Here is a 57671-nt window from a genome sequence, read left to right on the forward strand (position 1 = left end):
TAGTGTCTTGCCTTACAATAACCCAGTTGTCTAAGCGTTTGAGACTGCCTCTTATCTGGTTGTCTTTTTCTTCAAGCGTTTGCTTTATGAAATCTCTTTCGAGTCTGTTGAACTGAGCATGTACTCCTCTTTCAAACTCAGCCATCTCGAAAGGATTCTTTGCAAAAGATTCCTTAATTTTTACAAGTTTTTCTTCCACTTCTTCCCAAATTTGTTTTATACTGTCCATAAGGACACCTCCTGCATTTTTTGTTTTTGCCAACAAATATGTTAACACAGAAGGTTGTCCTTTTTATTGCGTACAATTATTTTACCATTATCTATTAATCCTACAAAAACTTTACCCTAGCTTTAAAAAATGTCATGCTAGAAGGTGATATTAATCTGTTTATAAAAACGGGATGGAGCGAATTTAACATCTTTATAATCATAGTTGACAAAAATAATATCTTTGCTGCATAATTACAAAAAACAAAATTGTATACACTAATACAAGCGATATACTTTTATTTGTATTTAGGTACTATTCACTAATATTTTAAAACGCAACGAAGACGTTGCCTTGAACTTATTAATAAGTTCGGGCTGCGTCTTTTTTTATATCTATAGTAAGTTGTTCAGACTTCTCAAAATATGTGGGAAGCAGATGTAATTCTCTAGTAGGCAGATTTTAGTAAAGGAAAAGGGATCAGATTATGTCACAGGAAAACCAGCAAAGTTGCAGTGATCAAAGAAGTAAAGAATTCTGGCAGATGGAGCATGACGCATGTGGTATCGGCGCTGTCGTCAATATTGACGGTCATGCTGACAACAAAGTTTTGGATGATGCTCTTACCATAGTAGAAAAGCTTGAGCATAGGGCAGGTAAGGATGCAAGCGGCAAGGTCGGTGACGGCGTTGGTATCCTTACACAGATCTCACACAGCTTTTTCAAAAAAGAGGCTAAAAAGCTCGGTATTAATATCGGTCATGCCAGAGACTACGGCGTTGGTATGTTCTTTTTTCCACAGGATGATCTTAAGAGAACCTTCGCTATGCGTATGTTCGAAGTGATAACTGAAAAGAACGGTCTTAAATTCCTTGGATGGAGGAAGCCTTCTGTTAATCCTCAGATCCTTGGAGATGTAGCAAGAGACTGCATGCCTTATATCATGCAGTGTTTCATCGAAAGGCCATCAAGCGTAGCTAGAGGTATAGAGTTTGACAAAAAGCTCTATGTTCTTCGTCGCGAGTTCGAGCAAAGTTCAGATGATACCTACATTACATCTCTGTCTTCAAGGACCATCGTATATAAAGGAATGTTCCTTGTAAACCAGCTTAGAAAGTTCTATGAAGACCTTAAGGATCCCAGCTTTGAGACAGCTATAGCTATAGTTCATTCAAGATTTTCTACCAATACTACTCCAAGCTGGGAGAGAGCGCATCCATACAGGTTTATAGCTCATAACGGCGAGATCAATACTATAAGAGGTAACAAGGACAGGATGCTTGCAAGAGAAGAGACTATCACATCATCTCCTCTTGGAAGTGACCTTGATAAGGTATTCCCTGTAGTATCAGCGCAGGGGTCAGATTCTGCTATGCTGGATAACACTCTTGAGTTCATGTATATGAATGGTATAGATCTTCCACTTGCAGTTATGATGACTATCCCTGAGCCCTGGAAGCACAATCACTTCATGGATGAAGACAAGAAGGACTTCTATCACTACTATGCGACTATGATGGAGCCATGGGACGGCCCTGCAGCGATCCTGTTTACAGACGGAGAGATAGTAGGAGCTACCCTTGATAGAAACGGTCTTAGACCAAGCCGCTATTACATCACAGATGATAACAGACTTATTCTGTCATCAGAAGTTGGTGTTCTTGACATAGAGCCTGAGCATATAACTGTTAAGTCAAGGCTTCAGCCAGGCAAGATACTACTTGTAGATACTAAGAAAAAGAGGATCATATCAGACGAAGAGTGTAAGCGCTACTATGCAGGTCAGAATCCGTATGGTGAGTGGCTTGACAGGAACCTTCTGCACCTTAAGAATCTTTCTATTCCTAATAAAAAGATTCCGACTCACACTCAGCAGATGCGTGACAAGCTCTATAAGGTGTTTGGCTATAGCTATGAAGATGTTAAGACAGGGATCCTTCCTATGGCTACTAATGGTATAGAAGCAACTCAGTCCATGGGACATGACGTACCTCTTGCAGTATTGTCTGAGAATAGTCAGCCCTTTTTTAACTACTTCAAACAGCTCTTTGCACAGGTTACTAATCCGCCTATTGACTCGCTTCGTGAGCAGATAGTTACAGATACAACAGTATATGTAGGATCTGATGGTAACCTCCTTAATGCAAGCGCAGATAACTGTAGAGTCCTTGAGATCGACAACCCTATCCTTACAGGTGTCGATATCATGAAGATCAAGCACCTGGACCAGCAGGGCCTTCGTTCCAAGGTTATATCACTTCTATACTATAAGAATACACAGATAGAGAAGGCTATCGATCAGCTCCTTGTATCAGTAGACAGAGCATATGCCAAGGGCTACAACATCGTGATCCTGTCAGATAGAGGAGTTGACGAAAACCATGTACCTATCCCGTCACTTCTTGCAGTATCAGCTGTAGAGCAGCACCTTGTAGCTACTAAGAAGAGGACTGCGGTATCCATAATCCTTGAAAGCGGCGAGCCTCGTGACGTACATCAGATGGCAACACTTCTTGGATTTGGTGCAAGAGCTATTAATCCATATCTTGCTCATGAATGCATCGCAGAGCTTATAGATATAGGAATACTTGATAAGGACTATCATACAGCAATTGCAGATTATAACAGTGCTATCCTTCACGGAATAGTCAAGATCGCTGCCAAGATGGGTATATCTACACTTCAGTCTTATCAGTCTGCAAGGATATTTGAAGCTATAGGACTTAGCAGAGAGCTTATTGACAAGTATTTTACAGGGACAGTATCAAGAGTAGGCGGAATAGGACTTAAAGAGATAGGTAATGAAGTTGCAGCCCGTCATGATCATGCCTTTGATCCTATGGGACTTACAACAGATACAAGCCTTGACAGTATAGGATTCCATAAGCTTAGAAGCGGCGAAGAGAAAGAGGATCATCTCTATAATCCTCAGACTATCATCGCACTTCAGCAGGCAACAAGGACAGGAGACTATACAAGATTCAAAGAGTATACAGCTCTTGTAGACAATGAAAAGCCACATACACTTCGAGGTCTTCTTACATTTGAGCATGTAAATGAATCTATACCAATTGAAGAGGTAGAGCCGGTATCTGAGATAGTAAAGAGATTTAAGACAGGTGCTATGTCTTATGGTTCTATCTCAAAAGAAGCTCATGAGACACTGGCTATAGCCATGAACAGACTCGGCGGCAAATCAAATACAGGAGAAGGCGGAGAGGATCCCAACCGCTTTGGAACAGAGAAGTGCAGTGCTATAAAGCAGGTAGCATCAGGAAGATTTGGTGTTACAAGTGAGTATCTTGTTAATTCCAAGGAGATACAGATCAAGATGGCACAGGGCGCAAAACCCGGAGAAGGCGGACACCTTCCGGGAGGTAAGGTATATCCCTGGATTGCAGAAAGGAGATATTCAACTCCCGGAGTTGCACTTATATCACCTCCTCCGCACCATGATATCTATTCTATAGAAGACCTTGCCCAGCTTATATATGATCTCAAGAATGCCAACAGGAAGGCCAGGATATCAGTCAAGCTTGTATCAGAAGCAGGCGTAGGTACTATAGCATCAGGTGTTGCCAAGGCAGGAGCTCAGGTCATCCTTATATCAGGTTATGACGGCGGTACAGGTGCTGCTCCCGGAAGTTCTATACATCATGCAGGACTTCCATGGGAACTAGGTCTTTCAGAAGCGCATCATTCACTTATAGAAAGCGGCCTTCGTGACAAAGTCATCATCGAAACAGATGGTAAGCTCATGAGCGGAAGAGATGTAGCTATCGCAGCCCTTCTTGGAGCAGAGGAGTTTGGATTTGCAACAGCTCCCCTTGTAACTATGGGATGCATGATGATGAGAGTCTGCAACAAGGATACATGTCCTTTTGGTATAGCAACTCAGAATGAGAAGCTCAGGAAGAACTTTAAAGGTAAGCCCGAATATGTCATGAACTTCATGAATTTCATAGCACAGGAACTTCGTGAGATCATGGCAGAGCTTGGATTTAGGACTGTAGATGAGATGGTCGGAAGGTCAGACTGCCTTAAGATGAAGGATCATCAGATAACAGAAAGAGCTGAGACCGTAGACCTTAAGATGGTCATCGATTCATCATATGCCAAGGTACCCGAGAGGCATTTTAATCCGTCCAAGGCATATGACTTCCATTTGGAAAAAACTGTTGATGAAGCAATACTTCTTTCTAAATTCAAAGAAGCACTTCGTACAGGAGAGCCTACCAGCGTAGATATCAAAGTAAGCAGCAATAACAGAACTGTAGGAACGATCTTTGGTTCTGAAGTTACGCAGAAGTTTGGAGATACTCTTTTGGACGATACCTTCACTGTTAATTGCGAAGGAGGCGGTGGCCAGTCTTTTGGTGCATTCCTTCCAAAGGGTGTAACACTCAGACTTTCAGGAGATGCCAATGACGGATTTGGTAAGGGATTATCAGGAGGTAAGCTTGTAGTAGTTCCTCCAAAGGGATCGGTATTTGATACTTCCAAAAATATCATCATAGGTAACGTGGCACTCTACGGAGCTACCAAGGGTAAGGCTTATATAGCAGGCGTTGCAGGTGAGAGGTTCTGTGTACGTAATTCAGGTGCTGTTGCTGTTGCAGAAGGTTGCGGCGATCACGGCCTTGAATACATGACAGGAGGACTTGCCGTAATACTTGGAACAACAGGCAAGAACTTCGCAGCAGGTATGAGCGGTGGTATAGCTTATGTTCTTGATGAGCAGCATGATCTATACAAGAGGATGAATAAGAGCATGGCTTCGCTCAATGAAGTGACTGAGAAGTATGACATAGAAGAACTTAGAAATGTTCTCATAGATTATGTCAAAGAGACAGGATCAGAACATGGCAGGAAGATCCTTGATAACTTTGAAGCTTATCTTCCTCACTTTAAGAAGATAGTTCCAAATGACTATCAAAGGGTCCTTGCAGCTATCAGTAAGTACGAAGAGCAGGGCCTTAAAAGAAGTAATGCTGTTCTTGAAGCCTTTAATGAAATCACACATAAAGGAGCATGATCATGGGCAAGTCTACAGGATTTATGGAATATAAAAGAGTTGATGAAAACTTCGGAGCTGTCAAAGACAGGATCAAAAATTTTAATGAATTTCATAAGCATCTAAATGAAGATGACAGGATAAAACAGGCCGCAAGATGCATGGACTGCGGCGTTCCTATGTGCCAGTCAGCTATTAGATTAAAAGGTATGGTAACAGGATGTCCTCTTCATAACCTCATACCTGAATGGAATGATGAGATCTATCAGGGGCACTATGAGCATGCGCTTTCAAGACTTTTAAAGACCAGTAACTTTCCGGAATTCACAGGAAGAGTATGTCCTGCATTATGTGAGAAAGCCTGCATCTGCGGAACTGTAGAAGACGCTGTAACTATACACAACAATGAACTTTTCCTAATAGAAAAAGGCTTTGAAGAAGGTTACATGAAGCCCAGGATCCCTGCGATCAGAAGTGGCAAGAAGGTTGCAGTCGTAGGAAGCGGACCATCCGGTCTTGCAGCCGCTGATCAGCTCAACAGAAGAGGACATAGCGTAACTGTATATGAAAGAGACGACCGTATAGGCGGACTACTTATGTATGGCATCCCCAATATGAAGCTTCAAAAGGAAGTTATCATACGAAGGCAAAAGCTCATGGAAGCAGAGGGAGTTGTATTCAGAACATCAGTTGATGTGGGCGTAGATATAAAGGCAGCAGATCTTCTTAAAGAATATGATGCTGTAGTCCTTAGCTGCGGAGCTAAGAACCCAAGACCACTTGCAGCAGCTGATATTGATAATACAAAAGGTATATACTATGCCGTTGACTTCCTTAAGTCTACCACCAAAGCCATAATTGCCAGCGGCGCCCTCCTTCAGGACAAGGTCACACTTACATCTGCCAAGGAAGGTTCGTATATAAGCGCCAAGGACAAAAATGTTGTGATCGTAGGCGGCGGAGATACAGGTAATGACTGCGTTGGAACCTGCATAAGGCATGGTGCAAGATCTGTAACTCAGATAGAGATGATGCCATGCCCTCCAGTAGAAAGAGCAGCTTCCAATCCATGGCCCGAATGGCCCAAGGTTTTAAAGACAGATTATGGTCAGGAAGAAGCCATAGGCGTATATGGTCATGATCCAAGGATCTATGAGACTACAGTAAAAGAAGTTATATCCAAGAATGGCAAGATACTTGCAGTTAAGACTGTAAAAGTTAAGTTCGACAATGGAAAACTTGTAGAAGTCCCCGGAACAGAAAGTACACTAAAATGCGACCTTCTCCTTATAGCTGCAGGCTTTATCGGCTGTCAGGAATATGTAGCCAAGGATTTTGGCGTAGCTCTTTCTAAGAGAAATACCGTAGCAACTTCTGCTCCTGATGTATATACAACAGGTGTCAAAAAAGTATTCACAGCAGGAGATATGCACAGAGGTCAGTCTCTTGTAGTATGGGCTATTGCAGAAGGAAGAGCCTGTGCAAAACAGGTTGATGAGTATCTGATGGGATATAGCAATATATAATATACAGGATCGTAATGACCTATCAAATATGATGAGGTAGGTGTCAAAATTGAAATAATATAGGATGTTTGGAGGATATATAGATGTGTACAATACTCGGATTTTGCTCTAGAGGAGCAAAAGAAGAAGTCTGCGAAGACATGCTTTTAAAATGTGCTTCCAGAGGCCCTGATATGACCAGAGTGCAGAGGGTAGAAGAAGGGATTCTTGGATTTGGAAGACTCTCTATCATGGGACTTACAGATAAGGGAATGCAGCCCTTTAATCATAAAGGTAATACGCTTGTATGTAACGGAGAGATATACGGTTTTAGAAAGTTAAAAGATTATCTTATTGGTATAGGATACAGCTTTGAATCTGACAGTGACTGTGAGATTCTTTTGCCCTTGTATGACAGACTTGGAGCAGCGATGTTCTCGCTCCTTGATGCAGAATTCGCTCTTATAATCTATGACCATAGAAAGAGAACATTTGTAGCAGCAAGAGATCCAATCGGAATAAGACCCCTTTATTATGGATATGACAAGAATGGTCATATAGTATTTGCATCAGAGCCCAAGATGCTGGTAGATGTATGCGATAAGATAAGTCCATTCCCTCCGGGATACTACTACGAATATGGCAAGTTTATAAGATATGCAGATCCTTCACAGGTAAGCGGCCCTTATATAGATGGAAGTCTGGAAGATATCTGTAAAGGCATACATGACAGGCTGGTAACAGGAATAGACAAAAGGCTTGATGCAGATGCCAAGGTGGGGTTCCTTCTATCTGGCGGACTCGACTCTTCACTTGTATGCGGCGTTGCTGCAAGAAAGACGGACAAGCCTCTTGAGACATTCTCTATAGGTATGGATATAGATGCCATCGATCTTAAGTATGCAAGAGAAGTTGCAGACTATATAGGTAGTAATCATCACGAAGTCATCATATCAAGAGATGATGTAATAGAAGCGCTAGATACAGTTATTAAGACTCTTGGAACCTATGATATCACTACGATAAGGGCATCTATAGGTATGTATCTTGTATGTAAATGGATCCATGAGAATACTGATATCAGAGTCATCTTAACAGGTGAGATATCAGATGAACTTTTTGGATATAAATATACTGACTTTGCTCCAAGCGCGGAAGCATTCCAGGAAGAGTCAGCCAAGCGTATCAGAGAGCTTCATATGTATGACGTACTTAGAGCAGACAGATGCATCTCTGTTAACTCCTTGGAAGCAAGGGTTCCTTTTGGTGATCTTGATTTTGTAAACTATGTAATGAGCATAGATCCTGAGCTTAAGATGAATACCTACGGTATGGGCAAATATCTCCTTCGTCATGCTTTTGAAGATGATAAGGTCATACCGGAAAATATCCTGATGCGTGAAAAGGCAGCATTCTCAGATGCGGTAGGTCATTCACTTCGAGATGATCTTGTAGAGTATGCAGAGAGTCTGTACACCGATGAAGAGTTTAAAGAAGGATGTGAGAAGTATACTTTTGCAAAACCTTTCACCAAAGAGTCACTTCTGTACAGGGATATATTCGAGAAGTATTATGGCGATAACGCTCAGATGGTAGTAGATTTCTGGATGCCCAATAAAGAGTGGGAAGGCTGCGATGTAGACGATCCGTCTGCAAGAGTCCTGGCCAACTACGGCAACAGTGGCGTTTAACAAGTATATAAATCAGTGCCCATGGACGGCGCAGTATCCCGAAAGTTTTGCGGGGGCCGTAGCCATGGGCAGGCAGTATATAAATCATTGCCACGCTATTAATTGTTTTATAATTCATGGCATGATATCTGAAGTTTTTCATTTTGGGGGCCAAACTCGCTTCGCTCAGACAGGTGGCCCCCGGGCAAAATGAAAACCTCCATCTATCACGCTCATGAATTTTATAAAACAATTAAAAAGCGTGGCAATGATTTATATACTGCCTGTCCACGGCTACAGTCCCCGCAAAACTTTCGGGATACTGCGCCGTCCATGTGGGAAGTTTGATAATAAAATAAAAATCCCAAGCTGGAGTTAGTATCTGGCTGGGGATTTTTGTATGTGCTTTTAGTGATCTTAATGATGCATGTGCTTTTGGTTGTACTTGATGATACATTTGTACCGGAATATATATCTTTTAGAACATGCTTTGAGAAGACTTAGTATTGCTCCATTTCTTCTTTAATAGCAAAGTAAGCTGGTTTTGGTTCGTAGTTCTGGTCGAAGATACGGGTATTGGTGGTGTCGCCTTCGCGGTAGTGATCTACAAGTCCGAATAGTGTTACGCAGGTGATGTTGGCAGGGCCGCCTGCTTCTGTGTCCATGTCATGAAGGAGTTTGAAGACCTGGCCGTATCTGGTCGCCTGCTTTTCGAACTGTTCAGGAGTTTCGGATTCTACGCCGATAGAAAGCTCTGTTACCTGAATCTCAAGGCCAAGTTCTGCAAATTTGGTGATGGCAGTCTTGATGGCTTCATCATTGGGATAGTCGATGCCCCAGTATCCCTGCATTCCGATACCATCTATAAGTCCCTCGTCCTTAAGGTGTGAGCACAGGTCATAGATGGCCTGAGTTTTTGGAGTCTGGTAGGTGTTGTAGTCGTTGTAGAAGAGCTTGACGTCTTCATCGACATATTTTCTTGCATAGGTAAATGCCATCTCTACATAATCTTCGCCGATGGTGTCATACCATGGGTTAGGGTCTTCGCCTGTCATAGTCCTGCACATGAAGTAGCTGTCAGGATCATAAGCGCCGGGTTCTACAGCTTCGTTGACAACATCCCAGCAGTATATAACTCCGGGGTATTCGTCCTGAACATGAGTTACAAGCTGTCTTATATAGCTTTCCATTCTAAGGAGCATTGTATCCTTATCTACATATTCACCGTCATCAGTGTAGCCTTCTCTGAAGAACCATCCCGGAGCCTGGGTATGCCATACAAGAGTATGACCACGCATCTTCATTCCATTGTCTTTGCACCACTGCAGAGTAGGATCGATGGATGCAAAGTTAAGTGCAGGCTCTTCGTTACCGTTTTTAAGATTGTCCTGTGATCCGAACTGATCGAGGATATAGCAGCTCTTCATAAGATTGGTCATAGTACAGCTGTTAAACTGCTCTTTGCTAAGTTCCATATACTGCGGGATATTAAGTGTCTGATTCTCAAGAGTACTTCCATTGATACCAACCCCAAGTAGGAAGTAATCTTTGCACAGATCCTTAAGAGGAACAACTTCTTGATCTTCATAAGCGCTTGTCTCATCACCTGTAACAAGGTTTTCGGAATCAGAACTGCCTTCACTTGCTGTATCCCCATTTGATGCACCACTCTCCGCCGCATCGACAGAACTTTCTACAGATGCAGCCTGCTCGGAAGATGCGCCTGTTCCATCTTTGGCTCCGCCCTCATTAGATGCTGCCGCGCTGCATCCTGATAGCAGAGCGATTATTAGTGCCCCCGATAATAGTTTTCTTACCTTCATAATGCCTCCCATATATTGTATTGATATAGTTTTTGATATTAAAAATATACGTCATGACGTCTCACCGTGCTTATCATCTGTTGTTATTCACTTGTGGCTGATTGCTAAGTTGAAGCAGGGATTATAAAAACGTATTTATCAAGTCGTTGGGTTATCGTTTTGATTATTATTATTTGGATATTATTTCTGCCCAATAATTACTGTATTAAAAAGTTTTCGAACTTTTTTCGTGCAGTTCGTCGGACAAAATGTGTATTCTGTCAGAAAATTGTGACAGACATTTTTGTACATTGTATAGTGGGAGCGCATCTTGTACCTAGAATGGTCCAAAGATAGCTGATAGATATGAAAAGTTATATGTAGGGGACGATGAGAATGAATTCATCGCCCTTTATTTGGTGCGCTTGGCGTCGCACGTTTCTAACGGGTTAAAGTCCCGAATCCGCCCGGTAGTGGGAAGGATATAGTCGAAATCAAGGGCGTGATGAATCTGGTGATTATAAATCCATAAGTGAAATTCCAACTGATTTAAGATCAGCATGTTTAAGTCAGCTAATTACTAAAAATGCTGATGAAAAGGAAAGTATTCAAGATGCGTATAGCGCATATGTTAATGCAGTTCAGATTGGAGCATAGGAGACTGAGGAAAATGACGGATAATAGAATAATAATTACTATTACAAAAAAGCAAATAACTAGAGCAGTTGCTTTTGGCGTAGTTATTTTGGCATTTATTATAATAGCTCTTTTTGTAAAGTTCAAAATAGAAGATGCAAAATATTATGGTCCAGTCTTCAATTTTGATAGTGGAGACAAATATGTAAATCAAGCGATAGAAGTTTGGGATAAATATGGATGCAGCTATTTTTACAATGAAGATCAGGATGAGGCACTTGGGAACTTTGAAAGAATATTGGGAATTGAGTCTGTTAAAAACTATGTTAGAAGCCAAAATACAATATATGGTTTTATTCATTTGTATAGCGATGCGGATATAGAATATGCATTGAATGCAATTGTATATGGTTGTGATGATCCTAAGCATGATACAGGTAAGTTCAAATCCATATCAGATATCCCAGACAGATTGTTTGGTTGTTGTTATACCCAAATACAAGTGCGAAATAATATGAATTATGCTATTGATATAGTCTATAATGAGTTTATTGAAGAACTAAAAAAAGCAGATAGTATGTGATATATTCAAATGATAAATACTATGATATTCAGTTTGAAAAGAATAGCTGCTAAGAATAGAGTGATATATGGCGCAGACCAAGATGTTGGTTCTGCGCCTTTCGTGTCATTTATATGTCTTTAGTAGTGCTTCTCCAAAAGTCTACAGCTTCTTCAAGCCATCCGGATACTTCAAGTCCGTTTCCAAGTCCAAAGCTGTGACCTCCTTTTGAGCCAATCCTTGTGATATGTTCTACGCCAAGCTTAGTAAGAACTGCGTCCATTGCCTTACTATTGGCTACAGGAACTGTGCCGTCATCTTCATTGGCAACGATGTATGTCTTTGGATAGGAGCTGTCTATGTGTGATGGAAGGTCATAGGATGACACAAGCTTACTATCAACATCAGGACCTGCAAGGCGTCTTAGAAATGGTGCGATGCCTTCTATCATAGGATTGCCTACAGGAAGAGAGGTATATGCCTTATAGAACTCGTTCATGCAGACAACTGTATATCCAAGGAATATTGTAGGACTTGGTATTTTCGCTCTTGTATGCTGGGCTATGATCATCGATGTTATTGATGATATCGAAGTACACAATAACTACCGTTCAGATGGTACTGTATACGCTGTATATTCATTTGCAAGAAAGCTCGGCCAGGCCGGTGCATCAGGTCTTACAGGCCTCCTTCTTTCTATCACAGGATACACAGCTGAGACAGCGTTTGATACAGGTGTAGTCAACGGCATCTATAACGTTGCTACCCTCATTCCGGCTATAGGAATGGTCCTTCTTTCACTCTCACTTATTTTCTTCTACCCTCTGTCCAAGAAGAAGGTTGAAGAGAACATAGAAGTACTCAGAAAGCGTAGAAACGGATAATCATAAAGCTTGCCACTCATGCACTAGCGTGTGATGCTTGATGAGTAAGAAAGATCTTCTTGACTGTTGACAAAAAAGAAGAATGGCGAAATAATAATTCGGTGTTGTAAGTGATTTTCATAAATGGTATTAAGAAATTGAAGAGAAGTTTTCATTTATTACTTCGAATTATAATAAGTTAATTTGTAAGAGAAAAGCTGACAAAGGCGTTAGGGATTTTCATTAGTTCCTGTACCCTTTTGTCAGCTTTTTAATTTGGTTACCTAAGATTCCCACTTGAACGATGTGGTATCCCCAAAACTTTAAAGGGGTACGTAGACACCGATGGACGTAAATACAGATCATTGCCACGCTTTTTAATTGTTTTATCAAATTCATGAGCGTGATAGATGGAGTTTTTTATTCTGCCCGGGGTCCACATGTTTGAGCGAAGCGAGTTTGGACCCCAGAATAAAGAACTTCAGATATCATGTCTTGTTACAGGATGTAACTGGACATGTATAGAAATACATGGATGTATTTCTATGTCCTAGAATTCATAAAACAATTAACAGCGTGGCAATGATCTGTATTTACGTCCGTTGGTGGTTGCGTACCCCTTTGAAGTTTTGGGGATATCACATCGTCCAAGTGGGAATCTTGATCTCATCATTTAGAAATAGGAGATGCGTATGTTGTCGGAAGATCGAATTGGCGAAGAGTGTGGTGTTTTTGGTATGTATGACCTTTCGGGAGGTGATGTTGCAAGATCCATATATTATGGACTTGAGTCACTTCAGCACAGAGGTCAGGAGAGCTGCGGTATTGCAGTAAGCGATACAAACGGCCCCAAAGGAAAAGTCCTTTCCCACAAGGATATGGGACTTGTGAATGAAGTATTTACAGGTGAAGACATAGACAAGCTTGTGGGCAATATAGGCGTTGGCCATGTCAGATACTCAACTGCAGGATCTTCAGTAAGAGAAAATGCCCAGCCCCTTGTTCTTAACTATGTTAAGGGAACCCTTGCCCTTGCACACAATGGCAACCTGACCAATGCACCAGAACTTAGAGATGAGCTTGCATATACCGGAGCTATCTTCCAGACTACAATCGACTCAGAGCTTATCGCTTATCTTATTGCAAGGCAGAGACTTCGTACAGCCAGCGTTGAGGATGCTGTTGCTCTTGCTATGCCTCAGATCAAGGGAGCTTACAGCCTTGTTATCATGTCCCCTCGTAAACTTATAGGAGCAAGAGATCCTCACGGATTCAGACCACTTGTCCTTGGCAAAAGAGACAACGCATACATCTTTGCATCAGAGACCTGTGCTCTTGATACTATAGATGCCGAATATATAAGAGATGTTGAGCCCGGAGAGATAGTAACTATCACTTCTGATGGACAGATCCTTTCTAATAAAACAAGATGCATTTCTGAAAAAGAGCACGGACACTGCATCTTTGAATATATCTATTTTGCAAGACCTGATTCTGTTCTGGATGGTCAGAGCGTATATGATGCAAGAATAAGAGCCGGAAGATTCTTATACAAGGATGATCCGATAGATGCTGATATCGTAGCAGGTGTACCAGAATCCGGCAATGTTGCAGCACTTGGTTATTCCATGGAGTCAGGTATTCCTTATGGTCAGGTCTTTGTCAAGAACTCTTATATAGGAAGAACCTTTATAAAGCCCGGACAGAAGAACCGTGAGAGCAGCGTCAAGGTCAAACTCAATGCTTTAAACCATGCGGTAAATGGTAAGAGAGTTGTCATCATAGATGACTCTATAGTACGTGGTACGACTTCAGACAGGATCATCAGGATGCTGCGAGAAGCTGGAGCCAAAGAGGTACATATGAGGATATCATCTCCTCCATTTCTCTGGCCATGCTATTTTGGCACAGATATCCCTGCAAGAGAGCAGCTTATTGCCTATAACAAAAGTATAGAAGATATACGAAAGATAATAGGGGCAGATTCCCTTGGTTATCTTAAGCTTAATAGACTTGGGGAGCTTGTAGATAACAAAATGTCTATCTGCGAAGGCTGCTTTACAGGAAGATATCCTGAAGAGCCGCCTGTAAGTGACATCCGTGGTGAATTTGAAGCATAATATTTTTATTAAGAGAGCGTTATAAGTATTTGGTTACTTATAGCGCTTTATTATATGTTAGAATTAGTGGTAGTGTTTTTTGAGGTAAGGAGGGATGAGTTTGAAAATGTTCCATTTTCAAACCCGAATTGATGTCGCGAGCTCCATCAATTCGAACCATTAGCCGCTCGTTTCACTCGCGACATGAGGTTATTTATGATTAGAATAGGTATGCTTACAAGTGGTGGTGACTGTCAGGCTTTAAATGCAGCTATGAGAGGCGTGGTTAAGTGCCTTGATGCTAGCGGCACGCAGATGGAGATCTATGGATTTCTTAATGGTTATAAAGGCCTTATTAACGGCGATTTTAAGATGCTTACGCCTCGAGATTTCTCAGGACTTCTTACAAGAGGCGGGACGATTCTTGGTTCATCCAGAGTTCCTTTTAAGACTATCCACGAACCCGATGAAGAGGGCAAAGACAAGGTTGCATGCATGAAGCAGACCTATTACAAGCTTCAGCTGGATGTCCTTGTAGTTCTTGGCGGCAATGGTTCTCAGAAGACAGCCAACCTCCTTAGAGAAGAAGGTCTTAATATCATATCTCTTCCTAAGACAATAGATAATGATCTCTGGGGGACTGATATGACATTTGGTTTCCAGAGCGCAGTTGATGTTGCTACTAACGCAATTGATTGCATCCATACAACTGCAGACTCTCATGGCCGTGTATTCATAGTAGAAGTCATGGGCCATAAAGTCGGCTGGCTTACCCTTAATGCAGGTATTGCAGGAGGCGCTGATATCATCCTGATCCCTGAGATCCCCTATGATATAGACAAGGTTATAGAAGCTATCGAAAGACGTGCTACAAACGGTTCGAGATTCACCATCCTTGCAGTTGCAGAGGGTGCTATCTCCAAAGAGGATGCCAAGCTTACCAAGAAAGAGTATAAGAAGAAACTTTCAAGTTATGCATTCCCTTCTGTATCATACGAGATCGCAGATCAGATTCAGAAAAAGACAGGTCGCGAAGTCAGAGTTACAGTCCCGGGGCATATGCAAAGAGGCGGAGTGCCTGATCCTTATGACAGAGTATTTGCAAGCCGTGTCGGAGTAGAGGCAGGACAGCTTATCCTTAACAAAGAATACGGATATATGATCGCATACAAGAATCGTGAGATGGTCAAGGTCCCTCTTAAAGAAGTTGCCGGCAAGCTCAAGTCCCTTCCCAAGGATGCAAGTATTATCAAGGAAGCCAAGATGCTTGGTATCTGCTTTGGAGATTAATGATAAGAGAGATTCCTTTCTTGTGTTATAATGTTGTAGGTGTCAAAGCTCATGGCCAAGAGCGCCTATCATAGATTTTATTAGCCTATGCTTATAGTTTTGGCAGTGTAACATTATTATTTATAAAAAATAGGATATTGCGAAAAGAGTATTAGAGATGCCATACGTAGCATTATATAGAAAGTTCCGTCCTCCGACATTTGAAGATGTCAAAGGTCAGGATCATATAGTAACAACACTTAAAAATCAGATAATATCAGACCGTGTTGGACATGCATATCTGTTCTGCGGAACCCGTGGAACAGGTAAGACGTCTGTAGCCAAGATACTTTCAAGGGCTGTTAACTGCGAACATCCCGTAGATGGCAATCCTTGCGGTGAGTGCGAGACCTGCAGAGCCATAGCAGAAGGCAGATGCGTTGACGTTGTCGAGATCGATGCTGCATCCAACAATGGTGTTGATAATATCAGAACCATCATAGATGAAGTGTCCTATTCTCCTACAATGGGCAAGAAGAAAGTGTACATCATCGATGAGGTACACATGCTCTCTACAGGAGCTTTCAATGCACTTCTAAAGACACTTGAAGAGCCTCCGGAATATGTGCTTTTCATTCTGGCTACTACTGAAGTTCAGAAGATACCGATCACTATTTTATCAAGATGCCAAAGGTATGATTTTCATCGTATCACTATAGATACTATAGAAGACAGACTTAAGGAAGTTACTGACAGAGAGGGTATCAAAGCACAGGAGAAGGCACTTAGATATATCGCAAGAGCTGCTGACGGATCAATGAGAGATTCCTTAAGCCTTCTGGATCAGTGCGTCGCCTTTAACTACGGGCAGGAGCTGACCTATGATAAGGTACTGGGAGTGCTGGGAGCAGTTGATACAGCAGTCTTTGGTCAGATGTTTAAAGCTCTGACACAGTCAGATGCCAAGGAAGCACTTAGCATCCTTGCAGATGTAGTTATACAGGGAAGAGAGCTTTCACAGTTCGTTGCGGATTTTGTATGGTATCTTAGGAATTTGATGCTGGTCACAACTTCTGATAATGTAGAAGATGTTGTTGATATATCATCTGATAATCTTGAGGTATTAAAGGATCAGGCCCAAGCTACTGACATAGATACCATAATGCATTTTATAAGCGTATTTTCAGAGCTTGAAGCAAGTTTGCGTTTTGCTGCGCAAAAGCGTATTCTGATTGAGATGGCGCTTATAAGGATCTGTCGCCCTCAGATGGAAGGCACAACAGATGAGGGACTGGCTCAGCGTGTAAGAGCTCTTGAGAATAAAGCAAGAGAATCTGCTGATATCATAGACAGAATCAGGAATGGACAGATTGCTGTGACAAATGCTGCGTCTTCCGGCGCATCATTAGAAGCTCCAAAACCTGTAGTAGCAAGGAAACTTGATAAGCCGATTCCTGAGGATATCAAAGCTGTAGTTGACGGGTTCGATCGCTTTCTTGGCGGTATGAAAGATGCTGCCCTTAAGAACTTCATGAAGACTGACAGACCCAGACTGTCTCTTGGAGCTGAGAATACTCTTCAGATGGTATTTAATAACCAGGTCACCATGGGGATCATTGAGGCTCAGAAGAAGTATCTTGAACAGGAACTTGCAGATGCTTTTGGCAAGGATATCAAGGTCGAGATAAGAGCTCTTGCCAAGGGTGAACAGTTTGAGGAGTCCTATATAGATCTTGAAGCTATAAAGTCTGCTATACAGTTCGATGTTGTAACAGAAGACGAAGTTAATAGGCCTGTAGAGGATACAATCTCTAAGGACAATGTGTCTGATGGTGCAAGTGATAGTCAGCCGACAGGCGGAGTATCTGATAGTATAAAGGAAAGTCAGCCGATGGACACAGTACCAGGTGATGTAAGCGAAAGTCAGCCTATGGACGCAGTATCTGATGATCTAAATGAAAGTCAGGCTGTGGATGAAGTATCCGGTGATATAAGCGATATGCATGATGCGGACTACGGATTTATGACAGAGTCGCTTCAGAACCTTAGCCCTGAAGATGATGGCAATTCTTTTGAAGAAAAGGATGAGCCTGAAGATGAGGCTTGATTATGTTTGGATTTACAAGTTTTTCGACTATAGATCCAAATGCATTAAAATATATTTTTTAATAATTAGTACATAGAATTTATTCATATGTCTTTTTATAAAACGGATTTTACGGAGGTATTATTTTATGAGTAAGCGTGGAGGATTTCCTGGCGGAATGCCTGGAAACATGAATAATCTGATGAAGCAGGCACAGCGTATGCAGCGTCAGATGGAAGAGAATCAGAAAGAGCTTGAGACTAAAGAGTTCACAGCTAAAGCCGGCGGCGGTGCTGTAGAAGCAACTGTTACAGGTGGCAAAGAGCTCAAGTCTATCAAGATCTCTCCCGAAGCGGTTGATCCTGATGATGTAGAGATGCTCCAGGATCTTATCGTTGCTGCAGTTAATGAAGCTATGGGCGAAGCTGATAAGGCTAACGCAGAAGTCCTTGGCAAGATGACAGGCGGACTTGGCGGCTTTGGAGGACTTGGATTCTAATGGATCTGTACAGTGGCCATGTTAACAAGCTGATAGAAGAGCTTGCTTCTCTCCCCGGAATAGGAGGGAAGTCAGCTCAGAGGCTTGCTTTTTATATTATCAATATGCCCAAGGACCGTGTTGCAAGGCTCTCAGGCGCTATCAATGATGCCAGAGAGAATGTCCACTATTGCAAGAAGTGTTGCACACTTACAGATGGTGATCTGTGTCCTATCTGTTCCAATGACAGCAGGGACAAGTCAACAATAATGGTTGTCGAGAACTCAAGAGATCTCGCGGCATATGAAAGAACAGGCAAGTACAATGGTCTATATCATGTGCTTCAGGGTGTAATATCACCTATGCTTGGCGTAGGACCATCTGATATAAGACTTAAAGAACTATTACAGCGTCTTCAGACAGAGGATGTAAATGAGGTCATCCTTGCTACAGGATCAAGTCTTGAAGGCGAGACGACAGCTATGTATGTAAGTAAACTGGTGAAACCCACAGGTATCAAAGTGACTCGTATTGCGAGCGGTGTACCTGTTGGAGGGGATCTGGAATATATTGATGAGGTGACGCTACTACGCGCACTAGAGGGAAGGACGGAAGTATGAGCGTAAAGAGAGAATTTGTTGGGGAGACACAAAAGGGACAGGCTGTATATCTTTTCCATATTACTAATAAAAATGATATGGAAGTAACTGTTCTTAATTATGGTATCAACATCCAGAACGTCTTTGTTAAGGACAGTGATGGAAACAGACGCGATGTGGTTCTTGGATTTGATGATTATGAAGGCTATACAGACAATAAGCCTACTCTTGGATCTACTATAGGACCATCAGCTAACCGTGTAGAGGGTGGTAAGTATACCATTGCAGGCAAGGAATATCATCTTCCACTTAATGAAAACGGTGTAAACAATCTTCATACAGATGGAGACAATGGTTTTCACAAGACAGTATGGGACAGCGAAGAGGGAGACAATCTTGTAAGATTCACTTATAAGGCTGCTGATGGCGAGCTTGGATTCCCAGGCAATCGTACATTTACAGTAGAAGTTTCACTTTCTGATGACAATGAGCTTAAGCTTCATTATCATGCAGACAGCGATGCTGATACTCTTATCAATATCACTAATCACACCTATTTCAATCTTGGTGGCAGCGGAAGCGGCAAGGTTCTCGGTCATGTGCTTCAGCTCAATTCTCATTACTTTACACCTGTTAAGGACAAGAATTCTATTCCTTCAGGTGAGAAGCGTGCTGTTAAAGGAACTCCGCTTGATTTTACAACTCCTAAGACTATCGGTCAGGATATTGCATCAGATTATGAGCAGATCGCTCTTGCAAACGGTTATGATCATAATTTCATAATCGATGGTGCAGTTGATGAGGATGGAAATGTTGACGGTGGTATGCATGAGTTTGCTATAGTTACTAATCCTGCAACAGGAATCACTATGCATGCATCTACCAATCTTCCGGGATTCCAGTTCTATTCAGCTAATTTCCTTAAGGATATTGTTGGTAAGGACGGATATGAGTATGGTCAGTATGATGGATTTTGTCTTGAAACACAGACATATCCTAATTCTATCAATACTCCTTCATTCCCAAGTCCTGTATATGGACCTGATCGTCCATATGATGCTGTTACAGTTTATAAGTTTAACTAAGTGGTGTTAAGTATAGGTTAAAAACTTGAATCCCTACATCACTTATCTTGTAGAAATATAAGATCTTTTACAGTTTTTTCTATATGGAGGACTGATGGCTGAAGTCAAAAACTTTAGAGATTACAGCAGAAATTTTAGAGATGCAGATGCACCGGACGAAGAAACCGGTGCATCTTTTTCCAGAGAGCCTTCTTATCAGGAGAAGATAAGAAATCATAGGCTTATAGTATTTTACAGAACTATTTTTTTGCTGATTGCGGCGGTTGCCATAATAGCATTTATATATGTGAACTGGCACAACAAGGTGTATTCGGAATCCAGGGTTCTTAGCTCTACATCTCTTACCGGCATGTCTGGTGTTACAGTACTTCCGCTTGGACAGAATATAATCAGATACAGTAAAGATGGTATCAATTGTATGTCTGCAGACGGAAGGGCGCTATGGAATATGACCTATGATATGCAGGCACCTGTGGTGAGAATATGCGGTGAGACCGTTGCAGTTGGTGATTATAATGGTAATACTATCTATGTTGCCAATTCGCAGGGAACTCTTGGAAGTTTTGGAACCAATCTTCCTATCAGGGATTTCTGCGTTTCATCACAGGGGGTAGTTGCGGTCATTCTTGACGATGATGATATAACAAGGATCAAGCTTTTTGATACATCGGGCAAGGAACTTGCAGCTATCAAGGCCACTATGGCCAACAGTGGATATCCTACAAGCATGTCCTTGTCTCCCAATGCTGAGCTTTTGGCAGTATGTTATCTGAAAGAGTCGGGAGGTTCTATTCTGACAGGCGTTACCTTCTTTAACTTTGGAGCTGTAGGTCAGAATGAGACAGATAACATGGTAAGCTCATTCAAGTATGAAGATACTATCATCCCATATGATGTGTTTCTTGATTCAAGTACTAATATGGCTGTATCTGATAAGAGTATAGTCTTCTACAAGGGTGAGGATGTTCCTAATGACCCTGTTGTCAATGAGATCGGTGAGACTGAGATCATGAGCGTTTATAACAACGAAGACTACGCAGGCATCATATGCGCCGGAACAGCAGAAGAGGGAGCCTATAAACTTACAGTCTACAATACTTCAGGTAAGAATATTCTGGAGAAGTATTTTGATCTTGATTATACTGATATGTTCTTCTCAGATGATCAGTTTGTTGTGTACAATGACAAGCACTGGCAGTTATATGGAATAGATGGAACTCTTCGATTTGAAGGGGAGTTTGATGAAAGTATAAAGGCAATCATCCCTGGACCTAGCAGGAACAGATTTACTATAGTGACAGCTGATTCGATAGATCAGATAGAACTGAGATAGAACTAATTGAACTAATATAGAACCGAGATAGAACTAATACAGAACTAATACAGAACTGAGATGGCACTAATATAGGACTATATAGAACTAATATAGAGCTAAGACAGATCTATATATATAGTAAGATCATAAAAAAGAGTCATTTGGTATAATATATTATTTTGATAGCAAATATACAAAAAATATATTACACCCAAATGGCTCTTTGTTTGCATTTGGAGATATCAAATCATTGACATTGTAACGAAATTGCGATAAACTCGAAAAAGTAAGTATTTTAGTTCAAACAGATTCACTGTATTTTTTTTCCAAAACATCTTTTTAATAATTGACCTTGCGACTTGTAAGGCATGCTTGTGCATGGGGAGGATTCCAATATGATAGAAAGCAAAGACACTCAGGTAAGACCTACAGCAACTATAAAATCCATTGTAAAGGCTGCAGTGATAGAGCAGAGTGAGAAGGCAGCAGCACTTGCCAAAGAGGAAAAGGCAAAGCAGGAAGAAGCTGGTATCAAAGTTATAAAGCTTGAAAAAGGTGCAGTAAAAAAGGCTAAAGAGGCTAAAGCTTCTGTATCAAAGAAAGCTGTAGAGGAAGATAAGAAGATAAAGGAAAAGGCTGCAAAGGTAGAAAAAGAAACCAAAAAGAAGGTAGCCAAGGCTAAGAAAGAAGCATCTGAAGTTAAGAAAGATGTAGTGAAAAATGCAACTTCAGCTAAAAAAGAAGAAGAAAAGAAGATTGCTGAAGTGAAGAATGAGCTACCTGATAAGGATAAGGTGGTAGAGAAAGCCTCCAAAGTCAAGAAAGAAACAAAAGAAAAAGCTGGAGTTGTAAAGAAAGATGCAGCAAAAAAGGCTGATGCTGTAAAGAAAGAAACTGCCAAGAAAATCTCTGATATAGAGAAAGAGACAGTAAAGAAAGTCAAAGAAGTAAAAAAAGAAGTAGCAAAGAAGGCAGAAGCAGTAAAAGATACAGTTGTTAAAGTAACAGAGCCAGAGGTCAAGCTTGTACTACAGTATCGCGATTATGATATAGAGCAGAGTGTTCTTTATAATAAAGCAAGAGCTGTTATTGGTGATAAGTTTGAATCTGTAAAGAACCTTAGCCTTTATGTTAAGCCTGAAGAAGGTAAGGTATATTTTGTTGCAGATGAAGAGACTGGAAGTTTTGATCTGTAACAAGCCCTAAATTGCCCCATATCTTTTTTGTTTTTTTAAGAAGCGTAGATCCTATAAGGATTTGCGCTTCTTTATATTTTCTTTAGACTTTTTTATTTATTAGTCGGTTGACAGTATAGTTTTAAAGTGATAATTTAACGTATGTAAGATGTTAGCACTCAAGTCGAGTGAGTGCTAACATCGGATGAGAAGAGGTAATCATTTGGAACTTACAGAGCGTAAGAAAACAATTCTAAATGCAATCGTTCGTAATTATCTGGAGACCGGAGAGCCGGTTGGAAGCAGGACGATTTCCAAGTATACGGATCTGAACCTTTCATCTGCGACTATCCGCAATGAGATGGCAGACCTTGAAGAGATGGGACTTATATTACAGCCACACACTTCTGCAGGACGTATACCATCCGATCAGGGCTATCGTATCTATGTAGATGATATGCTCGCCCAGAAGGAGAAGGAAGTCGACAGCATGCGAGAGATGCTTCTTGATAAGGAAGAGAAGCTTGAGAATCTTCTTAAGCATGTTGCAAGACAGCTTGCGGACAATACCAATTATGCGACCATGGTTTCAACACCTACCATGAGCAAGAACAAGCTCAAATTCCTTCAGATAAGCAGAGTGGATGCTGATCATCTTCTGGCTACCATAGTTCTTGAAGGCAATCTTATCAAGAACAAGATGATACCGGTTGAGGAAGAGCTTGATGATGCGACAATCCTTAAGCTCAACATGATCCTGAATACGAACCTGAGCGGTATATCAGTTGAGAATATCAACCTTGGCCTTATCGCAGCTCTCAAAGCGCAGGCTGGTATCCACTCCGAGATTGTAGGTCATGTGATAGACGCAGCTGCAGAGTCCATAAGAGCCGATGAGGAGCTTGAGATATATACAAGCGGTACCAACAATATCCTGAAATATCCCGAGCTTTCAGATAATAAAAAGGCGAGTGAACTTATCAATACATTTGAAGAAAAGAGTGATCTTACAAGTCTTGTAGAAAGTTCTCTTAGTGCTAAGGAACACGGGATTCAGGTTTATATAGGCAATGAAACACCGGTAGATACCATGAAGGATTGCAGCGTAGTTACAGCAACCTACGAACTTGCCGAAGGTATGAGAGGCACAGTCGGTATCATAGGCCCCAAGCGAATGGACTATGACAAGGTCATATCTACACTTAAGGAAATGATGCATCAGCTGGATGATCTTTATAAGAAGAACGACTAGCTATTTTCATATAATAAATAGTAATAAAGGAGAATCAACTTGAGTCAGGAAAAGGAAATCAAAAAAGAGCAGGAAGAAGTAGAAGAAGCTCTTAAAGAAAACGAAGCTCAATCAGAAGATGCGGTTGAGAACGAAAATACTGCAGAAGCATCAAAAGAAACAGCTGATGCAGATACTACAGATAAGGCTTCTGAAGAAGTCAAGGAAGAGGGCAAGAAATCTCTTTTTGGAAAAAAGAAAAATCCTCTTCAGGACAAGCTTGACGACATGACAGACAAGTACAAGCGTCAGCTTGCAGAGTTCGAGAACTTCCGTAACAGAACTGAGAAAGAGAAGTCTCAGATGTTCGATGCAGGAGCAGGCAATGTACTTACCAAGATACTTCCTGTTGTAGATAACTTCGAAAGAGGTCTTGCAGCAGTTCCGGAAGATAAGAAAGATGATTCTCTTGTACAGGGATTTGACATGATCTACAAGCAGCTTTTAAAGACTCTTGAAGACATGGATGTTAAGCCGATAGAAGCTCTTGGCAAAGAGTTTGATCCTAATCTCCACAACGCAGTAATGCAGGTAGAGAGCGATGAGTACGAAGAAGGAATTGTCGCACAGGAGCTCCAGAAGGGCTATACATATCACGATACAGTTATCCGTCACTCAATGGTGGCTGTTGCTAAATAGAGGAGATAGAGATTGTCTTCGATGTTTTTGCCAAGAAGGCATTTATGATCACAAAGCTTTACACATCTCCGATTTCCCAGTAGGGATAGATCAAAAATAAGATGAAATAGTTATGGAGGTAAATTAACTATGGGTAAAATCATTGGTATCGACCTTGGTACTACAAATAGCTGCGTAGCAGTCATGGAAGGTGGAAAGCCTACCGTTATAGCAAATGCAGAAGGCGCTAGAACAACTCCTTCAGTTGTAGCTTTTACTAAGAATGGTGAGAGACTTGTAGGTGAACCTGCTAAGCGTCAGGCTGTTACAAATGCAGATCACACAATTTCTTCAATCAAGAGAGATATGGGTACAGACAATGGCCGTAACATCGATGGCAAGAAGTACTCACCAGAGCAGATCTCTGCTATGATTCTTCAGAAGCTCAAGAAGGATGCTGAGGACTATCTTGGAGAGTCTGTATCACAGGCAGTTATCACAGTTCCTGCATACTTCAATGATGCTCAGCGTCAGGCTACTAAGAACGCTGGTAAGATCGCAGGTCTTGAAGTAGAGCGTATTATCAACGAGCCTACAGCTGCAGCTCTTGCTTATGGTCTTGACAATGAGAAAGAGCAGAAGATCATGGTATATGACCTCGGTGGTGGTACATTTGATGTATCTATTATCGAGATTGGTGATGGTGTCATCGAAGTTCTTTCTACAAACGGTGATACACACCTTGGTGGTGATGACTTCGATAACAGGATCATCGACTGGATGGTAGAAGAGTTCAAGGCTAAGGAAGGCGTAGACCTTTCAGGCGATAAGATGGCTATGCAGAGACTTAAGGAAGCTGCAGAGAAGGCTAAGAAGGAACTCTCTTCTTCTACAACAACTAACATCAACCTTCCTTTCATCACAGCAACAGCAGAAGGCCCTAAGCACTTCGATATGGATCTTACAAGAGCTAAGTTCGAAGAACTTATCCATGATCTTGTAGAGAGAACAGCTATTCCTGTTCAGAATGCTATGAGAGATGCAGGTCTTACAAATGCAGACCTTGGTAAAGTCCTCCTTGTTGGTGGTTCTACACGTGTTCCTTGCGTAGTAGAGAAGGTTAAGCAGCTCACAGGTCAGGAGCCTTCCAAGAACCTTAACCCTGATGAATGCGTAGCAGTAGGTGCCGGTATCCAGGGTGGTAAGCTTAATAACGAAGCTGGTACAGGAGATATCCTTCTTCTTGATGTAACTCCACTTTCACTTTCTATCGAGACAATGGGTGGTATCGCTACAAAGCTTATCGAGCGTAATACAACTATTCCTACCAAGAAGAGCCAGATCTTCTCAACAGCAGCTGATAACCAGACAGCAGTTGATATCAACGTACTTCAGGGTGAGAGACAGTTCGCAAGAGACAACAAGTCACTTGGTCAGTTCCGTCTTGATGGTATTCCTCCAGCAAGAAGAGGTATGCCTCAGATCGAAGTTACATTCGATATCGATGCTAACGGTATCGTTAACGTATCTGCTAAGGATCTTGGTACAGGTAAAGAGCAGCACATCACAATTACATCCGGCACTAACATGTCTGACGATGATATCGATAAGGCTATCAAAGAGGCTCAGGAATATGAGGCTCAGGACAAGAAGCGTAAGGAAGGCATCGATGCAAGAAACGAAGCTGATTCCTTCGTATTCCAGACAGAGCAGGCTCTTAAGGATGCAGGCGACAAGATCGATGCAACTGCTAAGTCAACTGTAGAAGCTGATCTTACAGATCTTAAAGCTACACTTGATGCTACTAAGGACAAGGAACTTACTGATGAAGAGATCGACAAGATCAAGACTCAGAAAGAAAAGCTCATGACAGATGCTCAGCAGCTCTTCTCAAAGATGTATGAGAATATGCAGCAGCAGGCTGGTCCTCAGGCTGGCCCTCAGGCTGGTCCTGGACCTGATATGGGTGGCGCAGCAGGCAGCCAGACTCAGAACAATGATGATGTAGTTGACGGAGACTACAGAGAAGTATAAGGTATATAAGGTCGGTGACTTTGTATACGATGATCAGATGATCATTATTAATGAAATTAACCCCGAGCTGCTTAAATGGCAGCTCGTGGGTATTTTGCGCTAAGGAAAGGTATTATGGCAGATCAGAAACGCGATTATTATGAAGTGCTTGGAGTAGGCAAAGGTGCCTCGGATGAAGAGATCAAGAAAGCATACAGGGTACTTGCTAAGAAATATCATCCAGATATGAATCCCGGTGATGCTAATGCAGCTGAAAAGTTCAAAGAGGCTTCCGAAGCTTATGCTGTACTTTCAGATCCTGAGAAGAGACGCCAGTATGATCAGTTCGGTCATGCTGCATTTGAGGGTGGCGGAGCAGGATTTAACGGTGGCGGATTTGATTTCTCCGGCGCTGATTTTAGTGATATATTTGGTGACATATTCGGTGAATTCTTTGGTGGTGGAAGGAGTCGTGGCGCTCGTTCCGGACCTGCTAAGGGAGCTAATATACGTGCCAGCGTAAGGATTACATTTATGGAATCCATCACAGGCACAGAAAAAGAACTTACTCTTAATTTGAAAGATCCTTGTCCGACATGTAAAGGTACAGGCGCTAAGCCAGGTACTACGCCACAGATGTGTCCTAAGTGCGGTGGTAAGGGACAGGTTGTATTCACACAGCAGTCGCTTTTTGGAACCGTCCGCAATGTTCAGACATGTCCTGAGTGTGGTGGATCAGGCAAGATTATTAAAGATAAATGTGCAGACTGCGGCGGAACAGGTTATAAGACAAGCCGTAAGACCATTAAGGTTACTATCCCTGCAGGCATTGATAACGGACAGAGCGTTCGTATAAGAGAAAAGGGTGAGCCTGGTATCAACGGAGGACCAAGAGGTGATCTTCTTGTAGAAGTGCTGGTATCAAGTCATCCTACATTCCAGAGAGAGGATTATGATATCTTCTCAGTTGTAGATATGTCATATGCAGTTGCTGCTCTGGGCGGATCTGTTGTGATCGACACTGTTGACGGCAGAGTAGTATATGATGTTAAGCCGGGTACTCAGACCGGAGCAAGAATAAGACTTAGAGGTAAGGGTGTTCCGTCACTTCGTGACAAGGACATACGAGGAGACCACTATGTAACTCTTGTTGTTAAGACTCCTGAGCGCCTTTCCAAGGAAGCCAAAGAGCTCCTTACTAAGTTTGATGAACTTACAGGTGACAGCCTTAATGAGGCAGAGAGACTTACATCGGATGGTTCTGATGACAAGGACGGCAAAGACAAAAAGAAGAAAAAAGGCTTCTGGAATAAATAAAGATAACTTTGTGAGGGTGTCGCATAAAATAGCGGCACCCTCACGTTATTAATAGCTTCACGGGTTCTGTAATTGGACTCTTAAGCTGAATTCTACTTTACTGCAGGAGATGAGGCATTTGCCATGATATTTACCTGCAAGCTCCTGAATGATCTTAAGACCATAACCGTGACTTACCTTATCCTTTTTGGTCGTGGAAATAAGATTTCCGCGTATATGGCGCTGTACAAGCACAGGATTGACTACGGAAATAGTAGTGAAGTTGCGTGTTCTGACTGCCTTGACATTAATATAAGGATTTTCAATGTTTTCACAGGCTTCCAGCGCATTATCAAGAGCATTGGCAAGAATGGAGCATATATCAGGGGCAGGCATATCGGTAAGCCCTGCCAGTGATCCTTCATAGCCAAAGGTAATGCCCTTTTTGTTTGCAATCTCCATTCTGCTGGTCAGGATTATATCAGCAATATTATTGCCGCTAATAGGAACAGGAGCGGCAGGAAGGCTGGCAGTAAGATCTTTAGTATATTTTTTGATTTCATTGTAATTACCGTCTTCAGCCAGTGTTTCGATTATTGCCATATGTTTTTTGAGATCATGTCTCTTTTTCCTGATCTCATCTTCTTGCAGCTGGAGGTTCTGCATAGCGTCCAGCTGAGTCTGCAGATAGGTCATATGAATTCTTGCAAGCGTCTCATTCTCAAGACGGATTCTTTTTTCAAACAAACTGTAAATATAGAATACAATGCAGCTGACATATGCTATAGGCAGGAAGAACCTCCAGAATATATCAGCAAATCCCAAATAGTCGCTTGTTGCGAATAACATAGTACACAGCGCCAGTATCAGCATTGTAAGGCAGAACAGTATCATTGCCAGCGCGATTTCTCTTAACATAATATGAAAGACCAGTCCTTTCTTTTGGGAAATGATGTGTATTGTCACAAGAATCAGCATGATAGTCAGGTCTGTAATGATATCAGAGAGTTTCAGTGTCAGGTAAAAGCAGGAAAATGAATCATCCACATACGGGAATACTGTCGTGAAAATATATGACGGCATTATTGAAAAAACGGTATATAAGAAAAAAGTCGGAATGGTCAAAAGAACATCCGTAAGCTTAAGTGAACTAAGTCCCAGAATAGTCAGATATACCATTGCAAGGACCATGATCATATAAAGTGATGGTATTGGGATGAAAATATTAGTTATGAATAAAACGAGAAAATAGGACGGGAAGAGCAGATACAGCCTTTTTCCTGAAATATCAAGATGCCCCCCGCAGAAGTACTGGAGGAGCAATATAAGTTCAGTGCAGGCTATAGCATTTGAAATTGCGGCAATTACATAAGGGCCAAAAAGATCAATGATATGGAGATTCATAATTAACCTCATGTCGCGAGCAAAGCGAGTGACTAATGGTTCAAATTGATGGAGCTCGCGTCATCAATTTGGGTTTGAAAGTGGAACACTTTCAAACTTAACCTCATACTTATTCTCCTGAAATAAATGCATTGAAGGCAGATTCAAAGTCCTTGTATCTGCGCCTGCTAAGAGTCAGTGTGTTTCCATTATCAAGTGTTATGTGTGAAGAATCATACTGCGAGATTCTCTCAAGATTAACAAGAATGCTGCGGTGTATTCTGCAGAAATGCTGCCCGGAAAGTTCTTCTTCAAAATCAGTCAGGTTCTTTCTGACAGTTATAGAATCATCATCCGTATAAACAGCTGTATCCTTGTTGTTGGCTTCTATATAGAGAATATCAGCAGTGTTTAGAATCATTGATCCAAATGATGCATCGATACGAAGTAAGCGCTTTTTCTTACTGTGAATTTCTTTCCGGATGCTTTCGAGGGTGTCTGACAGAGATTTTTCATCAATAGGTTTTATCAGATATCTGAAAGCATTGACTTCGTAGCCTTTGGGAGCGGAAGAAAGGTCGCTTGTCAGATATATAATGAAGCAGGTCGAATCATAGGTACGGATCTTCTTGCCAACTTCGATTCCGTTAAATGGCTCCATGATAACATCGCAAAAGATAATATCGAATCTTTTGCCAAGTGAATAATCCTCAAGAAGCTTATTGGGATCAGTATAAGTGAAAAGCTCAAAGTTCATTTCTTTCCACAATAATTTGTATAAGCTGTCGACGAATATCTGTTCGTCATCAAGTATTGCTACCCGCATATTTAGTCCCTGTATAAGAAAAGCCTAAGTTAAACAGTAATATTATAACCGTTCGCACCTGATTTTCAACCACTTACGAAAAAATAGGATATACATTGAAATATCTGCATAAAATGAATGCATAAATGTACTAAAGGAGGAAGAGTATGAAAGCTAACGAAGTATACACTAAGACACTGAAATTTGCATGGATAAAGCTGGGAATGGGTTTGGCTACGGTACTTTTGTCAATCATTCTGTTCGCGATAGTCATGGGGATAAGCGTGCTGATGGAAAGTGAAGAAGTTGGAATGATCGGACTTTTAATCTGGTTTGCAGGAACACTGCTTATAAGCTACATAATAAACACCTATTTTGGATATCTTGTTAAAGCAGGGCATGTTGCAGTAATCGCTGAAATCTTCAGAACCGGTCAGGTACCTGCAGATGAAGTAAACTATGGAATCAGAATGGTTAAGTCAAGATTTGCTACAAGCAACATTTATTTTGTTCTTGACAGACTTGTAAGCGGGGCTGTTAACCAGCTTCAAAGTGCAGTAGGCAAGGTGGAGAGCTTCCTTGATTTTGTTCCCGGAATGAGCATAATAGCGGGATTTGCCAAGAGCCTTATCAGAATCGGACTTGGATATGTAGATGAATGCTGCCTTGGCTACACGTTTTATAACAATCAGCAGAGTGCATTCAAAAGCGCAGCAGATGGCGTAGTTATCTATTTTCAGAACTGGAAGACAATCCTCAAGGATGCAGCCAAGGTATCTCTTATTGTGATAATCGGAACAGTAGTAGCAAGTATATTACCTGTTTATTTATTTGTATTATTGTTCAAGGCTCTTGGCTGGTTTACTTTTATAGGATTTGTTGTGGGTGTCATAGTTGGTTGCGTTGTAAGATATGCATTTATAGACAGCTATATTCTTGTAAGAATGATGAGCTCATACATGCAGGTTGCACCTACAACTGTGATATCATTTGACTTATATGGCAAGCTCAGCAGACTTTCAGGTAAGTTCAGGGAACTTTGCAAGCGTGCCGGAAACGAGATCGGTAATGCCGGTATGAATAATCCATATCCCGGCAACATGGCAGGTTGACTCGGTATGAATAATCCATATTCCGGTAATATGGCAGGTTGATATATACAAACATCTTCAAACTTTGCATTATCGTTTGTTGTGCGTTAAAATGGGCTGAGAAGAAGGCTTTTTTGTTGCACAAGACCGGCAAGCGAATGGATGCTTGCATACAAATTCATTTGCCGGTCGTAAGAACATGGAGCACTAAGTGCGGAATGTTCGTGTGCGAAATCGAGTAGGAGTCAGCCTACTCGATCAGAACTAGTCTTAATGACACGTAACAGGTTTTAGATGAGGTTTTAACGTATGAAATGGATGAGGTTTAGAATTCGCACAAACGAAGAGGCTGAAGATGTCATTATCAGCGAGATGGTTGATATAGGCCTTACAGGTGCGCAGATAGAAGATAAGGTGCCGCTTACAGCTGCAGAGAAGGAACAGATGTTCGTAGATGTTGTTCCGGAGCAGGAGGATGATGGAATTGCTTATCTTAATTTCTTTGCAGAGCTTGCAGATGATAATACTCTGACAGTTACAATACCGGACGAGGATGCCGAGGATACATCTGCATCTGATGGAACAGGTGATGTATCTTATCAGATGGAAGCTGCAGGTGGTAAGCAGGTTAAGAAGACTCCTGAGCAGCTTCAAAAAGAGATAAGGCAGATACTTGATGGAATCAGTCAGTACATGGATATAGGAGATGGCACTATCTCTGTTGATGTTACTGAAGATATAGACTGGATGAATAACTGGAAGCAGTATTTCCACAAGTTCATCGTAGATGATGTTCTTATTATTCCTTCCTGGGAAGAACCATCCAAAGAGGATCTTGAAAAGACAGACAAGATATTCCATATAGATCCTGGAACAGCATTTGGTACAGGTCTTCACGAGTCCACACAGCTTTGCATCCATCAGCTTGGCAAATATATTACACCAGGCTGCGAGGTTCTTGATGTAGGAACAGGAAGCGGAGTACTTTCAATTCTGGCTCTTATGTATGGCGCCGGCCACTGCGTAGGAACAGACCTTGATAAGGGTGCAATTCCTGCTATAGCAGAAAACCTTGAAGCTAACGGATATACAGATAAGGACCTTAAGCTTATCATCGGCAATATCATTGATGATAAGAAGGTACAGGATGAGGTCGGATACGAAAAGTATGATGTTGTTCTTGCTAATATCCTTCCTGTAGTTCTGGTACCGCTTGCTCCTGTAATAGGTCAGTTCATGAAGAAGGGTGCAGTATTTATCACATCCGGTATCATGAATGAAAAAGGAGAAGAGGTTGCAGCTGCCCACAGAGCAGCAGGCTTTACAGATATTGAGATGATACACCAGGGAGACTGGGTATCTGTTACATCCAGAAAAGCATAAATGACAGTTTTTTACATGGCCATACTTCATTTAAGGTATGGCCTTTTTAGTGTTAAGATATATCATGAGATGAAAATTGGCCTTTGAAAATGGCATTAGGCGATTTGTTATTGCTATAATGATGTATTATAGAACTGTAATTATTCATGATTTTTTGGGAAAAAATTAAGGAAAGACAAACTATGTATCATTTTTTTGTAGACAAGGAACAGATAGACGAAGTCGATAAGACTCTTATGATAGAAGGCGATGACTACAATCATATAGTCAATGTCCTTAGAATGAAAACAGGCGAAGAGATATCCGTAAGTACCAGGGTATATGATGGCAAGGAATACCGCTATGGTATAGAAGAGATAGAAGATGGCGTAGTAATCTGCAAGCTTCGCTTTATCAAAGAGGATGATATTGAACTTCCTTCCAAGATATATCTTTTCCAGGGTCTTCCCAAGGCTGACAAGATGGAGCTTATCGTTCAGAAGGCGGTTGAACTTGGCGTATATGAGATCATTCCTGTCGCTATGAAAAGATGTATCGTTAAGCTTGATGAGAAGAAGGCTAAGTCTAAAGTTCAAAGATGGCAGGGAATCGCAGAAGCTGCTGCTAAGCAAAGTAAGAGAAGCATAATCCCTAATGTCCATACACCTGTATCTTATACAGAAGCTCTTAAGATGGCAGATGATATGGATGTAAGGCTTATACCCTATGAGCTTGCCAAGGGTATGGAAGATACAAGAAGTATCATATCGGGAATAGAGCCGGGGCAGAGCGTTGCCATATTTATAGGACCTGAAGGCGGCTTTGATGATGCTGAGATTGAGAAGGCGCTGTCTCATGGTATGAAAACCATAACAATGGGAAGACGTATACTTAGAACTGAAACTGCCGGTTTTACGATACTGGCATGGCTTTCATATATGCTTGAACAAAGGTAAGATATCAGTCGTTAACAGATAATTTATAATTATCGTTTTGAAGTTGTAAGGCTCTTATAAAAGGGCTATACAAGGATTAGTATCAGTAAAAGTCTGCGGCACATGTTGCAATGCAGACTTTACTTTTTAGTCTATATTGGTTATACTCTCGAAGGTAATTAAATTATAGAATATTGCGATTATTTTTTTGAACTGGAGCATTAAATAAAATGGAGTGTTATCTTGATAACTCCGCAACAACACGCGCATTTGACGATGTTGCACAGCTTGTTGCAGATACAATGACAAAACAATACGGTAATCCGTCAAGTATGCATCATTTTGGTAAGGTCGCTGAGGATATTGTTAAGAATGCCAAGAAGCAGATAGCAGCTACTTTGCATTGTAATGAGAAAGAAATCTTTTTTACATCAGGTGGAACAGAATCCGATAATATGGCTATAATCGGAACAGCCAGAGCCAAGGAGAAAGAGGTTGGAAGACACCTTATCACTTCCTGTGTTGAACATCCTGCAATACTTGAGACTATGAGATATCTTGAGAAGCAGGGCTTTGAAGTTACATATCTTCCTGTTGATAAGAATGGTCAGGTATCACCTGAGGATCTTAAGAATGCGATAAGACCTGATACTATTCTGGTTAGTATCATGCTTGTTAATAATGAGATCGGTGCCCTTATGCCTATCGAAGAATGTGGCAAGATCATAAAGGCCGCTAATCCCAAGACTTATTTTCATGTAGATGCAGTACAGGGATATGGCAAGTTTCATATAAATCCGTCTAAGATGGGTATAGATCTTATGTCTGTCAGCGGTCACAAGATACATGGACCTAAGGGAACAGGTTTTCTGTATGTCAGAAACGGTGTCAGGATCGTGCCTATAAATTATGGTGGTGGTCAGCAGCAGGGTATGCGTTCAGGAACTGAGAATGTGCCTGGAATAGCCGGACTTGGAAGAGCAGCACAGGAGATATATGAAAACCTTGATGAGCATGTATCTGATATGCGAGGTCTCAAAAGCTATTTTATAGAAAATGTCATGAATAAGCTTCCTGATGTGACTGTTAATGGTAAGACAGACGAAGACTGCGCTCCGCATATCATAAGTTTGAGCTTTAAGGGAGTAAGAGCAGAGGTATTGTTACACGCGCTCGAAGACAAGAATATATACGTATCTGCAGGTAGCGCCTGCTCCACCAATCGCCCTCATGTAAGCGACACACTTAAGTCTATAGGACTTGATACAGATCTTCTGGATTCTACTCTTCGCTTCAGTATGTCGGTATTTACAAACAAGGATGAGATAGATCATACAATTAATGCTTTAGAAGAAATTGTTCCTATGCTTAGGAGATATTCTCGTCAATAAGGGTAGGTTTTTGTTTTTTGCCTGGAAAAATGTAAACGGTATCGGATTTTTATGAACTGTTTAAATGGAGAATAATAGTGTAATTAAGTCTTTTGGAATAAAGTGTCAAAAGGCGATAAAACTTTTAGTTAGGATAAAAGAAAGAGGTTAAGATGCAGTATCACGCATTTATATTAAAATATGCCGAGATCGGCTTAAAAGGTAAGAACCGTTATGTATTTGAAGATGCTCTTATGCGTCAGATCAATCGTGTTCTTTCAAAATGCACAGGTGAATTTGATGTAACAAGAACAGCTGGTCGTATATATGTAGAAGCTAAGGATTATGACTTTGATGAGACTGTAAAGGCTCTTCAGACTGTATTTGGATTGTCCGGAATATGTCCTGCAGTTACTGTAGAAAGAGATGAGGATGGTAAGCTTCCTGATCCTAAAAAGCTTGCAGAGCTTGTGGCAGGTTTTATGGGAGATGTATATCCTGATAAGCACAAATCTTTTAAGGTTCAGGCACGCAGAGTTGATAAGTCATATCCTCTTGATTCCATGGAACTTGGTAGAGATCTTGGCGCAGCTATACTTGAGGCTCATCCTGACTTTACGGTTGATGTTCATAAGCCGGATATCCTTCTTCACGTAGAGCTTAGAGAGAAGATCAATATCTATTCTGAAGTTATCCCGGGACCGGGAGGAATGCCGCTTGGTACTGCAGGAAGAGCTATGCTCCTTCTGTCAGGTGGAATCGACAGCCCTGTTGCAGGTTATATGATCGCTAAGCGCGGTGTTGAGATTGAAGCTGTATATTTCAATGCTCCTCCGTATACTTCAGAAAGAGCAAAACAGAAAGTAGAAGATCTTGCCAGAGTAATTGCCAAGTATACAGGTAAGGTTAAGCTCCATGTCATTAACTTTACAGAGATTCAGATGTATATATATGACAGATGTCCGCATGATGAGCTTACTATCATCATGAGAAGATATATGATGCGTATAGCTGAGATTCTTGCCAAGAAGTCAGATTGTATGGGTCTTATAACAGGTGAATCAATAGGACAGGTTGCTTCACAGACTATGCAGTCACTTATGTGCACCAATGCAGTTGTAGAATCCATGCCTGTTTACAGACCGGTTATCGCTTTTGATAAGCAGGATATTGTAGATATATCCTTGAAGATCGATGCTTATGAGACTTCTATCCAGCCTTATGAAGACTGCTGTACTATATTTGTAGCTAAGCACCCTGTTACTAAACCAAGGCTTGATATCATCGAAGATCATGAAGGTAATCTTCGTGATAAGATCGATGCTATGGTCAAGAAAGCTATTGATACAGATGAGATCATTGAGATTACAGCCTGATAACAGCAGATATACTTTTGAAGATAAAAGTATATAACAAATAGATAATAAAGATGCCTGTCTTTTTTATCGCCAAATAAAAAGTAGTATTCAAAAGGGCTCCGGAGAAGCTCCAGAGCCCTTGAACTAACTATTAAACAAATTGTAAAGCCCTAAGGCTTTACATCACCCACACAATATCTGCGCATTGATACTCAGATCATGTAAGGCTTTAAAACGTTGATAACTTCATCAACGCCGTCTTCTGCATGGATATTCAGATCGATCGGTTTAGAAAGATCGAGTGAGAAGATGCCCATGATTGACTTTGCATCGATAACGTATCTTCCTGATACAAGATCGAAATCATAATCGAATTTTGTGATCTCGTTAACGAAAGATTTTACCTTATCGATAGAATTAAGTGAAATTTTAACTGTCTTCATTGCGCAAATACCTCCTTCTTTTTTTAATGATAAACGAGAGGATGGGATAAGTCAATGTCAAAACACTCAAAAAAAGGAGTTAGTTAGTGAAAAGTGTTGCCCTCCACAACCTTGGTTGCAAGGTTAACAGCTATGAGCTGGATGTAATAGAACAAGACCTTAAGGAAGCAGGATATGAGATCAAACCTTTTGATCAGCCTGCTGATATATATATAATCAATACCTGTACTGTAACTAATATCGCAGACAGAAAGAGCAGGCAGATGATACACCGCGCCAAAAAAGAAAATCCAGGTGCTTTGGTGGTGGCAGTAGGCTGCTATGTTGAGACCAATGAAGATAAGGTCAAGATGGATGATTGCATTGATATAGCTATCGGTAATAACAAAAAGAACCAGGTTGTAAATATATTAAAAAAATATTTTGATGAGAATAAGAATAGCCTTGATCAGCAATCCGGCATTGTGGTCAATGACCGTCCGAAGACTGTCTCTATGGAGATGGATCCGTCTATCAAAGTTGGTAGTAAGGAAAAGACTGAATATGAAGAAATGAAGCTTGATCATGTAACAGAACATACCAGAGCTTATATCAAGATTCAGGATGGATGTAATCAGTTCTGCTCATACTGTCTTATTCCTTTTGCCAGAGGAAGGATCAGATCAAGGCAGCAGGGCGATGTGGTTTCAGAAATTCTGGGACTTGCGGCGCTGGGAGTTAAAGAGGTTGTAATAACAGGTATTCATATAAGTTCTTACGGCCTTGACAGAGAAGGGTCCGAGCTTCTTGATCTTCTTAAGAAGATACATGCTATTAAGGGTATTGAGAGAATAAGACTTGGCTCACTTGAACCCAGGATCATTACACCTGGTATGGCTGCAGCTCTGTCCAAGATGCCCAAGATATGTCCTCACTTCCATCTGTCACTACAGTCAGGATGTGAAAATACTCTTAAGAGGATGAACAGACATTACAGCGCGGATGAATACTACAAGGGTGTTGAACTCTTGAGAGAGGTTTATGACAGACCGGCTATCACTACAGATGTAATTGTAGGATTTCCTGGAGAGACAGCTTCTGAGTTCGAAGAAAGCCGTGCATTCTGTGAGAAGGTCAACTTCTATGAGATGCATGTGTTTAAGTATTCTGTCCGTAAGGGTACTGTTGCTGAGAAAATGCCTGATCAGTTGACAGACAGACAGAAATCAGAAAGAAGCGATGTGCTTTTGAAGATGACAAGCGAGCAGTCCAGAAAGTATAGAGAGAGCTTTATCGGTGACAGAGTAAAAGTTCTGTGGGAAGATACCGAAGAAATAGATGGCAGATTATATATAACGGGACATACCGAAAGATATGTCAGATTTGCTGCACCGGTAACAGACAAGGAAGAGGCTGATAAGCTGTCGGGAACTTTTGCTGAGGGAATGTGCGAAAGCTTTCTGACGGAAGATATCATGCTTTTGAAATAAAATGACATAGTGGCATCATTTTAACGTAAGTTGCACGAAAACTTGCATTAGGTTAAAATAATAATATCTATACGTTTTTTGCGCACACATTATAGTGCAGAAAGGATGCTTATGGCACAGGATCTTGGACATACACAATTTTTTAAAGTAGAGACACCTCAGGAAACTGCAGTTGGAAAGATACTGGAAGTTGTTTATGAAGCTATGGTCGAGAAGGGATATAATCCGGTCAACCAGATCGTTGGCTATATAATGTCCGGTGATCCGACGTATATAACCAGTCATAATGGTGCCAGAAGTCTGATCAGCAAGGTAGAAAGAGATGAGCTTGTCGAAGAGATGCTGACAGCTTATATTCACAATAATAACTGGGATCAGAAGAAGTAAGAAGCAGGAAGGATTTATTGTAGTACTATGAGATATATGGGACTAGATTATGGTTCGCGTACCGTTGGAGTTGCGATCAGCGATATGCTTTTGTGCACTGCACAGCCCAAGGAGATAATACGTCGCAAGGAAGAAAATAAACTCAGAAAGACTCTTGCACGTATTGAGGAGCTCATAGTAGAATATGACGTCACACAGATCGTATTGGGACTTCCTGTTAATATGGATACATCAGTTGGCGAGCGTGCCCAGATGGCTCTTTTGTTCAAAGAAAAGCTTGAAAGGCGTACAGGACTTCCGGTTCATATGCTTGATGAGAGGCTTACAACTGTAGAAGCCGATGAGATCATGGATGAACTTGGGATTAAAGGGCGCGACCGCAAAGACCATGTGGATATGATAGCTGCTGAACTTATACTTCAGGATTATCTTGATAACGTGGTCAATAAGGACAAGAACGGTAATCCATAAACTTATATAATATTAAAACGGAAAATAGACAAATATGGAAAAAATAACATTAAACATTGATGGCGAAGGTGCACAGGACTTTTACGCGCTTGAACAGACAGTTGTAGCAGGTAAGACATACCTTCTTGTAACTGATTCTAAAGAGGGCGACGGAGAAGCCTTTATTCTTCGTGACGATTCTGAAAGCGAAGATGCTGACGGTCTTTACAGTATTGTAGACAGCGATCAGGAACTTCGTGCCGTAGGGCAGATTTTTGTAAAATTACTTGATGAAGATGGTATAGAACTCGATTTATGATCAGAGGCATACTTTAATTCATATATATTACAGGACGTAAAAGGGGAATGTCCAGAAGTACAGGGATGTACTTCTATTCCCGACACTAAAGGAAGGACGACTGACAATGGGAGATCATGAAAATGTGAACCAGGAATCATTCAAGGGCATGCTACGCGATAGAGGACTCAAGGTCACGAATCAGCGTATTTATGTGCTTGAAGCTCTGCAGGCGTCTAGGAAGCAGCATCTTACTGCTGAAGAAATCTATAACAAGGTGAAAGCAGACCATCCGGAGATCGGATTGGCAACTGTTTACAGAACAATACAGGTACTAAGGGAGTTACATCTTATCGATCGTATCAATTTTGATGACGGTAGTGAGAGATATGAGATTGCGGATCTTGAATCGTCCGGAAGTCATCACCACCATCATCACCTGATATGCGTCAAATGCGGCAAAGTCCTTGAATTTGAGGATGATATGATGGAAGGGCTGGAAGCCTCCATAGCTGATGAGATCGGATTTCAGGTTATCGATCATGAGGTTAAACTCTACGGTTACTGTAAAGAATGTGGAGGAAATACTGATTGAAGAAACAAAAAAATACAGATAATACCTCAAAGCTGCAGATCATCCCACTGGGAGGTCTGGAGCAGATTGGTATGAACATTACTGCCTTCCGATATGAAGACAGTATTATTGTTGTGGACTGTGGTCTGTCATTCCCGGATGATGACATGCTGGGAATAGATCTTGTCATCCCTGATGTAACTTATCTTCTTGATAATATAGATAAGGTCAAGGGATTTGTAATAACGCATGGTCATGAAGACCACATAGGAGCACTTCCCTATATCCTGAAGGAAGTCAATGCTCCTGTATATGCAACAAGACTCACTATGGGTCTTATAGAGCACAAGCTTGAAGAACATGGGCTTATGCGCTCTACGCGTCGTAAAGTCGTTAAATTCGGACAGTTCATAAATCTTGGAGATTTCAGGGTCGAGTTCATCAAGACTAATCACTCAATTGTTGACGCAGCTGCGCTTGCAATCTATTCACCTGCCGGAATCGTAGTACATACTGGCGATTTCAAGGTTGACTATACACCGGTATATGGAGATCCTATTGATCTTCAGAGATTTGGTGAGATCGGTAAAAAAGGCGTTCTTGCTCTTTTATGCGATTCTACTAACGCAGAAAGACCGGGATTTACAGCTTCTGAGAAAACTGTTGGTGCTACGCTTGATACTCTTTTCCGTGAACATAAGAAGTCACGTATCATAGTAGCGACCTTTGCAAGTAATGTTGATCGTGTACAGCAGATCATCAATGCAGCCTACCAGTATGACAGGAAAGTTGTTGTAGAAGGCCGTAGCATGGTGACTGTCATTGACATTGCACAAAAGCTTGAATGCATTAAGGTTCCGGATAATACACTTATAGATATCGATGAGCTTAAGAACTATCCTGATAATAAGCAGGTCATTATAACTACAGGATCTCAGGGTGAGTCTATGGCTGCTCTGTCACGTATGGCAAGCGGTCAGCACAAGAAGATTTCAATCAAGCCCGGAGATACAGTTATTTTCTCATCTACACCTATCCCGGGTAATGAGAAGTCTGTCACCAACGTAGTCAATGAGCTCATGATGAAAGGCGCTGAGGTTATCTTCCAGGATGTACACGTATCAGGTCATGCTTGTCAGGAAGATATAAAGCTGATATATAATCTTGTAAAGCCTAAATATGCTGTTCCGGTCCACGGTGAATACCGTCACCTTGTGGCTCAAAAAGAGATCGCGCGCAAGCTTGGTATCCCTAAAGAGAATACATTTATTTTGAAATCAGGTGATATTCTTGAAATGGACGCTAAAGGCGCCAGAATACACGGCAAAGTTCCTACAGGTGCAGTCCTTGTAGATGGTATCGGAGTGGGTGACGTTGGTAATGTTGTTTTAAGAGACCGTCAGAGACTTGCTCAGGATGGTATTGTTATCGCAGTTCTTGGAATTGATAAGGGAAGTGCTCAGCTTGTTTCCGGTCCTACTATCGTTTCAAGAGGCTTTGTATATGTAAAGGAGTCTGATGAACTGATTGAAGATGCTACTGACCTTGTTCTTGATGAGGTTACAGAAGCACTTTCAAGAGGTATAACAGACTGGCCTAAGATCAAGAATCTTGTCAAAGATATACTTGGCGAGTTCATCTGGAAGAAGACTAAGAGGAGACCTATGATTCTCCCTATCATCATGGACAATTAAGAAGGACTATTATGAACAAAAAAGAAGTAGGTATCTCTATCACCAGTGCAGTTATAAAAGTTGTACTTCTGATAATAATTTTATTTCTGCTGATCCAGTATTCTAAGGTGGCTTACAGCTATGGCCGTGGAATATTCAATCAGACAGCTGTTTCTTCAGGGGAAGGTGAATATTTTAATGTCACTATTCTTGAAGGTGAGTCAGTATCAGAACTTGCAGATGCACTGGAGGGTGCCGGACTTATCAAAGATGCATTCCTTTTCAGATTGCAGGAATATTTCTCAGAATATCATGGACTTGAGCAGCCGGGTGTATATACACTTTCTACTGCTATGACTCCGAATGAGATGCTTGCTATCATCTGTGCGGATGCAGATAAGAAAAGTACATCTTCTGAGACTTCTGAGGAAACCCAGAGCACTCCTTCTGATAATACTGATGTAGAAGATAATACATCCGGAACCGGAGCTGCTGAAGGTGAAGATATGGGCAGTGATGGCGAAAATTCAGTTTCTGAAGATACAGGAAGCAGTGAAGGAGAAGATGTAGAGTAATGGGTGCTCGCTTTGATGAAGAAGCTCTTATGGCTATTGATCCCGAAAGAATGAGGGATTTTATATGCGCCATGGATAAAGGGAACAAAGATTATCTTGATGAGCTTGAAAAAGAGGCAATCAAAGACGATGTTCCGATCATAAGAAAAGATATGCAGTCTCTTCTTAAGTTCCTGCTGGCGCTTACTCATCCTGTCAATATTCTTGAAGTTGGCACAGCTACCGGATTTTCTGCACTTTTGATGGCTGAGTATTCGGATGATGATACTCGTATTACAACTATTGAGAAGTACGAGAAGAGGATCCCGGTTGCCAAAGAGCATTTTGACTTATGGGATAAAGGTAATAAGATAACCCTTCTTGAAGGTGATGCAGCTGATATCTTAAAAGAACTTGATGAAGGCTATGATTTTGTATTTATGGATGCTGCCAAGGGACAGTATGAGAACTTTCTTCCGCATGTCATGAGAGTCCTTAAAAAAGGAGGTCTGCTTGTCACAGACAATGTCCTTCAGGATGGCGATATAGTTCAGTCCAGATTTGCTGTTACAAGGCGTAACAGGACTATACACGCCCGTATGAGAGAGTATATCTATGATATAACTCACACAGATGATCTTCAGACTGTGATACTAAATACAGGCGATGGAGTAACCCTAAGTGTTAAGATGAGATGAATCATACTTGAGGGTATATAAAAAGGCTATATTTATATATTTTAGATAAATATGGTTTTGTAGTGTGTTTTTGTTTTTATAGAAAGAAGAAGTAAATGAACAAAGTAAAGAAACCTGAATTACTGATACCTGCCAGCAGCCTTGAAGTTTTAAAGACTGCTGTTAATTATGGGGCCGATGCCGTTTATATCGGCGGAGAAGCTTTCAGCCTTCGTGCCAAAGCCAGAAACTTCTCCAAAGAAGATATGATTGCCGGCGTGAAATATGCTCATGATCATGGTGTCCATGTTCATGTAACTGCCAATATCCTGGCTCATAACTATGACCTTAAGGGTGCAGAAGAGTATTTTCACGAACTTAAGGAAATAGGTCCGGATGCTCTTATAATAGCAGATCCTGGAATGTTTATGATGGCTAGAAGGATATGCCCTGAAATAGAGATTCATGTATCAACTCAGGCCAATAATACCAATTATGAGACTTATAAGTTCTGGCATAACCTGGGTGCTAAGCGTGTTGTAGCAGCAAGAGAACTGTCTCTGGCAGAGATCAAAGAGATCAGAGCTAATATACCTGATGATCTTGAGATAGAATCTTTTATCCACGGAGCAATGTGTATCTCTTACTCCGGAAGATGCCTTTTGTCCAACTACTTCACAGGCCGCGATGCCAATCACGGCGCCTGCACACATCCATGCAGATGGAAATATGCAGTTGTTGAAGAATCAAGGCCGGGTGAATATCTTCCCGTATATGAGAATGAAAGAGGTACATTTATATTCAACTCTAAGGATCTGTGCATGATAGAGCATATTCCGGAACTTATAGATGCAGGCATCAATTCCTTCAAGATCGAAGGACGTATGAAGACAGCACTTTATGTTGCTACTGTTGCCCGCACTTACAGAAAAGCTATTGATGATTATCTTGAATCTGAAGAGAAGTATCGTGCTAATATGCCATGGTACCAGGATGAAATTGCCAGATGTACCTACAGGCAGTTTACAACGGGCTTTTATTTTGGTAAGCCTTCTGAGGAGTCACAGATCTATGATAGTAATACATATGTCAATGAATACACATATCTTGGCATAGTTGACAGTATAAATGACAAGGGACTTGCCCGTCTTGAACAGAGGAATAAATTCTCTGTAGGTGAGACTATAGAGATCATGAAGCCTGATGGAAGAGATATCGAAACTCTTGTTAAAGCTATATTTGCAGAAGATGGCACCCAGCAGGAATCTGCGCCTCATCCTCAGCAGCTTATTGATATCGAACTTGAAACAGTTCCTGAAGCGGGTGATATCCTTAGGATTCATGCGCCTCAGAATGGAAATCTGCGTTAATTCCTTAACGCGGATTTCCGATTATAAAAAATCGTTAAAAAAACTGTTGACAGAGTGGATAGAAGTGCGTATACTTTTATCTTGTCGATGGGCTATCGCCAAGCGGTAAGGCAACGGACTCTGACTCCGTCACTTCGCAGGTTCGAATCCTGCTAGCCCAGCTTGTTAGATAGAAGCTCTGCAGTTATTTTACTGTAGAGCTTTTCTTTTTGCCTACTTTTCCTGTATAATGAAATAAGTGCCGCGCATTACAATGATGTTATGCGACTAAATAATTAAGGAGATTTTTATGAAGGGGAACAACAGATTTGTTGTAGGGGTTAAAAGGTGTATCTGTGCACTTTTGTGCATAGCACTTGTAGTTATGTCTGTGATATATACAGACAGTGCTTGTATTAAGGTCGAAGCTGATGGTCTTGTATCACTTAGCGCCTGTATCAGTGGTTCCAATGTAGTCATTAAGGCGACTACTTCCAGTGTTCCGTCCAGTGCTGATGGTCTATATCATCTCTATGCGCAGAATGTATATGATACAGGTGTTAAAGGAACAGAGGTTGCCAGTGCAGCAGTAGGAACATCTGCAACTTTTACCGTTGCTCTTAATAATAATTCCGCAAATTCCATGCTCTACAAGAAATTTGTAGTTGCTACTTCTCAAAGCGGAGTCATGACTCAGGTTAGTAATGCTGCTTATATTACAAATCCTGAGGCTCTGGCTACACATACAGTTGCAAGAGTACAGGCAGGTAAGAAGGGTATCATACCTGAGTCTACAATGATTCACTCAGGAGATATCGTAACACTTGGGATCGATCAGTGCTCATACAACCTTCTTATGTCACAGCTCCTTAATAAGAGCGGTGCCCAGATAACATACAATTACAACGGCAAGACATATTCATTTAATGCAGGAACTGTACAGGCTTATGACTGGCTTATATCCATGTTTAAGCAAAATGGTATCTCCTGTACGATGGTTCTTTTGAATGACTGGCATGCAGATCTTACATCTATCAATCCGCTCTCAAGGTCAGCAGGACATTCATATTATGCTTATAACGCAGCTGATCAGGCAGGCGTAGAGCTCCTTGCGGCTATCGGTTCATTCCTTGCTTCAAGATACAGTAATCAGGGACTTGGTCAGATAGATAACTTCGTAATAGGTAATGAGATCAATGCAAGATACCTTTGGAACTATATGTCCAATGTGGATGTAACAACATATACAGTACAGAATGCCAATGCATTCAGGGTATTCTACAATGCCATCAAGTCACAGAATGCCAATGCCAATGTATATACCTGTATAGATCAGATGTGGGCATCAACCAATGAACCTAACAGATATTATGCAGGTAAAGAGTACCTTGATATTTTTAACTCATATATTTCATCTGAGGGCAATATAGACTGGTCACTTGCGGTTCATCCTTATGATGTACCTCTTACCAACAGCTATGCATGGGCTAACTCATCCAAGTATGTGACACATGATATTTCTTCACCATATGTAGCTATGCAGAACGTAGAAGTTGTAACAGACTATATGTGCACACCTACATTCAAGGCTCCTAACGGGCAGGTCAGATCCATAATCTGCAGTGAAGTTGGATATAGCTCTACAGCCGGTGAGGCTGTTCAGGCAGCTGCTATCACATATGCTTATGAAGTTGCTATGAACAACCAGTATATAGATGCTTTCATCTATAACAAAGAGATGGATGCTTCTGCTGAGCTGGCACAGGGACTTGCTCTTGGACTTGTATCTTCAAGAGGTACTCACAAGCAGGCTTATGCATATTATCAGAACCTTGACGGACCAAATGCTCAGCAGTATATTAATGCAGCAGCAGCAACTATCGGTGTTACAGATCTAAACTCGATAATTGTAAAGAGATAATTGATGGTTTTTAATTTGACGGATAAACTTTATGTATACTTTTAATTCCAGAATAAGATATAGTGAACTGAACTCTCAGGGCTTCCTGTCTACGGAGGCCCTTATGAATTATTTTCAGGACTGTTCCACATTCCAGTCGGAAGATCTTGGAATAGGTCTTGAATATCTTGACGAGATGAATGCTGCATGGGTGATAAACTCATGGCAGGTCGATATTATAAGATATCCAAAACTTGGCGAGAACGTCATAATCGGAACTATTCCCTATGATATAAAGGGCTTTGTAGGTTGTAGAAATTTCTATATGGACACATTGGAAGGTGAACGCCTTGCGATAGCCAATTCTGTATGGGCTCTGATCAATATAGAAAAAGGCACTCCTGTAAAAGTAACATCTAAGATGTTAGAAGGATATAAAATTTCTGAAAAGCTTCCCATGGACTATCAGGGCAGAAAGATATCCTTTCCCACGGATGGAAATATCAGAACTTTAAACGAGATAATAGTACAGCCTTTTCATCTTGATACCAATCAGCATGTTAATAACAATCAGTATATAAACATGGCTAAAGATTGTATGAGACTTCTTGATGGCAATGACAAAAAAATCCCTGTTATCAGCAGGATACGAGCTGAGTACAGGATGCAGGCACATCTTGGAGATACGATATATCCTGTATGCAGCACTCAAGACAAAGACGGATCTGTTGTATATACAGTTTCTTTGAATGATGGAAGTGGTAAAGCGTATAGTATTGTCGAAGTGACAAGTTTGAAAAAGGATGAAAGAAATGTTTAATTTAGGTGAAAAACAAACTCTTGTAGTTACAAAAAAAGTGGATTTTGGTATATATCTTGCAGAAGAGGGAACTGACGGAAGTGAAAGAGTTCTTCTTCCCAAGAAACAGGTGCCAAAGGATGTAAAGCTCGGAGATAAGCTTGAGGTGTTCTTGTATAAGGATTCTGATGACAGGCTTATATCTACTATTACTGAGCCAAAGCTCATGCTTCATCAGGTTGGCAGACTGACTGTAACAGACGTTGGTAAGATAGGAGCATTCATGGACTGGGGGCTTGAGAAGGATGTACTTCTTCCGTTCCATGAACAGACAAGAAGGGTGAGAAAGGGAGAAGAAGTACTCTGTGCCCTTTATATAGACAAATCAAGCCGTCTGTGCGTTACCATGAATGTATATGAGTATCTTAGCACTGACAGCCCTTATAAGAAGGATGACCGTGTTACAGGCGTTGTCTATGAGATGAGCGATAACTTCGGAGCTTTTGTAGCTATAGATGATAAGTATTCGGCGCTTATTCCTAAAAAGGAACTGTATGGCGACATACAGATAGGAGATATCGTGGGAGCCAGAGTCATATCAGTAAGAGATGACGGCAAGCTCACTCTTAGCATCAGAGAGAAGACTCTCGAACAGATGGATATAGATGCAAAGAAGATCCTGGAAGAAATTGATGCTTATAACGGAGTGCTTCCTTTTACCGATAAGGCAAGCCCTGATATAATAAGGGACAAGATTTCAATGAGTAAAAATGAATTTAAACGTGCAGTTGGAAGACTTCTTAAAGAAGGTAAGATCGAGATCTTCGAAAGAGGAATAAGAAAGATTGATAAAGCTGACTAATAAACAAAAAAGCACGGCAACAATTGTTGCCGTGCCTACGCTTTACTGACTTTTGATGATATTATCATACAGAAAGGTCAATATTGCTGCCTACACCGGGGTTGACAGATAATTCCATCTGTTTACCTATTTCGTCGAGGGACTGCGTCATTGCTGCTCCCATGTCTTGATAGGTATCCAGCTGTTTTGCAAACATCGCTACGCCAAAGTCGTTTTGAAGTTTGCTCATGGATAGCGCGGTAGATAGTGATGCAATATCCATATACACCTCACCTCCTTGTGTGGTAATGACACAGGCATAATCGTCTGTATCTTATTATAAATATCGGACACGAAAGTGTGAAAAATGATATATAATAATTTTTTTGTGCAATTTTATAGGACTTAAATTGCTTTTCACACCCCCGAATTGATAAAAAGGCGCGTTAGCTATTAATTATTCACAAAAAATCGCTATGTAATTATGGATTTTTTCACTAAAGTGCTTTACAATATAGCAAGGGGGCAAATATCCAATCTTGTGAAATGAAAGGGGCACTTCATAAATGATTTCAAATCAGATATTACAGAATACTATTGACGGCCTTAAGAACATCGCTCATGTTGAGCTTTGCGTACTTGATGTCGACGGCAAAGAGGTTGCATCTACACTGGCAGAGGCAGCAGATGTATCTGTTTCCGCAAGAGAGTTTGTAGCATCTCCTGCAGATTCTCAGGAAATTCAGGGTCAGCAGTATTTTAAAATATATGATGAGCAGCAGCTTGAATATATTCTGATCGCAAAGGGTAGCGGTGAGAATATCTATATGCTGGGCAAGATGATCGCATTCCAGCTTCAGAGCCTGCTTGTAGCCTATAAAGAGCGTTTTGACAAGGACAATTTCATCAAGAACCTCCTTCTTGATAACCTGCTGCTTGTTGATATCTATTCACGTGCCAAGAAGCTTCATATTCAGTCTGATTCTCCTAGAGTTACTATGATCATGGAGTCTGACAATGGAAGAGATGCAGGAGCGCTTGAGATTACAAGGACTCATATTGGTTCTACAGGCGATGACTTCGTTACAGAAGTAGATGAGGATAATGTCATCATCGTCAAGGATGTGTCATCTATGGACTCTCCATCTGAGATCAGTAAGTTTGCATCAGGCCTTGCTCAGGAACTCGAGAAGGATGGCCTTAAGGGAGTGCGTATTGCTGTAGGTACTACAGTCAAAGAGATCAAGGAAGTCAGCCGTTCCTACAAGGAAGCCAAGATGGCTCTTGATGTCGGCAAGATCTTCTTTGAAGGCCGTAAAGTAATAAGCTATGGTGAACTTGGAATAGGAAGACTTATATATCAGCTGCCTATACCTCTTTGTAAGATGTTCATTAAAGAGATTTTTGGTGGCAAGAATCCTGATGATTTTGATGAAGAGACTCTTGTTACTATCGATAAATTCTTTGAGAATAACCTTAACGTATCCGAAACATCAAGACAGCTTTTCATACATCGTAATACTCTTGTATATCGTCTGGACAAGCTTCAGAAGAGTACAGGACTTGATCTTCGTGTCTTCGAAGATGCTATTACTTTCAAGATCGCACTTATGGTTGTTAAATACATGAAATACATGGAAAAGTTTGAATATTAAACAATAAGTCCGTTTGCATATGGCGAGTAGAAGCTGCGGGACTTATGGGAAGGACTATGGATGGAAAAAGCGCGGAGAAAGAGGAGACGAATCCCCAGCGACGAAATAATAACACTTGAGAATGTGACTAAATCCTATACAACCGGATCTCCGGCCCTTGATGGAATCTCACTCCACATCAAAAAGGGCGAATTTGTATTTATAGTAGGAGATTCCGGTTCAGGTAAGTCTACACTTATAAAGCTTCTTCTACGTGAGCTCACTGCTACAGAGGGTGATATCACGGTAATGGGATACAACCTGAATCATATAAGGCATCGTAAGATACCGAAGTTCCGCCGTAATCTCGGCATAGTATTCCAGGATTTCAGACTGCTTCCTGATAGGAACGTATATGAGAATGTGGCATTTGCCCAGCATATCATCCAGAAACCGGGAAGTGAGATTCGCAGAAATGTACCAAAGATTCTGGCAACAGTTGGTCTTGCCGGCAAATATAAAAATAAAGTAACTCAGCTCTCCGGAGGTGAGCAGCAGCGTGTTGCGCTTGCTAGAGCACTTGTTAATAAACCAACTATCCTTCTTGCGGATGAGCCTACTGGTAATCTTGATCCCAATACTTCATGGGAGATCATGAAGCTGCTTGAGAAGATCAATGAAAATGGAACGACCATAGTTATGGTTACTCATAACCGTGAGATCGTTAATGCAATGCAGAAGCGTGTTATTACAATGAAAAAAGGCGTCATAGTTGACGACGCTGAGAAGGGCGTATATATCGATGATGAGGATTTTTAGTACTTTTTTCTATACAATAGGCCAGGGCTTCCGTAACCTGACAAGAAACCGCTGGTATACACTTGCATCCATCGCAACAATAGCTGCGTGTCTCTTCCTTCTTGGCATGTTCTATTCGATAATTGTTAACTTTTCAAATATTGTTAAGACAGCGGAGGAAGGCGTTTCAGTAACAGTATTTTTTAAACAGGGTACTACAGAAGAACAGATACTTGCTTTTCAGTCCTCTATTCAGAACAGAACTGAGGTCAGCAAGGTAGAATATATCTCAGCTGAGGCGGCATGGGAGAGCTTTAAGACAGATTATCTCGGAGAATATGCTGATGGTTTTACAGAAAACCCTCTTGCAGATTCTGCCAATCTTCAGATTTATATGACAGATGTATCTCTTCAGCCTTCGCTTGTCACATATCTTGAAAGTCACCAGGATATTGTAAGAGAAGTCAGAAGATCAGAGATTACAGCTTCTACGCTTAGTGGCATGAATAAGCTTATAGCTCTTATATCAGTTGGAATCATATTGATACTACTTTGCGTATCGGTATTCCTTATAAGTAATACTGTTACGATAGGTATATCAGTAAGAAAATCAGAGATTACTATTGCCAAATACATAGGTGCTACTGACTATTTTGTCAGAGCGCCATTTGTTATCGAGGGTATTCTCATTGGTATTATAGGATCTATTATTCCGCTTATCGTTATTTACTTTTTGTATAATAAAGTTGTTGAGTATATTACAACACATTATTCTATACTCAGTAACTTGCTGACATTCTTGCCGGTCCAGCATATTTATGAATCACTTGTTCCGATTTCAGTGCTGATCGGAGTAGGTATTGGCTTCTTTGGTAGTGCATTCACTGTGCGCAGACATCTTAGTGTATAAGTTCATTAATCTGTAAGATCCGTTGAGGGGTGTGATTGGTTTTGATCTTAGGGTTCGCTTGTTTGGTATTGCCGGACCCGACGATTTATTCCCGTCCTTGCAACGGATTTTTTTATAAGCTTTGGGGGAACATTACTTGATAAGGATAAGACATTTTTGGAAAAAAAGAATCTTCCGCAAGTTAGTGGCACTCATGGTAATGGTGACACTGTGCATTACAATGTTTAGTGATAACCTCACCATTAAAAGCTATGCAGAAGTCACGCAGGAAAGTATCAAAGAAAAGGAAGATCAGATAAACGAAGCAAAAAAAGAGCGTGACCAGATGAAATCGTCTCTTACTGATATAGAGACTGTCAAAAAAGAGCTTGAGAAAGATAAGAATAATCTCAATGAATATATTACGCAGCTTGATGCTTCACTGTCAGATATGCAGGCTAATATTGATGCATTGGAGCAGCAGATAACTGATAAAGAGGCTGAGATAGAGGAGACTAAAAAGGAACTGGAAGCTGCCAAAGAGCAGCAGCAAAAGCAGTATGAATCCATGAAAGAAAGAATCAGGTTCATGTATGAGCGAGGCGATACATACCTGTTGGAACTTCTGATAGAGTCTGATAGCTATGCGGACATGCTTAATAAGGCAGAGTATATATCTGAATTATCCGCGTATGATAATCAAAAGCTTCAGGAATACATACTGACAACACAGCTTATAGCGCTGACTCAAAGTGCTCTTGAAGAAGAACAGGCAACGCTTGAAGAAGCCAAAGCAGATGTAGAGGCTGAGCAGGCTAGCATGGAAGCTCTTCTTGCAGAAAAACAGACACAGCTTTCGGCTGTCAACGCAGATATTTCTGACAAGGAAGCTGCAATAAAAGAATATGAGGCTCAGATTGCAGAGGAAAATGAGACTATTGCTGCTCTTGAAAAGGCTGTAGAGGCTGATAAAGCAAGGCTTGCAAATCAGAGCAAAAGGACTTATGATGGCGGTATGTTCACCTGGCCGTGTCCGGCTTATACCAGAATCTCTGATGATTATGGTATGAGAATGCATCCTACACTTGGTGTTCAGAAGATGCATAATGGTATAGACCTTGCAGCTCCTACAGGATCCAGTATACTGGCGGCCTATAGCGGAACTGTTGTAGCTGCTGCATATTCAAGCTCCATGGGCAATTATATCATGATAGATCATGGCGATGGACTTTATACCATATATATGCATGCATCTGCCTTGTATGTATCTACAGGTCAGGAAGTATCTGCAGGACAGAATATAGCTGCAGTAGGATCTACAGGAAGATCTACAGGCCCGCATCTTCATTTTGGTGTGCGCCTTAACGGGTCTTATGTAAGTCCTTGGAATTATTTGAAATAAAAGGAAAGTATAGAAAGGTTTTATTGAAAATGGAAGACAACAAATTTGAAGATCATGATCTGTATCAAAGTGATCATGGTACAGATGGAACAGTTCCACCTGAAACAGGGAGAAAATTTAGCTGGGGAACATTTTTTCTTGGAGTAATAGCCGGTGCATTTATAAGCACCTGCGTATTTGGGGTAAGCTATGCCCTTGTTAGAAATAATCCTTCAACGATAACTATAGGTACACTTGAGCAGGCCAATAATAATAGAAGCAGCTCGAAGACAGATTCAAATGAAGATGAGTCGGCTTCTGAAGACGGCGCATTTCAGGAAGATGACCATGAATCTGTAGTCAATGATGATACAATGGCTAAGCTCCAGCTCCTTGAGCAGACGATAGATACATACTATATAGATTCCGAAAATGTATCAACCAAGACTCTTGAAGACGGCATGTATGAAGGAATGCTGGATAGCCTTGGGGATGTCTATTCTGTATATTATACAGAAGAAGAGCTCAATGCTCTTATGGAAGATACCAATGGTATTTATTATGGAATCGGCGCATATATAAGCACTGATGCTACAACAGGACTTCCTGTGATAGCAGGAGTTATGGATGGATCACCTGCTCAGGAAGCAGGCCTCAAAGATGGTGATATCTGTTATAAAGTAGACGGAGAGCTCACAGAATCAATGGAGCTTGAAGAGTTTATCAGTAAGGTCAAGGGAGAAGAGCATACAACTGTTGTCCTTACAGTAGTAAGACAGGGTGAGTCTGATTATCTTGATATAGAAGTCGAAAGACGTCAGATAGAAACACCAACAGTAAGTTATGAGATGAAAGATGGCAACATTGGATATATACAGATCAAAGAGTTCGACTCTGTAACCAGTGATCAGTTTGCAGAAGCTCTTGCAACTCTGAAGGGTCAGGGCATGAAGGGTCTTGTGATAGATCTAAGATCTAACCCGGGCGGCAATCTTGATACTGTATGTGAGATAGCCAATATGCTTCTTCCTAAGGGAACAATAGTTTATACAGTTGATAAAGATGGCAACAGAGTAGATTATGACTGTGATGGCGAAAACGAGATCGATGTTCCAATGGCGGTTCTTGTAAACGAATACTCTGCAAGTGCATCAGAGATTCTGGCTGGCGCTATCAAAGATTATGAAAAAGGTGTTCTTGTTGGAACTACAACCTTTGGTAAAGGAATCGTTCAAAGGATAATTCCTTTTAGCGATGGAACAGCTGTTAAGCTTACTGTAAGTAAGTACTATACACCAAATGGAGTCAACATCCATGGAACAGGCATAGATCCGGATGTTGTGATCGAGTTCGATGCTGAGGCTGCTGAGAAAGGAATTGATAATCAGCTTGATAAGGCGCTTGAACTGCTAAAATGATAGGTTAAAAAAATAAGGTTATAAAAAATAAGGTTATAAAAATAAGCCTGGGAAAAAGGTTATAAAATTAACTATTTGAAATAAACTATATGAAATAAAAAAACGGTATATTTAGATGAGTGATTCTTCTAAATATACCGTTTCTAACTATTATTAAAAACTGTTTCAGTAATTCAAACTATGCACTTAGAACAGTGTGGCAGCCTCGAAGTTTGAGCCGGTAATTGTAAATCATACTCCACCTGTAAGCTCGTTAAGATGAGTTTTTAGTGATAGCATCTGGTCTCTAAGAGCAGCAGCGGTCTCGAAATCGAGTTCTGCAGCTGCTTTTTTCATCTTCTTTTGAACCTTGCCAATGAGCTTTTCAAGTTCGTCTCGGCTCATAGATTCAGGATCTTTCTCAAACTTGACTTCTTCCTTGGTGATCTCCTTGGTTATAGCGATAAGGTCACGAACAGCTTTCTTGATAGTCTGAGGAGTGATACCATGTTCCTTATTGTATTTCATCTGTATCTCGCGACGCCTGTTGGTTTCGTCTATGGCATTTTGCATAGACTCTGTCATATTGTCGGCATACATGATTACATGGCCTTCTGAATTTCTGGCAGCTCGTCCTATGGTCTGTACAAGAGAGGTTTCTGATCTAAGGAATCCTTCCTTGTCTGCATCCAGAATAGCTACAAGAGTTATCTCAGGGATATCAAGACCCTCTCTAAGCAGGTTGATGCCGACTAGTACATCAAATACATCAAGACGCATATCCCTGATGATCTCAGCTCGTTCCAGGGTATCTATATCAGAGTGGAGATACTTGACTCTTACGCCATTTTCAGCAAGGTATTCTGTAAGATCTTCTGCCATACGCTTTGTGAGCGTAGTTACAAGAACCTTATTCTTGTTGCCGGTTTCTTTTCTTATCTCTGTAAGGAGATCATCAATCTGACCTTCAGTAGGTCTTACGTCAACTTCGGGATCCAGAAGACCTGTTGGTCTTATGACTTGTTCGGCTCTTAGTAGCTCGTGCTCCTGTTCGTATTTACCGGGGGTAGCTGAGCAGAAGAGCATCTGGTCGATCCTTGCTTCAAACTCTTCGAAGTTCAGAGGCCTGTTATCAAGAGCGGATGGAAGTCTGAAACCATAATTGACAAGAGTTTCTTTTCTGCTTCTGTCGCCGTGATACATAGCGCCTATCTGTGGGATAGACATGTGAGATTCGTCCACGATTATTAGGAAGTCTCTTGGGAAGAAGTCCATAAGAGTAAGAGGCGGCTCTCCCGGAGGCATGAAATTAAGATGCCTTGAGTAGTTCTCAATTCCTGAGCAAAAACCTGTCTCCCTCATCATCTCAATATCGAAGTTGGTCCTTTCAGCTATACGCTGAGCTTCTATAAGCTTGTCTTCACCTTTAAAGAAGCGGACCTGATCTTCAAGCTCTTTTTCTATATTCTCACATGCCCTGTTGATCTTCTCTTGAGGGACAACATAGTGGGAAGCAGGGTATATCATAACGTGCTCGAGCTCGTGAGTTACCTTGCCTGAAAGTGGTTCGACTTCGCATATCCTGTCAATCTCATCACCGAAGAACTCGATCCTTATAAGGTAGTCGTCGGCATTGGCAGGGAATACCTCTACTACATCGCCGTGTACACGGAAGTTACAACGGGATAAGTCCATATCGTTGCGCTGATACTGTATTGCTATAAGGTCTTTTATTACATCATCTCTGTCTTTGGACATGCCGGGTCTTAAGGATATAGACATACCTTTGAATTCGTCAGGGCTTCCAAGGCCGTATATGCAGGAAACAGATGCTACGACTATGACATCGTTTCTTTCGGCAAGAGATGCTGTTGCAGAGAGTCTTAATTTATCTATCTCATCATTGATAGAAGAGTCCTTGGCTATATAAGTATCCGTCTGCGGTACATATGCCTCTGGCTGGTAGTAATCATAGTAGGATACAAAATATTCAACTGCATTTTCAGGGAAAAACTCTTTCATCTCACCATATAGCTGACCGGCAAGGGTCTTGTTATGAGAGATGATAAGGGTTGGCTTATTAAGAGCCGCTATTATATTGGCCATGGTGAAGGTCTTACCTGAACCTGTAACGCCAAGGAGGGTTTCAAACTGGTTGCCGTCCTTAAATCCCTGAACCAGTTTCTCTATAGCCTGTGGCTGATCGCCGGTAGGCTTAAATGTACTTACAAGCTTGAATTTGTCCATGTTTACTCCGATATTCTTTGGGGTTGTGTGTTACGAACTTAGATACCACGCCGCTAGGGTGGGAAATTTAAGTTATGAATCGTATTAGCATTTTTATTGTAACAAAGACGTGGGGACGTTGCAAAAGTCTGAAATTTTCATAAAAGGATTTTAGAACTTTAAATGCTATGATACAATGATTTTGCTACGCAAATAAAGACAATTATATTGTTAAAAATTTAAGCTTCCCACTTGGACGGTGTAGTATCTTCAAAGGCTTTGCAGGGGAGGGCAGTATATAAATCATTTTCATGCTTTTAATCGTTTTATTAAATTCATGAGCGTGATAGATGGAGATTTTCATTCTGCCCGGGGTCCACCTGTTTGAGCGAAGCGAGTTTGGACCCCAGAATGGAAATCACCAGATATCATGCCATGAATTATAAAACGATTTGCAGCATGAAAATGATTTATATACTGCCCTCCCCTGCAAAGCCTTTGAAAATACTACACCGTCCAAGTGGGAAGCTAGACTTGAGCTTCGATTTTTTAAAAAGGAAATAAGGATTATGTCTGAAAAAAAGGTTAAAGAACAAGGAAATGCCGAGAAGAAATCTCATTTTTCCAAGATTAATACCACAGGAAGGCGTCCTCTTCCTGTAGATATACATGATTATATAAGGGTGCGTCATGCCAATGAGCACAATTTAAAGGGGGTAGATGTTAATATCCCGAGGGGGACACTTACTGTATTTACAGGGCTTTCAGGTTCTGGTAAGTCTTCTCTTGCTTTCGATACTATTTTTGCAGAAGGACAGAGAAGATATATGGAGTCGCTCTCTTCTTATGCAAGGATGTTCCTTGGACAGATGGACAAGCCTGATGTTGAGAAGATAGAAGGTCTGTCACCTACTATTTCTATTGATCAGAAATCAACCAATAGAAACCCTCGTTCTACAGTAGGTACTGTTACAGAGATATATGATTATTTCAGACTTTTATACGCTAGGATAGGTATTCCGCATTGTCCTAACTGTGGCAGAGAGATAAGACGTCAGAGTGTTGATGAGATGGCAGATCAGATTCTCTCACTCCCTGTAGGAAGTAAGATTCAGATCTTGTCACCTGTTGTAAGAGGCAGGAAGGGTATGCATGAGAAGGTCATCGAGAGAGCCAAGAAGGGCGGCTATGTACGTATCAGGATCGATGGCAATCAGTATGATCTGTCAGAAGATATCAGTCTTGATAAGAATATCAAGCACAATATTGAAATCATAGTAGACAGACTTGTAGTCAAGGAGGATCCTCAGAGCATAAGAGGCCGTCTTACAGATTCTATAGAAACAGCGCTGTCTTTGGCAGAGGGACTACTGGTAGTTGATGTGATAGGAGATAAAGAGATCAACTTCTCCCAGAATTTCGCATGTCCTGATTGCGGAATATCAATTCCTGAGATCGAGCCCAGGAGCTTTTCTTTCAATAATCCATATGGTGCATGTCCGGAGTGTTCCGGTCTTGGATACAAGATGGAGTTTGACGAAGACCTTATGATTCCGGATAAGTCTCTTTCTATAAATGAAGGAGCTATTCAGGTTATGGGATGGCAGTCCTGCAACAAGGAAGGAAGCTTTGCCAATGCAACGTTAAGAGCTCTTGCCAAGGCTTATGGATTCGACCTTGATACTCCTTTTGAGAAGTATCCTAAGAAGATTCATGATGTTCTTATATATGGAGCAGATAAGACAGTCAATGTGCATTACAAGGGCCAGAGAGGTGAGGGCGATTATCCTATCTTATTTGATGGTCTTATAAAAAATGTCGAGCAGCGTTACAGAGAGACTGCATCTGAGACTGCCAAGGCAGAATATGAAGAGTATATGACTATCACACCATGTACAGCCTGCAAGGGTCAAAGGCTCCGCCCAGAATCACTTGCTGTAACTGTTGATGGCAGGAATATCTATGAGATAACTTCTATATCGATTGAAGATCTTCACAAATATCTTGAGAATCTGTCTCTTTCAAGGCAGCAAGAGCTTATAGG

Annotated in this window: 47 protein-coding genes, 1 tRNA gene and 1 pseudogene (1 of these 49 running past the window's edge); 41 read left to right on the top strand and 8 right to left on the bottom strand. The window is 41.1% G+C overall.

Features of this window, described 5'->3' with window-relative positions:
* Positions 1 to 229, bottom strand: a pseudogene (locus BMX21_RS01345) (hypothetical protein); the annotation flags it as partial.
* Between the two features lie 466 nt (positions 230 to 695).
* On the opposite strand from BMX21_RS01345, the gene gltB reads away from it, so the two are divergent.
* From gltB to asnB, 3 genes are all read left to right on the top strand, one after another.
* The gene (gltB, locus tag BMX21_RS01350; protein WP_092040414.1) at positions 696 to 5243 is read left to right on the top strand and encodes a glutamate synthase large subunit; all 4548 of its coding nucleotides are present in this window, start codon (positions 696 to 698) and stop codon (positions 5241 to 5243) included.
* Between the two features lie 2 nt (positions 5244 to 5245).
* Entirely contained in the window at positions 5246 to 6748 is a 1503-nt protein-coding gene (locus BMX21_RS01355; protein WP_092040418.1) for a glutamate synthase subunit beta, read from the top strand.
* 83 nt (positions 6749 to 6831) lie between these two features.
* Positions 6832 to 8418 (top strand): asparagine synthase B, encoded by a 1587-nt coding sequence (gene asnB, locus BMX21_RS01360; protein ID WP_092040421.1) that lies wholly within the window; start codon positions 6832 to 6834, stop codon positions 8416 to 8418.
* Between the two features lie 479 nt (positions 8419 to 8897).
* Here asnB and BMX21_RS01365 read toward each other — a convergent pair whose 3' ends face one another.
* Positions 8898 to 10220, bottom strand: a complete 1323-nt coding sequence (locus BMX21_RS01365) for an endo-1,4-beta-xylanase (RefSeq protein WP_177173881.1) — start codon at positions 10218 to 10220, stop codon at positions 8898 to 8900.
* A 649-nt stretch (positions 10221 to 10869) separates the two neighbouring features.
* Between BMX21_RS01365 and BMX21_RS01370 the strand changes: the two genes are divergently transcribed.
* Positions 10870 to 11418, top strand: a complete 549-nt coding sequence (locus BMX21_RS01370; RefSeq protein ID WP_092040427.1) for a hypothetical protein — start codon at positions 10870 to 10872, stop codon at positions 11416 to 11418.
* A 109-nt stretch (positions 11419 to 11527) separates the two neighbouring features.
* Here the strand turns inward: BMX21_RS01370 and BMX21_RS01375 are convergent, their stop codons facing one another.
* Entirely contained in the window at positions 11528 to 11896 is a 369-nt protein-coding gene (locus BMX21_RS01375; RefSeq protein ID WP_092040433.1) for an alpha/beta hydrolase family protein, read from the bottom strand.
* Here BMX21_RS01375 and BMX21_RS01380 point away from each other — a divergent pair.
* The 13 genes from BMX21_RS01380 to dnaJ all read left to right on the top strand — a co-directional run bounded on the left by BMX21_RS01380 (position 11895) and on the right by dnaJ (position 27605).
* On the top strand, positions 11895 to 12281 hold the full coding sequence (locus tag BMX21_RS01380; RefSeq protein WP_092040437.1) for an MFS transporter: 387 nt from the start codon (positions 11895 to 11897) through the stop codon (positions 12279 to 12281). The genes BMX21_RS01375 and BMX21_RS01380 overlap by 2 nt on opposite strands.
* 671 nt (positions 12282 to 12952) lie before the next feature.
* On the top strand, positions 12953 to 14380 hold the full coding sequence (gene purF, locus BMX21_RS01385; RefSeq protein WP_242952842.1) for an amidophosphoribosyltransferase: 1428 nt from the start codon (positions 12953 to 12955) through the stop codon (positions 14378 to 14380).
* Between the two features lie 195 nt (positions 14381 to 14575).
* On the top strand, positions 14576 to 15649 hold the full coding sequence (locus BMX21_RS01390; RefSeq protein WP_022755267.1) for a 6-phosphofructokinase: 1074 nt from the start codon (positions 14576 to 14578) through the stop codon (positions 15647 to 15649).
* Positions 15650 to 15806: 157 nt separating this feature from the next.
* Entirely contained in the window at positions 15807 to 17735 is a 1929-nt protein-coding gene (gene dnaX, locus BMX21_RS01395) for a DNA polymerase III subunit gamma/tau (RefSeq protein ID WP_092040446.1), read from the top strand.
* A 127-nt stretch (positions 17736 to 17862) separates the two neighbouring features.
* On the top strand, positions 17863 to 18213 hold the full coding sequence (locus tag BMX21_RS01400; protein WP_027203832.1) for a YbaB/EbfC family nucleoid-associated protein: 351 nt from the start codon (positions 17863 to 17865) through the stop codon (positions 18211 to 18213).
* Entirely contained in the window at positions 18213 to 18812 is a 600-nt protein-coding gene (recR, locus tag BMX21_RS01405) for a recombination mediator RecR (RefSeq protein ID WP_022755270.1), read from the top strand. The genes BMX21_RS01400 and recR overlap by 1 nt, the downstream gene beginning before the upstream one ends.
* Entirely contained in the window at positions 18809 to 19876 is a 1068-nt protein-coding gene (locus BMX21_RS01410) for an aldose epimerase family protein (RefSeq protein ID WP_092040451.1), read from the top strand. Before recR ends, BMX21_RS01410 begins: the two co-directional genes overlap by 4 nt.
* Before the next feature lie 94 nt (positions 19877 to 19970).
* Positions 19971 to 21209, top strand: a complete 1239-nt coding sequence (locus BMX21_RS01415) for a DUF5711 family protein (RefSeq protein WP_092040455.1) — start codon at positions 19971 to 19973, stop codon at positions 21207 to 21209.
* A 377-nt stretch (positions 21210 to 21586) separates the two neighbouring features.
* Entirely contained in the window at positions 21587 to 22387 is an 801-nt protein-coding gene (locus tag BMX21_RS01420) for a DUF6465 family protein (protein WP_092040458.1), read from the top strand.
* 184 nt (positions 22388 to 22571) lie between these two features.
* The gene (gene hrcA / locus BMX21_RS01425; protein WP_092040462.1) at positions 22572 to 23618 is read left to right on the top strand and encodes a heat-inducible transcriptional repressor HrcA; all 1047 of its coding nucleotides are present in this window, start codon (positions 22572 to 22574) and stop codon (positions 23616 to 23618) included.
* A gap of 39 nt (positions 23619 to 23657) precedes the next feature.
* Positions 23658 to 24296 (top strand): nucleotide exchange factor GrpE, encoded by a 639-nt coding sequence (gene grpE / locus BMX21_RS01430; RefSeq protein WP_022756901.1) that lies wholly within the window; start codon positions 23658 to 23660, stop codon positions 24294 to 24296.
* 129 nt (positions 24297 to 24425) lie between these two features.
* A complete protein-coding gene (gene dnaK, locus BMX21_RS01435; protein WP_022755276.1) occupies positions 24426 to 26309 on the top strand; it encodes a molecular chaperone DnaK in 1884 nt (627 codons plus the stop codon).
* Positions 26310 to 26423: 114 nt separating this feature from the next.
* Complete coding sequence (gene dnaJ, locus BMX21_RS01440) at positions 26424 to 27605, top strand: molecular chaperone DnaJ (RefSeq protein WP_022755277.1); 1182 nt, start codon at positions 26424 to 26426, stop codon at positions 27603 to 27605.
* Between the two features lie 57 nt (positions 27606 to 27662).
* On the opposite strand, the gene BMX21_RS01445 is transcribed toward dnaJ, so the two are convergent.
* Together BMX21_RS01445 and BMX21_RS01450 are read right to left on the bottom strand one after the other, a co-directional pair.
* On the bottom strand, positions 27663 to 28988 hold the full coding sequence (locus tag BMX21_RS01445) for a sensor histidine kinase (RefSeq protein ID WP_177173882.1): 1326 nt from the start codon (positions 28986 to 28988) through the stop codon (positions 27663 to 27665).
* 109 nt (positions 28989 to 29097) lie between these two features.
* The gene (locus BMX21_RS01450; protein ID WP_027203827.1) at positions 29098 to 29793 is read right to left on the bottom strand and encodes a LytR/AlgR family response regulator transcription factor; all 696 of its coding nucleotides are present in this window, start codon (positions 29791 to 29793) and stop codon (positions 29098 to 29100) included.
* 146 nt (positions 29794 to 29939) lie between these two features.
* Between BMX21_RS01450 and BMX21_RS01455 the strand changes: the two genes are divergently transcribed.
* The 5 genes from BMX21_RS01455 (at position 29940) to thiI (ending at position 35906) form a co-directional block, all read left to right on the top strand.
* Positions 29940 to 30884 carry a hypothetical protein gene (locus BMX21_RS01455; protein WP_092040471.1) on the top strand — a complete coding sequence of 315 codons (945 nt, stop codon included), beginning with the start codon at positions 29940 to 29942 and terminating at the stop codon, positions 30882 to 30884.
* 288 nt (positions 30885 to 31172) lie between these two features.
* The gene (locus tag BMX21_RS01460; protein WP_022756388.1) at positions 31173 to 32246 is read left to right on the top strand and encodes a 50S ribosomal protein L11 methyltransferase; all 1074 of its coding nucleotides are present in this window, start codon (positions 31173 to 31175) and stop codon (positions 32244 to 32246) included.
* Positions 32247 to 32428: 182 nt separating this feature from the next.
* Positions 32429 to 33181 (top strand): 16S rRNA (uracil(1498)-N(3))-methyltransferase, encoded by a 753-nt coding sequence (locus BMX21_RS01465; RefSeq protein WP_092040476.1) that lies wholly within the window; start codon positions 32429 to 32431, stop codon positions 33179 to 33181.
* A gap of 209 nt (positions 33182 to 33390) precedes the next feature.
* On the top strand, positions 33391 to 34551 hold the full coding sequence (locus BMX21_RS01470) for a cysteine desulfurase family protein (RefSeq protein ID WP_092040480.1): 1161 nt from the start codon (positions 33391 to 33393) through the stop codon (positions 34549 to 34551).
* 152 nt (positions 34552 to 34703) lie between these two features.
* Entirely contained in the window at positions 34704 to 35906 is a 1203-nt protein-coding gene (gene thiI / locus BMX21_RS01475; RefSeq protein WP_092040484.1) for a tRNA uracil 4-sulfurtransferase ThiI, read from the top strand.
* A gap of 194 nt (positions 35907 to 36100) precedes the next feature.
* Here thiI and BMX21_RS01480 read toward each other — a convergent pair whose 3' ends face one another.
* Positions 36101 to 36331 (bottom strand): HPr family phosphocarrier protein, encoded by a 231-nt coding sequence (locus BMX21_RS01480; protein ID WP_022755825.1) that lies wholly within the window; start codon positions 36329 to 36331, stop codon positions 36101 to 36103.
* An 86-nt stretch (positions 36332 to 36417) separates the two neighbouring features.
* Between BMX21_RS01480 and mtaB the strand changes: the two genes are divergently transcribed.
* The 13 genes from mtaB (at position 36418) to BMX21_RS01545 (ending at position 47323) form a co-directional block, all read left to right on the top strand.
* The gene (mtaB, locus tag BMX21_RS01485; protein ID WP_027203824.1) at positions 36418 to 37800 is read left to right on the top strand and encodes a tRNA (N(6)-L-threonylcarbamoyladenosine(37)-C(2))-methylthiotransferase MtaB; all 1383 of its coding nucleotides are present in this window, start codon (positions 36418 to 36420) and stop codon (positions 37798 to 37800) included.
* Positions 37801 to 37911: 111 nt separating this feature from the next.
* Entirely contained in the window at positions 37912 to 38187 is a 276-nt protein-coding gene (locus BMX21_RS01490) for an IreB family regulatory phosphoprotein (RefSeq protein ID WP_022755827.1), read from the top strand.
* Between the two features lie 27 nt (positions 38188 to 38214).
* Positions 38215 to 38658 carry a Holliday junction resolvase RuvX gene (gene ruvX / locus BMX21_RS01495; protein ID WP_022755828.1) on the top strand — a complete coding sequence of 148 codons (444 nt, stop codon included), beginning with the start codon at positions 38215 to 38217 and terminating at the stop codon, positions 38656 to 38658.
* A 34-nt stretch (positions 38659 to 38692) separates the two neighbouring features.
* Complete coding sequence (locus BMX21_RS01500; RefSeq protein WP_022755829.1) at positions 38693 to 38956, top strand: DUF1292 domain-containing protein; 264 nt, start codon at positions 38693 to 38695, stop codon at positions 38954 to 38956.
* A 106-nt stretch (positions 38957 to 39062) separates the two neighbouring features.
* On the top strand, positions 39063 to 39530 hold the full coding sequence (locus BMX21_RS01505; protein WP_022755830.1) for a Fur family transcriptional regulator: 468 nt from the start codon (positions 39063 to 39065) through the stop codon (positions 39528 to 39530).
* Positions 39527 to 41203: a ribonuclease J gene (locus tag BMX21_RS01510; RefSeq protein WP_022755831.1), complete on the top strand. Its 1677-nt coding sequence runs from the start codon at positions 39527 to 39529 to the stop codon at positions 41201 to 41203. Before BMX21_RS01505 ends, BMX21_RS01510 begins: the two co-directional genes overlap by 4 nt.
* An 11-nt stretch (positions 41204 to 41214) precedes the next feature.
* Positions 41215 to 41757 carry an MltG/YceG/YrrL family protein gene (locus BMX21_RS01515; protein ID WP_092040488.1) on the top strand — a complete coding sequence of 181 codons (543 nt, stop codon included), beginning with the start codon at positions 41215 to 41217 and terminating at the stop codon, positions 41755 to 41757.
* Between the two features lie 29 nt (positions 41758 to 41786).
* Complete coding sequence (locus tag BMX21_RS01520) at positions 41787 to 42434, top strand: O-methyltransferase (protein ID WP_027206987.1); 648 nt, start codon at positions 41787 to 41789, stop codon at positions 42432 to 42434.
* 95 nt (positions 42435 to 42529) lie between these two features.
* Complete coding sequence (locus BMX21_RS01525; protein ID WP_092040493.1) at positions 42530 to 43783, top strand: peptidase U32 family protein; 1254 nt, start codon at positions 42530 to 42532, stop codon at positions 43781 to 43783.
* A gap of 88 nt (positions 43784 to 43871) precedes the next feature.
* Positions 43872 to 43944 (top strand) — tRNA-Gln (locus BMX21_RS01530).
* A 128-nt stretch (positions 43945 to 44072) separates the two neighbouring features.
* Positions 44073 to 45683, top strand: coding sequence for a DUF5722 domain-containing protein (locus BMX21_RS01535; protein WP_092040497.1), 1611 nt, complete (start codon positions 44073 to 44075; stop codon positions 45681 to 45683).
* 31 nt (positions 45684 to 45714) lie between these two features.
* A complete protein-coding gene (locus BMX21_RS01540; protein ID WP_027203820.1) occupies positions 45715 to 46482 on the top strand; it encodes an acyl-[acyl-carrier-protein] thioesterase in 768 nt (255 codons plus the stop codon).
* Positions 46475 to 47323, top strand: a complete 849-nt coding sequence (locus BMX21_RS01545; protein WP_242952844.1) for a CvfB family protein — start codon at positions 46475 to 46477, stop codon at positions 47321 to 47323. The genes BMX21_RS01540 and BMX21_RS01545 overlap by 8 nt, the downstream gene beginning before the upstream one ends.
* Positions 47324 to 47387: 64 nt before the next feature.
* Here BMX21_RS01545 and BMX21_RS01550 read toward each other — a convergent pair whose 3' ends face one another.
* A complete protein-coding gene (locus BMX21_RS01550) occupies positions 47388 to 47585 on the bottom strand; it encodes a YjfB family protein (protein ID WP_022753725.1) in 198 nt (65 codons plus the stop codon).
* 283 nt (positions 47586 to 47868) lie between these two features.
* Between BMX21_RS01550 and BMX21_RS01555 the strand changes: the two genes are divergently transcribed.
* The 5 genes from BMX21_RS01555 to BMX21_RS01575 all read left to right on the top strand — a co-directional run bounded on the left by BMX21_RS01555 (position 47869) and on the right by BMX21_RS01575 (position 53422).
* Positions 47869 to 48957, top strand: a complete 1089-nt coding sequence (locus tag BMX21_RS01555; RefSeq protein WP_022753726.1) for a PucR family transcriptional regulator — start codon at positions 47869 to 47871, stop codon at positions 48955 to 48957.
* 105 nt (positions 48958 to 49062) lie between these two features.
* On the top strand, positions 49063 to 49755 hold the full coding sequence (gene ftsE, locus BMX21_RS01560; RefSeq protein WP_027203818.1) for a cell division ATP-binding protein FtsE: 693 nt from the start codon (positions 49063 to 49065) through the stop codon (positions 49753 to 49755).
* Positions 49742 to 50644: a permease-like cell division protein FtsX gene (gene ftsX, locus BMX21_RS01565; RefSeq protein WP_027203817.1), complete on the top strand. Its 903-nt coding sequence runs from the start codon at positions 49742 to 49744 to the stop codon at positions 50642 to 50644. Before ftsE ends, ftsX begins: the two co-directional genes overlap by 14 nt.
* Before the next feature lie 136 nt (positions 50645 to 50780).
* Positions 50781 to 52025 carry a murein hydrolase activator EnvC family protein gene (locus BMX21_RS01570; protein WP_242952845.1) on the top strand — a complete coding sequence of 415 codons (1245 nt, stop codon included), beginning with the start codon at positions 50781 to 50783 and terminating at the stop codon, positions 52023 to 52025.
* Between the two features lie 29 nt (positions 52026 to 52054).
* Positions 52055 to 53422 carry a S41 family peptidase gene (locus tag BMX21_RS01575; protein ID WP_242952846.1) on the top strand — a complete coding sequence of 456 codons (1368 nt, stop codon included), beginning with the start codon at positions 52055 to 52057 and terminating at the stop codon, positions 53420 to 53422.
* A gap of 231 nt (positions 53423 to 53653) precedes the next feature.
* Here the strand turns inward: BMX21_RS01575 and uvrB are convergent, their stop codons facing one another.
* Entirely contained in the window at positions 53654 to 55648 is a 1995-nt protein-coding gene (gene uvrB / locus BMX21_RS01580; protein ID WP_092040504.1) for an excinuclease ABC subunit UvrB, read from the bottom strand.
* A gap of 548 nt (positions 55649 to 56196) precedes the next feature.
* On the opposite strand from uvrB, the gene uvrA reads away from it, so the two are divergent.
* Positions 56197 to 57671, top strand: the 5' portion of a protein-coding gene (gene uvrA / locus BMX21_RS01585; protein ID WP_092040509.1) for an excinuclease ABC subunit UvrA. The gene runs 1450 nt beyond the window's last position; the window shows 1475 of its 2925 coding nt (coding positions 1-1475); it begins with the start codon at positions 56197 to 56199; the stop codon falls past the right edge of the window.

It is taken from the genome of Butyrivibrio sp. TB (genome assembly GCF_900110805.1).
Classification (GTDB): domain Bacteria; phylum Bacillota; class Clostridia; order Lachnospirales; family Lachnospiraceae; genus Butyrivibrio; species Butyrivibrio fibrisolvens_C.

Coding starts and splice junctions, on each gene's coding strand:
- BMX21_RS01415 (WP_092040455.1), top strand. CDS start 19,971: ATGGCTGAAGTCAAAAACTTTAGAGATTACAGCAGAAATTTTAGAGAT.
- BMX21_RS01500 (WP_022755829.1), top strand. CDS start 38,693: ATGGAAAAAATAACATTAAACATTGATGGCGAAGGTGCACAGGACTTT.
- BMX21_RS01370 (WP_092040427.1), top strand. CDS start 10,870: ATGACGGATAATAGAATAATAATTACTATTACAAAAAAGCAAATAACT.
- BMX21_RS01480 (WP_022755825.1), bottom strand. CDS start 36,331: ATGAAGACAGTTAAAATTTCACTTAATTCTATCGATAAGGTAAAATCT.
- uvrB (WP_092040504.1), bottom strand. CDS start 55,648: ATGGACAAATTCAAGCTTGTAAGTACATTTAAGCCTACCGGCGATCAG.
- BMX21_RS01540 (WP_027203820.1), top strand. CDS start 45,715: ATGTATACTTTTAATTCCAGAATAAGATATAGTGAACTGAACTCTCAG.
- BMX21_RS01355 (WP_092040418.1), top strand. CDS start 5,246: ATGGGCAAGTCTACAGGATTTATGGAATATAAAAGAGTTGATGAAAAC.
- asnB (WP_092040421.1), top strand. CDS start 6,832: ATGTGTACAATACTCGGATTTTGCTCTAGAGGAGCAAAAGAAGAAGTC.
- BMX21_RS01520 (WP_027206987.1), top strand. CDS start 41,787: ATGGCTATTGATCCCGAAAGAATGAGGGATTTTATATGCGCCATGGAT.
- BMX21_RS01420 (WP_092040458.1), top strand. CDS start 21,587: ATGATAGAAAGCAAAGACACTCAGGTAAGACCTACAGCAACTATAAAA.
- BMX21_RS01455 (WP_092040471.1), top strand. CDS start 29,940: ATGAAAGCTAACGAAGTATACACTAAGACACTGAAATTTGCATGGATA.
- BMX21_RS01525 (WP_092040493.1), top strand. CDS start 42,530: ATGAACAAAGTAAAGAAACCTGAATTACTGATACCTGCCAGCAGCCTT.
- BMX21_RS01535 (WP_092040497.1), top strand. CDS start 44,073: ATGAAGGGGAACAACAGATTTGTTGTAGGGGTTAAAAGGTGTATCTGT.
- ftsX (WP_027203817.1), top strand. CDS start 49,742: ATGAGGATTTTTAGTACTTTTTTCTATACAATAGGCCAGGGCTTCCGT.
- BMX21_RS01450 (WP_027203827.1), bottom strand. CDS start 29,793: ATGCGGGTAGCAATACTTGATGACGAACAGATATTCGTCGACAGCTTA.
- BMX21_RS01490 (WP_022755827.1), top strand. CDS start 37,912: ATGGCACAGGATCTTGGACATACACAATTTTTTAAAGTAGAGACACCT.
- BMX21_RS01460 (WP_022756388.1), top strand. CDS start 31,173: ATGAAATGGATGAGGTTTAGAATTCGCACAAACGAAGAGGCTGAAGAT.
- dnaJ (WP_022755277.1), top strand. CDS start 26,424: ATGGCAGATCAGAAACGCGATTATTATGAAGTGCTTGGAGTAGGCAAA.
- BMX21_RS01375 (WP_092040433.1), bottom strand. CDS start 11,896: ATGAACGAGTTCTATAAGGCATATACCTCTCTTCCTGTAGGCAATCCT.
- BMX21_RS01410 (WP_092040451.1), top strand. CDS start 18,809: ATGAGCGTAAAGAGAGAATTTGTTGGGGAGACACAAAAGGGACAGGCT.
- thiI (WP_092040484.1), top strand. CDS start 34,704: ATGCAGTATCACGCATTTATATTAAAATATGCCGAGATCGGCTTAAAA.
- BMX21_RS01390 (WP_022755267.1), top strand. CDS start 14,576: ATGATTAGAATAGGTATGCTTACAAGTGGTGGTGACTGTCAGGCTTTA.
- hrcA (WP_092040462.1), top strand. CDS start 22,572: ATGAGAAGAGGTAATCATTTGGAACTTACAGAGCGTAAGAAAACAATT.
- BMX21_RS01470 (WP_092040480.1), top strand. CDS start 33,391: ATGGAGTGTTATCTTGATAACTCCGCAACAACACGCGCATTTGACGAT.
- BMX21_RS01550 (WP_022753725.1), bottom strand. CDS start 47,585: ATGGATATTGCATCACTATCTACCGCGCTATCCATGAGCAAACTTCAA.
- purF (WP_242952842.1), top strand. CDS start 12,953: ATGTTGTCGGAAGATCGAATTGGCGAAGAGTGTGGTGTTTTTGGTATG.
- BMX21_RS01380 (WP_092040437.1), top strand. CDS start 11,895: ATGCAGACAACTGTATATCCAAGGAATATTGTAGGACTTGGTATTTTC.
- BMX21_RS01445 (WP_177173882.1), bottom strand. CDS start 28,988: ATGAATCTCCATATCATTGATCTTTTTGGCCCTTATGTAATTGCCGCA.
- BMX21_RS01465 (WP_092040476.1), top strand. CDS start 32,429: ATGTATCATTTTTTTGTAGACAAGGAACAGATAGACGAAGTCGATAAG.
- ruvX (WP_022755828.1), top strand. CDS start 38,215: ATGAGATATATGGGACTAGATTATGGTTCGCGTACCGTTGGAGTTGCG.
- BMX21_RS01505 (WP_022755830.1), top strand. CDS start 39,063: ATGGGAGATCATGAAAATGTGAACCAGGAATCATTCAAGGGCATGCTA.
- BMX21_RS01555 (WP_022753726.1), top strand. CDS start 47,869: ATGATTTCAAATCAGATATTACAGAATACTATTGACGGCCTTAAGAAC.
- BMX21_RS01575 (WP_242952846.1), top strand. CDS start 52,055: ATGGAAGACAACAAATTTGAAGATCATGATCTGTATCAAAGTGATCAT.
- gltB (WP_092040414.1), top strand. CDS start 696: ATGTCACAGGAAAACCAGCAAAGTTGCAGTGATCAAAGAAGTAAAGAA.
- dnaK (WP_022755276.1), top strand. CDS start 24,426: ATGGGTAAAATCATTGGTATCGACCTTGGTACTACAAATAGCTGCGTA.
- BMX21_RS01515 (WP_092040488.1), top strand. CDS start 41,215: ATGAACAAAAAAGAAGTAGGTATCTCTATCACCAGTGCAGTTATAAAA.
- BMX21_RS01545 (WP_242952844.1), top strand. CDS start 46,475: ATGTTTAATTTAGGTGAAAAACAAACTCTTGTAGTTACAAAAAAAGTG.
- recR (WP_022755270.1), top strand. CDS start 18,213: ATGGATCTGTACAGTGGCCATGTTAACAAGCTGATAGAAGAGCTTGCT.
- dnaX (WP_092040446.1), top strand. CDS start 15,807: ATGCCATACGTAGCATTATATAGAAAGTTCCGTCCTCCGACATTTGAA.
- BMX21_RS01400 (WP_027203832.1), top strand. CDS start 17,863: ATGAGTAAGCGTGGAGGATTTCCTGGCGGAATGCCTGGAAACATGAAT.
- BMX21_RS01365 (WP_177173881.1), bottom strand. CDS start 10,220: ATGAAGGTAAGAAAACTATTATCGGGGGCACTAATAATCGCTCTGCTA.